Source organism: Alteromonas sp. ABH4_456 (genome assembly GCF_056160645.1).
Map to the genome: position 1 here is coordinate 1 of NZ_JBSWXO010000016.1, position 57,671 is coordinate 57,671.

The following is a 57,671-nucleotide window of genomic DNA, read 5'->3' on the forward strand; positions in this document are numbered from 1 at the left end:
CTCGGTAATTTCTTTTTGGCGATTGATCTGATCGCAGAAATCACACTGAGTTCCCCTATGGGGTGCTCTACACTTAAGAACAGTTATTTAGCAGAAATTTAAGGACTAATTGAATGGAAAGTTCAGAGATAAAGGACTACGTCAAAGCCAAAAAAGGTGTGGCAATTGCTAAAACCACATCATTATTTTTATTGCTATTCGTTTTTGCATTCCCTTTTTACGACAACCTGGGGATTACAAAGTATTTATCATATCTTGCACCGGTATTTGCCATGTCGTTAGTAGGGTATATATGGTTTGGTTTTTTTGGTGTCTCTGAACAGACGTTGTTAAACATAATCGAGCGTCAAATTTCCAAAGACCCGGAAGCTATTCAGAAGTTGTTAAATCATGACACATAACAGAGCTGAATTCGGATATGACAAGGCACCTTTAGAAATTGAGGCTTTCAAAGCAAATAAACAGTATGAAGGTGCCTGGTAACATTGGACCGCCAGCAGCCACTTTATTTGGGTTTTATATTTCCGGAGTATAAATGGAACTTAATCAAATTACTTTGCCAGTAAAAGATATGGATGCTGCCGTTAACTTTTATCTGAAGCTCGGTTTTACTCAAATTGTCGATACACCGCATTATTCCAGATTTTCTTGCCCGGAAGGTAACTCGACTTTCTCCTTATCACTCGAAACTGAAGAGTTTGAAAACAGATCTGTAATCTACTTCGAGCATGAAGAACTTGATGAACTGTGTGCTGATTTGTCCCGGAGTGGTATTCAATTTGAACAACTACCAACAGAACAAAGGTACCTATGGAAAGAGGCTATTCTTAAAGATCCGTCTGGTAATAAAATCAAGCTTTACCGGGCAGGTGAGAACCGTTTAAATCCTCCCTGGAAAGTTGAAAAACGCTTATAATAAGCTACTCAAGTCGCTGACAGGTTTACCGGAACATTAAAAAATGGGCTGCGTCATTCTTCAACTATTTTTAGCCTGTGTATTTATACCGCTGAGCAGGGAACTATGGAGCAAGAACAAGGAAGTTAAATGAAGTATACTTTTTTAATTATATTAGCACTGATTTTGTTTGAATTTTTTCCTAAAGCCGTTGGTGAAGATAAATTTGACAGAGAGGTAGCGAGAGTTGCTTTTAAATCAAAAATTGCCGGTTCTACGTGGTCTTACAACTGGAGAGAGCGTGAATTTATTTTCTCCTTTTCCGAAGATGGCAGTATTACAAAACTTCAAAGTTGGTCTTCTGTTGCGTGGATTGCGAGGGAAGAAGATCTAGTGGTCCTCGAATCAGGTCGTCAAAAAATGTATCTGCACTTCAATAAGCAAGGCAACGCTTTTAAAACCGTTGACTGGGATGGACAACTCGCGAGTGGTAAGTTGCTGTTTGGGGAAGATTTTTAAGAATATGCAACCGGAATAGTTGCCATCGATGTTTGGAGAAATTTCTTAAAAACAGCACGCTAAACAGTGATTCGATAAGGAATGAACAAGGAAAGTTTAATGCGAAAAATAGTGCACTTTTCAAAAAAGAAGAACTGGTTTCTTACGGAGCCAGATTTAGATTTATTAAACCAACAAATCGCAGAAATTGGTGATGGCTGGGACATTATATCCGTTCAGTCTAACTGTAACTTTGCCGGTGTTATCAGCTCTTATACACTTTTAATTGAACATGAAGCAGAAAGTGCGATCTAAAAGCGGCATTATTATTCGCAACTGTTACCGGGAAAAAATCCGGGAACCTTGTGCTTTGCCTGCTACTGTCACATAGAAATATTTGCAGCGGCGTGCGGTTGTTTTACTCTTCAAAGGAATTCATACAGTTGAACGGATTTAAAATTTCTACGAACTTTGAAGACCTGGATATTAATCTCGTATATTCATTTATCTCCAATTCATATTGGGCTAAGAATATTCCATTTGAGGTTTTTGAAAGGTCACTAAAAAATTCACTCGTGTTTGGTGCTTATGGCAGTAACAATGAACAAGCAGGTTTCGCCCGTGTGATTACTGATAAATCCACATTTGCCTATCTGAGCGACGTTTTCGTGCTTGAAAATTATCGTGGGCTTGGCATCAGTAAACTGCTTATGGAAGCGATATGTCAACACGGGGAACTTCAGGGTTTACGGCGCTTTATGTTGGCAACCAGCGATGCGCATGGCTTGTACGCACAGTTTGGCTTTCAGTCAGTTGCCAATCCGGAAATTTTGATGCAGGTATGGCAACCCTCTGTCTACGAACAGACATGTAAATAACAATTTATTCAAGGATTTCGTATCGCTTGCGGGGACCATAACGCTTAAACTCTGTCCTCCTCACGGGGTGAGTAGCCGGTTTAGTTCTTACAGCATCACTAGATCTTACCGTACAACGTGTTTGTGCCCCCTCGGTATTACGAACCCGTGATATTAAGGCAACAAGAGGAGGCTTTATGACTAAGTATTATGGTTCTTGTTTGTGCGGCACCGTAAAATTCGAGGTGCAAGGGGATTTTGATTGCTTTTATTTGTGTCACTGCCAGTACTGCCAAAAAGACACGGGCTCTGCTCATGCGGCAAATCTTTTCTCAAGCTCAGCTAAATTAGTCTGGCTGTCCGGTCCGGATGTGGTCACTACCTTTACGCTGCCGGGCACTCGTCACAGCAAAAGCTTTTGTATGCGGTGTGGCTCGGCATTACCTAACACTCAGATAGCAGACTTACTTGTTGTTCCGGCAGGGTGTCTGGATACTGATATACCTATATTACCAACTGCACACATTTTTTTATCTGGCAAAGCAGCGTGGAATAAGACGTTAGAAGACGTACCAAAGTTCGGTGGCCTGCCAGAGTGATACACGAACCATACAATCTCACAAACCCGCTCGCGACTCGATATCGCGCAGTAAATCAGCTGTACTTTGAGGAATTGGTTACCTCACAAAGGAGTGTTTTTCTGTGAAATTTAAAAGAAGCGTGTTGTTACTTGTTTTGTCATGTTGTTTCCATGCTCTCGCATCAGGAACTGACGTTCAAAAACTCAACGTTGAAGAAAATGGCTTTGTCGGACACTACTATGAGCCTTCAGTCAGTTCTGCCGGTTCAGCCAAACAGCCGGTTATTGTGTTGGGTGGCTCAGAAGGCGGTATTCCTTCCATACTTGCAAACGTTATAGCCGCTGATGAGTTTCCTGTCCTGGCTGTTGCCTATTTTAAGGAAGAATCACTGCCCGATGAACTGGAAAAAATACCGTTAGAGTATTTTGATAAAGCTAAAAAATGGCTCCTTCATAAGCATCCTGAAAACGAGAATCTGACTGTGGCCGGATGGTCGAAAGGGGCAGAATTATCGCTGTTGCTGGCTTCAAAAGATGCCACATTTAACCGTGTTATCGCGATTGCACCAAGTGCGGTAGTTTGGGCTGGTATTCTGAATGACTGGCAAAAAACACCCGGTTCAAGCTGGACCTCCGGGCAAAAGGAGCTGGATTTTGTTCAATTTAATCCGACGGGGGCCGTCAGTGGTTTACTCGATCTTTATTCACAGTCATTAGCCAACAGACAAGATGGCGGTAAAGCGTCAATCAAAGCAGAAGAGATACAAGGAAATGTGTATTTGTTTTCCGGTGGAAAAGATGAAATCTGGCCATCTGTTTCAATGGCTGAAAGTATTTGTGAAAGGATGAGGCAAAATGAATCATCTTCATGTACACATTTTACTTATCCGGAACTGGATCATTTGCTGGACTATAAAATGCTGGACGCTTCTGAAGAACTGAATCGTATGTTTTTAGATAGTGTCAGTGTTCCGCCAGATCTTCAGAGTATTAACTTGTCGGTACTTCTTAAGCTGGACAGTACTGAAGATTTCGTACCCATTTTCGAAGATGCTACCCTCGACATTAAGCGTGACGATTGAGAGGCTATTTTTACAGCATGTTTTTCATTCACAAAGGAAAGGTTTATGAAATACAGAAATATATTTTTAGCACTACAGTTCTTACTACCCGCCGCCGGGGTGGCCGCAACCAATTATGCGTCAGTGGAATTAACGCACATTGAGCCAATAAAGATGGAGGCAACCTGGCTGAGGGATAAGCAATTTATGCCTCGTTACCCCATTGAAATGGCGATGGAAGGGGTTACCGGCTGCGGAATATTTAAAGTCAGTGTCGATAAAAACGGAACAACTAACAGCATTACGCTTGTCAGTTCAGTACCCGAGAAAGGTATTGCCGGGCCGGCAACCGGAGTTATAAAAGAGTGGAACTGGACCCTGGCAAACGGTAAGTCACCGGCTGGTGAAGAAAAGTTGATAAGGCTGGATTTCTGCATGGGAGGAAGCTCTCAGGACGAATCTGTTTCAAATTGCCAGCAGCAGGCATCCATGTTGTGTGAATAATCTCCGGTTTTCATCGAATGAAGGACAAGTAATGAACGGCCCCAATCCTGATAACAAATCGCCAATGGCGGGCTTCCCGCAAGTGGGATATTTGAAGAACTTTATTACTTCTGACAATATCATTGTAGGCGATTATACCTACTATGATGACCCGGACGGTCCAGAGCGCTTTGAGAGTAATGTGCTTTACCATTTTCCCTTTATTGGCGATAAGCTGATTATCGGAAAATTTTGTGCCATCGCCAAAGACGTGAAATTCATTATGAACGGAGCCAATCATAAAATTTCAGGCTTCTCTACGTATCCGTTTCAAATTTTTGGCAATGGATGGGAGAGAGTGATGCCAGGCGATGGAGATCTACCCTATAAGGGGGACACTGAAATTGGCAATGACGTTTGGATTGGTTACGAGGCTTTGGTAATGCCCGGGGTAAAAATAGGTAACGGGGCAGTCATTGCCAGCAAATCCGTTGTCACTGCAGATGTGCCTGCTTACAGCGTGGTGGGTGGCAATCCTGCGAAAGTCATTAAATACCGTTTTGAGGAAAGTATTATCGAAACATTGGAGTCTGTTGCATGGTGGAACTGGAGTGCAGAGAAAATCACCGCCAATCTGGAAGCGATAGTGGGGGCGGACATTCATGCACTCCGCACAGCCGGCGGTTTATAAAAACCATTTCCATGCAATGAACAACGCCAGGAACCCGAACAGATAAATCAGACCACCATAACTTAATAGCGTTACCAGCGGGCTGGCTTTTACGTCGTCATTTAGTGCAGCCTGTTTTACCAGTTTATGGTTTAACAGAGCAAACATCGGCGTGGTCATGAAGGCCAGTGTCATCGCAAATCCAAGCATGGCGAGCAGGGCAGATTTAAAGAACAACACAATAGCAAAACTGATTACAGCAACAGCACTGAGCACGACAATAAAGATACTTTCCGGCGTATCTTTTTGCCCTTTAAGCAGCATCGCTGCCTCTGCTACAGCCCGCGAATAGCCGTCGTATACTGTAAGGGCGGAGCCGAAAATACACAAAAATGCTACTACGGCTATCAACCAGCGGGCCCACTCACCGATAGTGCCGGCATATAAATCCACCAGTTGCTTTGAAAAGCCAATACCTCCAGAGGCCAGCGTGTTGTCGGCACCGTGTAACACCAGGGCTCCCAGTGCCAGAAACACCAGTGCCAGTAACATAGTAGTAAAATAGCCCAGATTAAAATCGAACAGCGCAGATTGCGGGGTGACTGATTGTTCCTGCTTTTGTTTTTTAAGCCACAGCGATGTGATACCTGAAATCTCAATGGGGGCAGGCATCCATCCCATGGTCACTACCAGAAATCCGACTGCAGCCATTGTCCAGGGCGAGGGGGAAACAAAATCATCTGGTGCCACAGCACCATTTTGCCAGGCCATAAAGGTAGCACCCAGCGTGGCTATCACCAGTGTCACCATAATGACTTTGGAGACTTTATCTAAGGCTGAATAATGTCCGGCAATCAATATGAACAATATGGCAGCCAGTACAATACCACTTAACACAGGAATACTGGTTGTGAAGGGTACAAAGTAGCCGAGCAGGCTGGCTGCAAACATCAGCAGAGCAGCGGCATTCACAACCGATGAAATGACATTCAGTAACAGGGCGGTGATCAGATAGCCTTTGCCCATCTGCAGATAACCGTGTTGCAGGGTTTCACCGGTACTGATGGTATAACTGACCCCGGCCCGGAAAAAAGGATATTTGAGTATGTTGACCGCCAGCACCAGCAATGCCAGTTGCCAGCCGTAATTTGCGCCGGCTTGTGTAGATGCAACGAGGTGGCTGCCACCAATGGCAGCGGTTGCCATCAGTACGCCGGGGCCGAGAAGCTGTGTAAGATGCCGCAAACCGGCAAGGGAAAAGGTGGAATGTGCCAACTCTGTGTTCCTGCTACAGAAGAATTAATTCAGATGAGTTGGCACAGTGTACAACAAACTGCTTTGAGATCAGAGATTAAACGTCACTGATAAGATGTGCGGGGATATCCCATGAGCCCTGATGAATTTCACCATCCCAGGTTTGCAATGTTACCCAAATTTTCTGGCCGGCAGTGATGCGTTCCTGAGCCAGACCGTGCACATGCTGTCCGTGTCGTGTGCCATGTAAAATACCGAGTTCATGCTGTTGTGCTTCTTCAATTGGCAATGGTTTGTCACCGATATTTAAAAAGCCCTGTCTGATTTCATCAACACCACCGTCCTGAAACATCACCAGAAAATCTTTAACGTAGAGACCGTCATGCTGATAGGGTTTGTCTTCATCATAAGGCATTGCTGTCAGCGTGAAATCACCGGCTTGGGTTTCCGGCAAACTGGCGGGAAATTCAGGATTAAATGACTGATAGATAAACACGACCGGCAATATCAGCAATAATGCATTTAACCAGTAACGTTTTGACGCCGTTTTTTTATTCTTTAAGCGGGCCATGTTAAGCCTCCTGTAAACGTGCAGCTGTTGCTTGCCGGCTGGCTGTTCGTGCTTTTGCCAGACGTAAATACCACATAATGAAACCCGAAACAGACATACCGGAGAGGATTAAACCGAAAACAAACCACAGTAGTTTTGTCCATATTCCGCCGATAGTCCCGAAGTGTAACGGGTCGGCGATGTGCATAATGGTTTGCAGGGGATCCATATTTTGCGGGCTAATGGTTTGCGTGATCTCGCCGTTCCACGGGTTAACTGCCAGTTGGAAACTGGCACCGTCGTAGAAGGGGTTATTGCCGGCCCCGTACAATTTGTAGGTGTCACGGTTATGTTCCGGCATCATGATATAGCTGGTCTGAAAATTGTCGAAGGTATTTTCTGCCTTTGTAATGGCCTGAGCCAGAGATACCGGCATTGTTGGCGTATTATGAGAGGATACCGGAAGCGATTGTGCGTCAAGCTGCGCAGGCCAGGGATCCACTTCAATATCTGCATGCCACATGACAGACTGAATAAGATACCAAAGTCCAGTTGCGCTCATGATCACCATGAACCAGATGGACCATACACCGGCAAGCTTGTGTAAGTCTGCGGTCAGTGTACGCGGTCCCTGATGGCTGCGAATTTTGGGGTTACGGTATGCCTGCCAGAATTTCTTGAAGACGAGCAATCCGGTTATTAACGCCCCGAGCATGACCACAGACATTAAGGAAACCAGATAGTAGCCAAGACTGTAACTGCCATGCCACGGGAAATACAGCCATCCGTGCAACGTACGCATGAAACCGATAAAGGTGACACCATCGTTTACTTCCTGGATAGCACCGCTGTAAGGATTAACATATGCAATGGCAAAAGGTTTGCCTGTAGCAGTAAACATGACTTCGTGAACCATGTAGCTTTCCCGTACGCTGACGCCGGTAACGTCTGCATCCGGAAAGGTCTTTTTAACGGTGGCGACAGACTCTGCAACAGATTGTGCCGGACGGTTATCAGGGTTTACTGCACGGATATTTTCGTTGGTCAGCCAGGCAAATTCATGGCTCATGACCGCCACAGTACCTGTCAGACATACGAAGCTGAATAACACCCACACGGGGAGAGAAAACCAGCCGTGAAGTTGAAAGAGAAAGCGATTAGACACACGCGCCATGCAAAACCTGTCCAAAAGTATAATTTCATTACCGGTTGCAGATTCTATCGAATATCGCTTTCAATAGAAATGATATTAATTCTTTTTTACATACGCACCCATCTGCGAAATACGATAACCGGCACCAGCAGAAGAGCCAGAATTCCGGTACTGCCGCCGCCACCTGAGCTTTGACGTTCAGTGACGGCAACATTCACGGTATCTGTCACCGTATTGATGCCATCACTCACCGTTACAGTGTAAGTGACTGACGAGCCTGCTGCAGAATCCGGGGCCTGAGTACTGTAAACGGAACCGGCTACACCATCGATGGTAAATGAGAGTGTGTCGTTTTCCGGATCGGTAGCAGTTGCCCTGATGGTGATCGTGCTGCCAGCACTGACACTGGCAGGAGATGTAACAGATAATACCGGAGGCTGATTCGGCGAAATGGTGACAGTGACAGATGCCACAGATTGATTGCCTGATGGATCGGTTGCGGTTACCTGCAGTACAGCGGTTGTGTCACTTTGTACAGAAGGCGCAGAAATCGTTACTGTCGCAGTATTCGTACCGTTTAAAGTTAATGCCGGACCGGATAACTGCTCCCACGACCAGGTTACCGCATCACCATTAGGCTCGTCAGCTTCTGCTGTTACAGACAGGCTGTTGCCTGATGACACAACTGCTGTGGCTGTTGTACCGCCGGCAATCGTGACTACCGGTGCGCCTTCGACCTGCACGTCACTGAATACGGCTGCATTCTCAGAGCCTGCACCAGGGATATTTGTTACTACTGAGGATGCCTGCAAAGATAGCGGGCCTGTGGACGCACTGTCTTCCACTGTGACCGCAAACGATAAGGTTGCAGCAGCTGATGTCTGTGCATCAGCGCCGGTGCTTTCACTGTCTGGTTGAGTGACTTCCCAGTACACACGGTTACTGGTGACACTGCCATTATCAGATACGGAACCGGCGACCAGTGAGACCGTATCAGGCAGGGTAACGCCTACGGTGTAATCGCGATCTTCTCCGGTTGTATTGCTGATAATATTTACATTGAAGGTCTGCTGGCCACCTTTATTCACACGGCCATCATCAGGCGCCGACATGTAGACATCATTTTCTTCCCGCTCAATGACAACATGGGTCACGCCAACATTACTGTTTTCGCTGCTGCTGGTACCCAGCGCGAAAGCACCAAAGAATTTATCTCCTTCGCTGCTGTCTCCCAGATCCCATAAAATACGTAAATCGAAGGGCGAGAGGGCCGCATTAGTTTGCGGACCGGAAACGGTGAGGTTGCCTTCGTCATCAGCATCCACCAGCACATAATCCATCATATAACTGTCGGAGGAGGCTGAAGAGCCTTCCCAGTTCTGTACCACGATAAACCAGGTGCCGGCTTCGGGATTCAGGCGGTCAACGACTTCATCGGCTTCAAGGGAACTGCTTTCTTCGCGGATCTCATCGTCTGAAGGGCTGCCATCGCCATCGGCGTCATAAACAAGGAACAAATCCAGGTCACTGGCGGTGGCATCATAAATTTCTGCATATAAACGCAGCGCACCTTCTTCTACGTTGATTTCTGTTATCACAGTACCGCTGGCAGAATCAAAAAGTTCGTCAGGTGTCGGATCTTCACTGACTGTCTCAACCACGGTGGTTACCTGTGTTAATCCGTAAGACTGAAAGTTAAAAGACTCAATTTCTGCTGTCGTAACATCTTTAAGTAAACGGCTGTCTTCATTCCGGTGGGCTGTCAGATCAACAAACTGAGGAATACTGCCGTTAGAAGCATACACAGCAACGGGGATGTGTAAATCAGGTGAGGTACTGCTGGTGAGATTTACACTGCCATAGGCCCAGGCGTAGTTAGTGGTTCCGAGGGTATCCATGGTAAACGTGAGGGTCTGCGATTGTCTGCTTGCCAGCGAGAAAGAGGAGGGCGATACCGTTGTGCTTAATCCGGACGTCACTGCTGTTGCAGTCACTTGCCAGCTTCCTGTTCGTGTTGCCGTAACTGTGCGGGTCCAGCTGCATGAGGTGACGCAATTTTCATCCACTACGGCGGGCACGTTAAGAGAACGCGGTTCGCCGCCTTCCTGCGGATTTGCAGCGGAATAGTTCGCCGCTGTTTCCTGCATGATAAGCCCGGTTTGAGTGGCCGCGTCTACCTGCAGACGGCCTGCGCCCATTTCAAACCAGTTGGCTGCAACATCTGTACCTGAAAGCGCCACACCGGTATTGGCTGTCATCATCATGGCTGAGCGGATGTTATCAGGTGTCCAGGACGGATGATCCTGCTTAAGCAGTAAAGCCGCGCCGGCTACATGGGGACTTGCCATCGATGTACCTGATGAATACGCATAGTCGGCGGGGGCCGGTCCGGATTCTTCATGTCCATAGTGTTCATCTGCCCATGCAGCATAAATTTCTACACCGGGAGCAGAAATCACGGGCGACAATGTACTGATTGAACTGTTCGGACCCCGGGAAGAAAAGTCTGCCAGTTTATCTGCGGTTGTTTCATCGGTGACAACCTCAGCGGATGCGTCAGTAATAGTTACACGATGACCGGAACCGGATGCCAGCCATTGTTTCAGTGCATCGCCGGCATCGGCATCTATATGAATGCCCGGCACTACATAGGCATCGTTAGCCAGAAAGCTGTCACCGCCCTGCACATTAGCCAGCACGTAACCTGCGGCACCGCCTTCAGCGACATTTTTAGCTTTCTGGATCCGCGCAATATCACCACGGTCACAAACAACAATTTGTCCGCTGAATGTACCGGCAGGATAGGGTTCCAGGCACTGACCGGGATCGCCGGATGGATCGTTGCCGTTGGGAAAATCGCCGGCGTATACGATATCAGCGGTAATTGAACCGGTGTTACTGAAACCTTGCATAGCGGAAGGGGTGTAACTGCCACCGGAAAAGTTTGTGATGGATTTTTCATACGACACTGTGATGCCGTGAGATGTGGCAGCAACAGCGGTCATCCAGGGGGCATGCTTGTCGGTTGTTGCATCATCGGGCCCGTCATTGCCCGCAGACTGGGCAACAAAAATTCCGGCATTATGGGCATTAAGCCACGCACGGTTTAAAGGTCCGTCCCAGGGAAAGTCGCCGCCTGAAATCGACATGTTCACGGCATCCACAATACCGCTGTCAATAATATCTTCAACGGCATCCAGCATGACGGACTCAAGACACCCAGTATAAGTGTCGTCATCTTCACCGGGATAGCATACCTGATAAGAAATAATATTCGCATGAGGTGCAACGCCGGAGGCTTCTTCAAAAATATAACCGGTCTCCACACCGTCACTGACAGTTTGATCGTAGTCGGGGATCACTTCCGCAACATTATAAAGAATGTTCCCTGCAGCGGTTGCTGCTACATGAGAGCCGTGACCGTTGTAATCCTCACCGTTTTCGGGGAGTCCTGACGGAAAAATATCAGTGTCGGAATAGGCATTAACAATCGCCGGATAACTGTATACGCCGATGAGCTTGTCATTACACAAAGCAGGATAGCTTCCTGCACAGTCTCCGAGGTAATTTCCGTTACCCAGCGGGTTGGTGTGAGCATAACCATCGTCACCGGTGGCCGCAAAAGACGGGTGATCTGTGTTGATGCCGGTATCCAGAACCGCAACCACCATGCCTTCACCCAGCACATCAGAGCCGGACGAGGTTTCTGTACCGTCCCACATCTGCGGGGCGCCGATAGTGGCCGGTCCCACATAGGCATTCAGTTTGTGTAACGTGTCAGGGCGTACTTTTTTTACCCCTTCTGTTTGTGACAAGGTTTTCGCCTGCGCCGGGGTGAGCTTTGCAGCAAAACCGTTAAAGGCCAGTTGATACTGTGCAAGGGCTTTTGGTGTGTCTGTGCCATCAGCGATGGCTGACAATACAGTTGACTGGCGGTTCTTCAAGTGACGGCGGTACTGAACGACTGCATCAGAGCGTGTATTTAACTTATTGCGTCTTTTTTCTGAGGACGTCGCGATAAAACCTTGCAGACCTCCTTCATAGGTGGCCACAGGACTTTCATCCAGTTCAACAATATAAACGGATTTACCGGATTTATGTTTTGCCGTATCCGCCATCAGCGGTAATGAAATAATGCTGCTACTCAGCGCAAATGAAACCGCTAAGGCGATTCGACAATTCATACACTTCTCCCGTTGCCGCGCGCGTTTTTACTTTTTCAGTTAAAAAGCTTATACCAGATTTTATATATCACAGGCGAGTTTTACACTCAGGCTGCCTGAACATCAGTACGTAAAAGTATACCTTCTTAAATATGAACGGCTTATGAACCATTGTCTTTCATTAAACTTTTTATACGGGACGGCTAATGTAAAGTTAAGTGTGGTCTTATTTTAAATCAATGTTAAAACCGTAGGATAAAATGACCACGTGAAACCTGTTGAGGCGGATAACCATTTTCCCTTATTGATGGGACCACCTGCATTTAGCAACACGTATTTTGAGAATTCACACTAGCATTATCACTATCGATATTGCCGTAGTGGCACCACTTAATGAGGGCTTAGTTGTGCAGGACAGAAATCATCTCGCCAGCGTGAAAACCACCCGTCAGGTAAAAATAATAGAAAATGGCCTGATAGACATCCCCATGCTGCAAATTCTGCAGCCGGACGGTACGGTACACCCGGACGCTGAAGAACCGGACATCACCCGTGATACCGCAGAAAAAATGCTGGAAGTGATGCAGTTTATCCGCATTCTTGATGAACGGATGGTGGCGGCGCAGCGTCAGGGCAGAATCAGTTTTTATCTGGCTTCTACCGGTGAAGAAGCGGCTGCCGTTGCCAGCGCAGCAGCATTAACTAACGACGACATGATCATGTCTCAGTATCGCGAGCAGGGCACTCTGGCATGGCGCGGATATAAAACTGAGCAGTTTATGAATCAAATGTTCAGTAATGAAAAGGATCCGAATAAAGGTCGTCAGATGCCCATCCATTATGGTGATAAAGCGCTTAATTTTATGACCATCTCTTCTCCCTTAGGTACACAGATCCCCCAGGCATCAGGCTATGCCTATGGCCAGAAAATGGCCGGCAAAAAGGCGCTGACGATTTGCTATTTTGGTGAAGGTGCGGCGTCAGAAGGAGATTTTCATGCCGGCCTGAATATGGCAGCGGTATTGCGCTGTCCGGTCATCTTCTTTTGCCGAAATAACGGCTATGCCATTTCAACCCCCGCTGAAGAACAGTTCGCCGGTGACGGTATTGCCAGCCGGGGGATTGGGTACGGGGTGAAAACGATCCGGGTGGACGGTAATGATCCACTGGCTGTCTATGCCGCCACCAGACAGGCAAAGGAAATTGCGCTTAAAGAAGCGTGTCCTGTGCTTATTGAAGCGATGACTTATCGTCTGGCGGCCCATTCCACCTCCGATGATCCCAGTGGTTACCGGTCTAAAGATGAAGAAGAGAAGTGGCGCCAGAAGGATCCGGTATTGCGTTTAAGTGAGTGGCTCAAATCAAAAGGCTGGTTTGACGCGGACGCTGTAGAAAAGCGTAAAACAGTGACCCGCGAGTCGGTATTAGCGGCCCTTAAAGAAGCCGAGAAAGTACCGGTTAACCCCATCGACGATATTGTGACAGATGTATACGACTACGTTCCCCGGCATCTCAACGATCAGCTTCAGGCACTTAAGCAACACATCGCCCGTTATCCGCAAGCGTATCCGAAAACAGCAGGGAGAATAAAATAATGGCAAAAATGAATCTGCTGCAGGCAATTAACAATGCGCTTATCACTGTCATGACAGAAGACGAGCGTGTGATGGTATTCGGTGAAGATGTGGGTCATTTTGGCGGTGTATTCCGTGCCACCAGTCATTTACAGGAGAAATTTGGTAAAGGCCGCTGTTTTAATACGCCGCTTACGGAGCAGGGCATAATCGGCTTTGCCAACGGTCTCGCTGCGCAGGGTTCAGTGCCGGTAGCTGAAATCCAGTTCGGTGATTACATTTTTCCGGCCTTTGACCAGATCGTTAACGAGACGGCGAAATTCCGTTACCGCTCCGGCGGACAATTCAGTTGCGGCACACTGACCATCCGCACGCCGTACGGCGGCGGCATTGCCGGCGGACACTATCACAGCCAGTCACCGGAAGCCTTTTTTGCTCATTGTCCGGGCCTGCGGATTGTGGTGCCGCGTAACCCATATCAGGCAAAAGGTTTGCTGCTGGCCTCTATCCGTGACGACAACCCGGTGTTATTCATGGAGCCGAAACGCCTGTACCGGGCATCAGTTAGCGATGTGCCTGAAGAGGACTATGAATTGCCGCTGGGGAAAGCGGATGTCGTGCAGGAAGGAAAAGATATCACCCTGGTTGGCTGGGGTGCTCAGATTGAAATTCTGCAAAAGGCCGCCGAAAAAGCGCTGGATGACGGCATTAACTGCGAAATTATTGATTTGCGCAGTATTGCCCCCTGGGATGCGCAAACCGTCGCTGAGTCCGTGATGAAAACAGGCCGCTTACTCATCAATCATGAAGCGCCGCTGACCGGAGGCTTTGCCAGTGAGATTGCTGCAACTATTCAGGAGCAGTGTTTCCTGTACCTGGAAGCGCCGGTTGCCAGAGTTTGCGGTCTGGATACGCCGTATCCGCTTTCTCATGAAAAAGAGTACATGCCGGATGAACTTAAAACTTACGAAGCCATTCTCCGTACCATGCATTACTAAGGGCAAACGACAATGACGACAGAATTTATATTGCCTGATATCGGCGAAGGTATCGTGGAATGTGAACTCCTTGAGTGGCTGGTAGCCGAAGGGGATGTGATAGAAGAAGATCAGCCCGTTGCTGAGGTGATGACAGACAAAGCCACTGTACAAATTCCTGCCATGCATGCAGGTACGGTAATGAAACTTCACTATCAACCGGGAGACATCGCTAAAGTGCATGCGCCACTGTTCGCCATGGCTACGTCAGAACAGTTTACAAAGCAGGAACCTGAAGCTGAAAGCGCTGCTTCACAAGATCGTCCGGCCAGTACAAGTACCACTACTAATGCCAGCGCCGGCGCAGGTGAAGACTTTTTACTGCCGGATATCGGTGAAGGCATTGTTGAATGTGAGGTTGTGAAATGGCAGGTCACTGAGGGTCAGTCTGTTGAAGAGGACCAGGTGGTTGTGGAAGTCATGACTGACAAAGCTGTGGTGGAAATTCCCGCCAAACACGCCGGCGTGATCACAAAGCTATATTATGGTGAAGGTGACATTGCAAAAGTGCATGCACCTTTGTTTGCCCTGGATCATAACGACAGTGCCGGTACTTCTTCGCAAAGCGGGCCCGCTCATACACAGGCTGAGGTCGCGGATTCTCAAACAGCAACTCCTGAAGCGACAACCTCTGAGAGCGCCGCACGGGAAGGCAGTTTTGAGCCGCCGGTGGCGATTCCGGGAAAAGTACTGGCCAGTCCGGCCGTTCGCCGAATCGCCAGAGAGCACAATATCGATCTCAAATCGGTGCAGGCTTCGGGTAAAAAAGGCAGAGTGCTCAAACAGGATGTCTATCGTGCAGCAGAGTCGTTAAATGCAAACAATGATCTTAACGATGCCTCAAAGCAGACAAAAACGGCATCAGAAGAAACCAGACGACCTGTTGAGTCCGGTGGCAAACGTACGGAGAAGGTACGGGGATTACAGGCGACGATGGCAAAACAAATGCAATTGTCAGTGCAAACTATTCCGCATTTCACGGTAAGTGATGAACTGGTGATGGATAAGCTCATTGCACTGCGCGCTGAGCTTAAACCGGCCTTCGAAGCGAAAGGCGTTAAACTCAGTTTTATGCCGTTTTTCATTAAAGCACTGTCTCTGGCATTAAAAGAATTTCCGGTGATCAACAGCCAGATGTCTGATGACGGTGAATATTTGCATTACTTTGACGATCATAACGTCGGCTTTGCCGTAGACAGTAAAATTGGCCTGCTGGTGCCGAATATTAAACGGGTTCAGGATTTAAGCCTGTTTGATATTGCTTCACAGATGCAGACTATTATTGAGCAGGCCAGAGAAGGTAAAGTGCCGGCAAGTGCATTGAAGGGCGGTACCGTGTCGGTTTCCAATATTGGTGCACTGGGTGGTATTACTGCCACGCCGGTAATCAATAAACCTGAAGCGGCTATCGTAGCGCTGGGTAAAACGCAAAAACTGCCCAGGTTCGATGATAACGGGAATGTGACAGCGCAGCATATCATGCATGTTAACTGGTCCGGCGATCACCGCATTATAGATGGTGCAACCATGGTGAAGTTTAATAACCTGTGGTGCCATTATTTGCAGAACCCGTCAGCCATGCTGATGCATCTGGCCTGATAAACGGATGTGGAGTAAAGAGCCGGCTTATGGCTCTTTCTCTGCAAAATAACGTGTTACAATAACGTTCTTAATTCATGCGGAACGGATTGTTTGTGTTAAGTTATAAACATGCCTTTCATGCCGGTAACCATGCGGATGTGATCAAACATTTGTGCTGGACCGGTGTCATTCAATACCTGAAGAAAAAAGAGAAGCCTTTCACGCTTTTCGATACCCATGCCGGGGCCGGTTGCTACCCTTTGAACAGTGAGCAAACTCAGAAGAACCGTGAGTTTGAGTCTGGTTTCGACCCGTTGTCCGGGGTCAGTGCAACGTCGCCGTTGCTTGCATCTTATTTAAGTGCCATGAACGTTTACTGGCAACAACAACAGTATCCGGGGTCGCCGCTCATTGCTGCCAGAGGCTTACGTTTGCAGGATACCGCGCACCTTATGGAACTGCATCCGGCAGAGGCGGGGATTTTGTCTGAAGTGATCAGAGGCGTGGGTGCCGGTAATGCCCATGTGCATCACCGTGACGGGCTGGAAGGACTGATAGCGATGACGCCGCCGAACCCTAACCGTGGTGCCGTGCTTATTGATCCACCTTATGAACGCTTTGAAGAATATGCGGATGTTAAACGCACGGTAACCAAACTGTTCCGTCGCTGGCAGAATGCGCAGGTTGTTCTGTGGTATCCGTTGTTGTCGGCACGGGCGGGGAAAAAGTCCGGCGCCAGCGAGAACATGGTCGATGACTTAAAAGACATTGCAAAAACCGCTTTTGTGGCAGAACTGCATGTAGCGTCGCCGGATGACGATACCGGTATGTACGGTTCCGGCGTACTGGTGATGAATCCTCCCTGGCAATTGGATGAACAACTCCGCGACGCCCTGGATGAAGTGTGTTCTCACCTCGGCGCTGACAGTCATGCCAGTGTGACCTGGCTTAAACAGGAAGCTGACGATTGACACAACCCCGCGGGCTTAAACATTTTTATATTCCGGAAGATCAGTCTGTCTATCTTCTGGCACATAAAGATGCCGTCAAGCTCAGGAACTGGGTTGAGCTATGTAATCAGCAGCTACGGCAACTGGGATACACGCAAACGGGCCTGATTGGTAAAGGTGCATTCGGCTTTGTATTCGCCGGCGTGTCTCCCGGCGGTGAACACCGTGTTTTCAAATTCTCCCGTATCAACCTGCCACAGCATGTTCAGGACCGGCTGGAAGAAGAAGCCTTCATGCTGGCGCAGATCAAGCATCCTCTGGTTCCCGCATTGTGTGAATTCCAGCAAATAGGTAAACAGGCCATTCTGGTCATGCAGCGTGCTGCCGGTGCCGATATGGAGCAGGTGAGTTTGCGGAAAGGGATGTTGCCGCCACGGCTGATAGTGCGTCTGGCGGTACAGATGGGGGAAGTGCTGCTGGCGCTCCGCCGTCATCAGGTAAATCATGCTCCCCGTCCCGTGGTGCACGGCGACATTAAACCGTCGAATCTGGTGTGGGAAGACGACACTGAAACCGCCCGTTTAATTGACTGGGGTTCATCAGTGTTTGCCCAGCTGGATGAAAATGGTCAGCATACCGGCAACAATGTGATGGATTTGATGTCCGGTGATATGCAGCAAACGAATGCACGTCTGGGTGATGTGTACTTTATCGGTGACGAACAGCTGAACGGGGCATTGTCATCTCCGCGTTTCGACGAACAGGGCCTTGCCAGCACGCTGTATGCGCTGGCATCAGGTCAGTCAAGCCGTTATGGCCGCAAAGTGATCACGCCGCTGTCGCTGGGTTTACCCAAAATGCTGGCAAATATTTTAGATTACATGCTGAGTGATGATTTAACTAAACAACGTCAGGGCGGTGATTACTTCTTTAATCACCTGCATGTACTTCGCAGCATGGTATTTACAGAAGATAGACCGGCGGAATACAAAGCCATGATCCCGTGCTGGTGCGCTCCGCAGGAGAAAGATATTGAAACAGTAGTGTACAGCTCCCGTAAATCATTTCTTAGGGAAGCGGCGCTGGTGAATGATGCTGAACTGAAATACATCAACGATGCCCAGTTTGACCGCTATTACAAAAACTATCTTCAGGGGATGGGTGAAACTGAAAAAGGTTTCATTTCTGCTGTCAGCCGGCTGGGGCGTTTTCCGGTAGTGGGTGGTATAGCTATCCGCTGGATGCCCGACGGCATTTATGTGGATTCAAGTCTGAATCTGTACGATGAAAGTCTGAAAGTCTCCTTCGAACAGTCGGTAAACAACGTGATCACGCTGGCCAGGGCTATCCACCGTAAAGGGATATTCAAGTGTTGTCTGTTTAATGCCAAAGACACACTGCACATTGAAAGGCAGGATGAGTCAGAGCCTTTTATTCCCGGCAGTGAATGCGTGATCCCTTTTGAGCTGTCCAGAGCGCCGGTTGTGCAGGATAACAGCCGGACGCACTCTTATTTTGAAGACGGTGATGACCCGGATGAACTATTACGTCTGCCAGCCAGTATTATGTCGGTACTGGAAGAACTGAACACAATTCATCATACCGGATGCGTGATATTTGAAGCATTGCCGGCGCATCTGAAAATCCACAGTTATTATACGCTGCTTGATCACAGCCAGCGGGAACGCTTCACAGCGTTACTGGCGGCACTGGTTCAGGCAGTACCTGATATCAGGGGGATAGGCATTTCCGGCTTTATGAAATTGCCGTATAAAGATACCCGTTACTTTGAGCATTGTGCTCAGTTGCCTGAAAAGTATTACCCCCGTAACCCGAAACAAGCGAATATGGAGACAATAAACGCACATGGCTGAAGTTAAACTCGCTTCACTGATGGAGCTGGAGACTATCGAGCAGGGGATCTACCGCGCACAAAGCTGGGATCTCGGATTTCGTGCACTGTTTGGTGGTCAGGTGTTAGGTCAGGCCCTCTCGGCGGCCTACAAGACCGTAGGCGGCGGATTTACTGCCCATTCATTCCACAGCTATTTTCTGTTACCCGGCGATGCCAAAAAGCCGGTCATGTATGATGTGGAAATTGTCCGCGACGGTCGCAGTTTCTGTACCCGTCGGGTGAAAGCCATTCAGGAAGGACGAAATATTTTTTATATGACGGCGTCTTTTCAGTTACCCGAAGACGGGATGGAGCATCAGTTTGCCGTCATGCCCGACGTACCACCGCCGCAGGATATCACGCCCGATATCGCTTTCTATGAAGCCAATTATGAAAAACTTGCCCGTCCGATGCAGGAAGCACTGAGTTATCATAAGCCGGTTGATATCCGTACGGTTGACGCCGTGAATTCATTTTCTGCAAAGAAACGTGATCCGCTACGTTATATCTGGTTGCGTGCGCAGGAAGAAATGGGCACTGATGCACAAATTAACCAGGCGTCACTGGCCTATGCGTCCGACTATCATTTTTTAAGTACAGCATTGCAGCCCCACGGTGTTTCTATGGCCGACCGTGCATTGCGTATTGCCACTATTGACCATGCTATGTGGTTCCACAAACCGGTGAATTTTAATGAATGGCTGTTATACGTGGCAGAAAGCCCGTTCAGCGGCAATGCCCGTGGCATTGTGAAAGGCCAGATATTCAACCGGCAGGGTGAGCTGGTGGCTTCCACTATGCAGGAAGGATTGATGCGTAAAATTGACCGGCAGGGTGAATAACTGTGCCGGCTATTCTCCGGCAGCAACTGGCCGGTGAATAATTTTTTCGCAGAATAAAAAATGCCCGGAATTTTCATCCGGGCCTAGGGGAATGGCTCATTGCTGAGCCGTGCGCTAACTTTTACAAGGGAGAAGTTTTGTGAACTTATTCACAACGGATCGTAACTATAGAACAAAACCGCTCACTTTATAAACAAATTTTTGAAAAAATTTATCGATACATTATCAGAGACTTATTCTCAGTTCCATCCCTGTTTAAAAAACAACAGCTTATTTCTGCTCTGACCAGCCACCAGGTTGAACAAAAATTACCCACAAGTTGGTCACATTTTATTCAACAGAACGAATCTAAATCACGGTGAATGATTAACCGCCATAGCCATTCATCTTCTTTATACCGGGAATGTGCAATTGTCCGTAAGCGTTGATAGTGCCACAATAGTTTTACATTTAAATTGCAGTCTGAGGCACGATTATGACAACACCATCAACTTTTATTCCGCCTGAGCGTACCTTAATGGGGCCTGGTCCTTCCGATGTTTCTCCCCGTGTACTTAATGCGATGTGCCGGTCTACCCTGGGTCACCTTGATCCGCTGTTTGTTCAGCTTATGGATGAAACAAAGGCGTTACTTCAATATGCATTTAAAACGACCAATGCGCTGACCATGCCGGTTTCTGCACCGGGGTCGGCGGGTATGGAAGCCTGTTTTGTTAACCTGGTAGAACCGGGCGATAAAGTCATCGTCTGCATCAATGGCGTATTTGGTAACCGCATGGTGGAGAACGTAGTCCGCTGTGGTGGTGAGGCCATTAAGGTTGAAGATGAATGGGGACATCAGTCTGATCTCAACAAAGTAGAATCAGCACTGAAAGCCCATCCTGATGCTAAAATTCTGGCTTTCGTGCATGCAGAAACCTCTACCGGCGTGCGTAACGACGCTCAGGCCCTGTGTAAACTGGCACAGCAATACGATTGCCTGACCATTGTGGATGCCGTTACCTCGCTGGGCGGTATTGAAGTTGATGTGGATGGCTGGGGCATAGATGCCATTTATTCCGGTTCGCAAAAATGTTTAAGTTGTGTGCCCGGTTTATCTCCTGTGTCTTTCAGCGACCGTGCAGTTGACGTTATCAAAGGACGTAACACGCCGGTTCAGAGCTGGTTCCTCGATATGAATCTTATCGTCGGATACTGGGGGCAGGGCGGCAAACGGGCTTATCATCATACCGCGCCGGTTAACAGTATTTATGCCCTGCACGAATCACTGGTAATGCTGAAAGAAGAAGGTCTGGAGCAGGCATGGCAACGCCATGAGCAGGGGCATGCAAAGCTGGTGGCTGGTCTTGATAAACTGGGTCTGTCTATGGCTGTGGATGAGGCATACCGGTTGCCTCAGCTGAATGCTGTTGTTATTCCTGACGGTGTGGACGATGCACAGGTGCGCAGTCAGTTGCTGAATGATTTTAATCTGGAAATCGGTGCCGGTCTTGGTGCGCTGGCCGGAAAAGTCTGGCGTATCGGTCTTATGGGATATGCGTGTAAAGATCGCAATATCGACCATTGTCTGGCCAGCCTTGAAAAGGCGATCCGCTAGTAAGCATCACTGAGCCGGATACCCGGCTCAGGGTTTTAATGCCAGTACCAGCCAGCCCGTTATCAGCGCAATGGCAAAACTCATCAGCGTGCCCAGCATCATGTATTCTGTCAGTCTCATGTCCCGTTCCCGGGACAGGTCACCTACGCGGAACACGGTTTTTGTTGCCACCAGAAAACCCAGCCCTGTGTATTCATCGACAAGAATAAAAGACAGCGCCAGCAATCTTTCAACATAACCAATCCAGCGCCCGGCATTGCCCAGGCTTTTTCCTTCTTCTTCACCCTGCGTTTTCTTCAGTTGTTCAGCATGTTGTGACAACAGTTGCCCGATAAGAATACTGGCCGGTTTAAAAATAATGATGTATCCGGTGAGGTAGAGCAGGTTTTCACGGGTCAGCCAGATGGCTTTACTGGTCAGCAGCGAAGCAATATCGATTTTGGTGAATGACAGGGCGACCAGCGCGATAACCAGAAAGTGAGCAAGCTGGTCGAGTGCAAAGGCAAGGTGACTTTTGTGTCCTGCTTTCGCCCAGTCGATGAGAAAATGGCTGACGGTAATGGTACCTGCTGCTGCCAGTCCCTGCCATAATCCTGCGTCAGCCAGCCACAGCGCCACCAGTGCAAGGGCCGCATGTACACCGGCATGAAGAAACAGTGACGGTGATTGCAACCCTTTATCGTGACGGCACTGGATCCATTTAGCCGGTTGCAGGTAAAAATCGCCGATAAAATGGGCGCTCAGCAAAAGCAGAAAGAGTGTCATCCGGCATCTTCCTTTAAGTTGGTGACATAATGAATAAATGGCTCCAGTAAATCCCCGCCGGCCGCTTTCAGGCGTTCGCTGATATTTTGCCGTGAGGTTTGCTGTTGTTCTGCCAGCACCTGGTGTAACGGAAACCCCAGATGAATGTAATGGTACAGCAAATCAGCCTGTTTTTTACTGAGCCGGTTCAGTATGTAGCTTAACTGTGTGCAGATGATACCGGTAGCGATTTGCTGTTCTGCCAGTGGGGTGCGTACAACGATTTCTCCGCTGCGGGCTTCGTCCAGAGCGCGGCCTGATTCAACAAATACCTTGCCGGAAGATGTACCGGGCGTGGCTTTTATCACGGCATCACTGCCCGTTGCCAGCGCCTGGGTGCAATTGACCTGCAACCCGTCTATCTGACTGTTGAGATAGAGCTTGAGTTCAAGCATGGCGGTTACAGCGTCCTCCGGTTTTTCGAAAACAAACTGAAAGCCGTCGCCGCGGAATATTTCGTATAAACAGCCTGTCCGTGCTTTTATTGCCTCACACTGGCGGGTGAGCGCCGACATGGTGTGCTGGTAATCAGAGGACGTCAAGGCGGTAGATTTGACCAGATCGCCGGTAAGGACCGCAGCCATAATGTTGTTATCCCTGGTTATTTCGTTACCAGGCAAGATTATATCCTTGCTTTTAAATATGCAAGCCCTGAGTCTTGCTTTTCCTTTTGCAAGGACAGGATGTTGCATAGAAAATGACGCTGAATACCGGATGCTATCACCGGCTTTATCGTACAGAGTTCTCCGTTTGTCATAAATAACATGCGGGCAGAAATAAATCCGGTAGACTACGACGCATAACAACAACAGACACAATAACGGATTATGCTGCATCGTATTTGGTTATCATTCATTGTTCTCGCCTTTCTGTCCACCGTCTGGCAGGCCTTCTTTGGCGCCTCACCGGGTGGCTTTCAGGATGTGATGCAATCTGTCACCAGCATGGCGCAACTCAGCGTGGATATCGCTATCGGTCTGATAGGGGTACTGGCATTCTGGCTGGGTATATTCGAAGTTGCCGAAAAATCAGGCATGATAGAAAAGTTTTCAAGGGTACTGGCACCATTTCTGTGCCGGATCATGCCCGATATTCCCCGCAATCATCCTGCACTTGGCAGCATCACCATGAATATGTCGGCGAACGTACTCGGGCTGGATAACGCTGCTACGCCTTTCGGCATAAAAGCGATGCAGGATATGCAAACTCTGGCAACAGATAAAGAAACCCTCACCAACAGTCAGATCCTGTTTCTGGTACTGAACACGTCTTCCGTGACATTGTTTCCCATTGCGGTTTTTCTCTACCGGGCAGAGCAGGGCGCGGCACAGCCTACTGACGTATTTATTCCTATCTTACTGGCAACCAGCGCTTCTACCATGGCGGGGCTTATCATTACCTGTCTGGTGCAGAGGGTGAACCTGTTTAACCGTGTGGTGGTTTTGTATCTGGCCGGTATTTTTGGTCTGCTGGGTGCAGTGATTGTGTATTTTTCCCATCTGGCAGCAAAAGAGCTGGCAGAGCAGTCTGCCATTGTGGCGAACTTTTTGTTGTTCTCGTTTATTGTTGCGGTACTCGTCACCGGCTGGCGGCGAAAACTCGACACCTATGAATTATTTATAGACGGCGCTAAGAAAGGCTTTAATGTGGCGGTTTCGCTGATCCCGTTTTTATTAGCCATGCTGGTTGCTATTGGCATGCTGAGAGCCAGTGGCATTATGGATATGGTGGTTAACGGCATCGGCTACATGGTTACCGCTTCAGGCGGCGACCCCCGGTTTGTGGATGGCTTACCTACTGCCATTATGAAACCTCTCAGTGGCAGCGGCGCCAGAGCGCTTATGATAGAAACGATGCAGCATCACGGCGCAGATTCTTTCGCCGGCAGACTGGCCTCGGTCCTTCAGGGATCGACAGAAACAACGTTCTACGTTATTGCCGTTTATCTCGGGGCCGTGGGGATCAAGCACTCCCGTTATGCCGTAGCATGTTGTCTGGCGGCAGACTTTGCAGGAATTTTTGCTGCAATTTTAGTCAGTTACTGGTTTTTTGGTTAAGAATTTGTTCACCTGCCGTTCAGTTGACGTAAGCATAATCAGGTCTGACATTTAAATAAGGTGACAGAAATGAATTTAAAACAAATCAGTGCCGCAGTAATCTTCGCAGCGATGCCCGTTCTGGCCAGTGCCCAAGCCATGGAACCGGTTATTCAGGTGAGCGGCAAAGGCTCTTTCTCCGTTGTACCCGATGCCTATACGCTGACATTTGTGATGGAAGAAAAAGGCGAAACCGTTTCTAAACTGAATACACAGATGCAGTCAGACATGAAGTCTGTGCTTAAATTTCTGCTCGACAACGGTATTGAAGAAAAGCACGTGCAGTCCATGCAGGTGAATTTAAATCCGTATTACGAATCTACCCCTCAGGGCCGTGAACAACGGGGATTTGTACTCAGCAGAGAAATTCAGGTAACGGATACGAATATAAATAACTATGACCGTATCATTGACGGCGCTTTATCCCGCGGTATAGATCGTATACAAGGGTTTCAGTTTATTGCCAGTGAGCAGAATAATGCTTACGAAAAGGCCTTGATAAATGCAGTTAAAGACGCCAAATTACGCGCCGGACTGTTAGCAGAAGAACTGGGCGTAAAAACAGGTAAGGTAATTGCAGTGTCAGAGAGCGGCAACAGTTACCCCATGCCGGTGATGAGAATGGAAATGTCCGCGAAGGCCGACAGCTTTTCATCAGCCATGCCCGGTGAACAAGTCGTGGAAGCACGGGTGAACGTCAGCTTCGCGATAGATGAATGAGATTGAGGGTAAGTTGAAAAACGAGTTTTACAAAGAGTTACTGACGCAGGCGAAGGGTTTAATGAGCGGTGAGAGCGATCTCATCGGCAACATGGCGATTTTAAGCGCGTTAATGTTTAACCGAATGGAAAAGGTAAACTGGGCCGGATTCTATTTGTATAAAGAGGATCAACTTGTGCTCGGGCCTTTTCAGGGCCAGCCCGCCTGCATACGCATTCCGGTGGGCCGCGGTGTATGCGGCACTGCGGCACAAAGCCTGCAAACCCAACTGGTAGAAGATGTCCACGCGTTTGAAGGCCACATTGCCTGTGACGCCGCATCCAATTCTGAAATCGTTATTCCGCTGGTGCTGAACGGCAAATTATTGGGCGTACTGGACATCGACAGTCCCGAATACAGCCGGTTTGACGAAGAAGATAAGGCCGGTCTGGAAGCGCTGGCTGAGGCTTTACTGGATTCTCAGCGATGAAAGAATATGTTGATATCCATGTTGTGCTGGCAACACCTGCCGACATGGAAGACAATTTTGACGAACCCGAAGAGGCAGCAGAGCGGATAAATTTCATTCTGCATTGCATTTACGACAGAGCCGATGAAGATGCGGATACGCACTGGCTTGAGCGTTTATTGCACTATACCTGGGAAACATGGCATCAAACACGCAATTTATTGGACATAGACGACGATGAATTGCTTGATTGGGTTGACCACACGCTGGCAACTTGGGATGATGCTGACAATGAAGATTATTATTAACCACACGTAAAGTATAGATGGAATCACCAGAGAAGTTTTCAAACAGTAAAGAAGTCATCGCCTTTTTGGCAGAAACCTTTCCAAACTGTTTTTCCACCGAGGGCGAAGCACAGCCTCTGAAAATTGGCATTTTTCAGGATCTGGCTCAGCGTTTAGAAAATGAAGAACGGGTTAGCAAAACCTTACTGCGTTCAACATTAAGACATTACACCAACAGCTGGCGTTATCTGCACAGCATCAAAGAAGGCGCTCACCGCGTTGACTTAGATGGTAATCAGGATGCTCAAATTGAAAAAGAGCATGCTGACCACGCAAAGCAGCAGTTGGATGAAAGCAAAGCGAAAGCGGCTGAAAAGCGCAAAGCGAAGCAAAAGACCACTGGCGAAAAGCGTCCACCCCAACGCAAACCACGCAGCGAAAATGGTGAAAAACCTCAGCAGCGCGGGAAAAAGGGAACTAAATTTAATTCTGAAAGACCAAATAAAACACCACCTGCCAAACTTACCGATGCCGATTGCCAGCCAGGCACATCCGTTACAGTGAAGTTGGGTAAAGCCCCGATGCATGCGGTAATTACTGAAGTCGCTAAAGACGGTATTCACGTGCAACTTGATTCGGGCATGGTGGTAAAAGTCAACGCAGACGCTTTACGTTTGGCGAATTCCAAGAGGTCGTAATATGAAAGAAATCCTTCGCATTTCCATTGCCAGTGCATTTTTAACCGTTGGCATTGGCGCCGGTGCAACTACTACCACTGAACAGGTAGAAGATTTACCCGTTCTGCAGCAGGAAACACAACACAGTGTAGCTGCAAAAAGGGTAAGTGCTTTGTTCACCAGAGCGCACTACAAGGAAATTGCGTTGGATGACGCTTTGTCGGAAAAAATCTATGACCGTTTTCTCCGTTCTCTCGATAACAACAAACAGGTTTTGTTGAAGTCAGATGTGGATGGTTTCGAAAAGTACCGTGATTCTTTTGATGAAGCGTTGAGTCGCGGCAACTTGTCTATCGCTTATGATATGTATAATCAAAGTGCAAAACGTCGTGTTGAGCGCTTTGAGTTTGCGTTAAGCCTGTTAGACAAGCCTTTCAATTTTGAAAAAGCTGACGACAAATTCTATTACGATCGTGAAGACGCAGCATGGCCAACCACAGAAACAGAGCTGGATGAATTGTGGCGTCAGCGGGTTAAATACGATGCGCTTAATCTGATTATGGCGGATAAAACCTGGGAGGAAGCAAAAGACTTACTTACCAAGCGTTATACCCGTGCCATTAAGCGACTGAAGCAAGCTGAGAGTGAAGACGTTTTCCAGACGGTTATGAACTCTTTTGCCCGCAGCGTTGAAGCGCATACCAGTTACCTGTCTCCCCGAAATGCCGACCGTTTCCAGATGGAAATGAACCTGTCATTTGAAGGTATTGGTGCTGTACTTCAAGCAGAAGATGACTTTACTGTAATTAAAAGCATTGTACCGGGCGGCCCTGCTGATAAATCTAATGCGCTGAAACCGGAAGATAAAATTATTGGTGTGGCGCAGGACGACGAAGAGTTCGTGGATGTCGTAGGCTGGCGTCTGGATGAGGTTGTTGATCTCATTAAAGGACCCAAAGGCAGTACCGTACGTTTGCAAGTACAAAAAGGCACGTCAGATACCAAAGCCATGTCTGTGGTCAGTCTGACCCGTGACAAAATCAAGCTGGAAGACCGCGCTGCGAAATCTGAGGTTTATGAGCCGGAAACCGGCCCGTATGCCGGTGAAAAGTTAGGCGTTATCACAATTCCCAGTTTCTATAACAACCTGCATGCTGACGTGAAAAAAGAACTGGATTCACTGAAAGCTCAAGACGTCAAAGGCATCATTGTCGATTTACGTGGTAACGGCGGTGGTTCGCTGACAGAAGCGACGTTACTCACCGGACTGTTCATTGAAAAAGGACCGGTAGTTCAAATTCGCTATGGCGAAGGCAAGGTGAGTGTTAACCGTGATACTGACGGCGTAGTAACGTACGATGGTCCGTTAACAGTACTGGTTGACCGTTACAGTGCGTCTGCATCTGAAATCTTTGCGGCTGCGATGCAGGATTACAGCCGTGCTTTGATTGTGGGTGAGCAAACCTTTGGTAAAGGTACCGTTCAACAGCACCGCGGACTTGGCCGGATTTACGACCTGTATGACAACCCGCTGGGCAGTGTGCAGTTTACCATTGCGAAATTCTATCGTATCGACGGTGGCAGCACCCAGCACAAAGGTGTCGTACCGGACATTAAGTATCCGTCGCCCATTGATCCGGCAGACTGGGGTGAAAGCCAGGAAGAAAATGCATTACCCTGGGACAGCATTGACCGCGCTAACTATACCACTTTTGGCGACAGCCAGAGCGCACTGGATGTGCTGGCAGCCAAGCACAATGCCCGGGTATTGAAAGATCCTGAGTTTATGTATCTCGCCGAAGATATTGACGAGTACAAAAAGAATAAAGACAAAAAATATGTGTCACTGGTGAAATCAGAACGGGAATCAAAGAAAGAAGAATCCCGTGAGAATGATCTGAAACGGGCCAATGAGCGCCTGGCACGTATGGGCGAGGAGCCGGTTGAATCGCTGGACGATTTACCGGATGAGCTTGAAGAGTTGGATCCTTTCCTGGATGAAGCGGCTAACATCACTTTCGACATGTTAGACACCGGTAAATACGCAATACATCAACAATAAAATACATACTACAGGGGCTGGTGCCGGGCCAGCCCCTTTTTTGTACCTATAATAAAAATCACACGACAACAAACGATTAAAACAATAATAAAGGGAATACATCCATGGCAATGCGAGGTGAATTTTCATCACGGATCGGATTCATACTGGCTGCTGCCGGTTCCGCCGTCGGTCTCGGAAATATCTGGGGCTTTCCCACGCAAGTCGCCACTAACGGCGGCGCAGCATTTGTACTTGTTTATCTTCTTTTAGCGTTCGTACTGGCTTATCCGGTATTGATGGCTGAACTCATTATTGGCCGTTCCAACCGTGCGAACATGGTGGACGCGCTGACGAATATCTCAGGTAATATTTCCGGTACGCTTACCGGCCTGTGGGGCTGTGTCACTGTATCCATGATTCTGGCGTTCTACGGCATAGTCGGTGGCTGGATGCTGGCTTATTTCGCTGACGGCATTGTGCAAACCGCTGGTCTTGAAGAGACTTCAGTCTGGCTGATGGGGTTCTCTGACAGCCGCAATATGATTTTTTGCGGCCTGTTTATGTTACTGACCGCTTCTATCGTATTGGGCGGGGTAAAGTCAGGCATTGAAAAATGGTCAGTGCGTTTAATGCCGACATTGGTTGTGATCATCCTGGCATTGATTGTCTATGTAAGCTTTCAACCCGGGGCCGGTGAAGGCTGGGCAGCCTATCTCTTACCTGATTTCTCACGCATTCTCGATCCGGACTTATTAATCAGCGCCATGGGGCAGGCCTTTTTCTCTATGTCTTTAGGGGTCGGTACTATGCTGGTTTACGGTTCTTATCTGTCTAAGCAGGAAAATCTGCCCTCAATAGGTGCATGGGTTGCACTGGTTGATATCGGTGTAGCAATTATTGCCGGTATGCTCATCATTCCCGCTATGTATGTGGCGCTGAATAATGGCGTAGAAATTTTTACTGAAACCGGCGCGTTAATGGACGGGGACCAGTTGATATTCAATGTATTGCCGGCCCTGTTTGAGTCTATCGGCCCTGTCGGTGTACTGGTGTCCGTGGCGTTCTTTGCCCTGATGGTTATTGCTTCTGTAACGTCTTCAATTTCTATGCTGGAAGTGCCTGTTGCTTATCTGGTTGAGAACCGCAAACAGCCCCGAAGCCGTGCTGTATGGATCATGGCTGCACTGATTTTTGCTGCCAGTTGTATCATCATTCTTAATTTTGAAAGTCTGTTTGGCCTGGTCATTGCTGCGACTACCCAGTACAGTCAGCCTCTACTCGGATTTGCATTGTGTCTGTTTGCCGGATGGGTCTGGCGCAGAGATGCTATTTTGGCGGAACTGAAAGAAGGTTTTGCTGATGCAGAATACAGTCTGTTCTGGAAAATCTGGCCCTGGTATGTGAAATTTGTTTGTCCGGTAGTCATCCTGCTGATGTTCGTCCGTTCTGTCTTATAAGAGTAATAACTACAATGAATAAAACGATTAAAGGCCCGTCACTGACGGATGCGCTTATTCCTATTGTTGCACTGGTCATCATGATGGGCAGTGCGGTTTATCTGTTCTCCGACAATTCATCTTTTGGTCCTAACCAGATTGCTCTGTTACTGGGTACCGGCCTCGCTGCTATCATCGGCATGAAAAATGGCCATAGCTGGAAGGAAATCGAAGCAGGCATCGTTAAAGGGATCTCCATGTCACTGGGCGCCTGCCTGATTTTGCTGGCAGTAGGCTCACTGATCGGTACTTGGATGCTGGCCGGTACCGTTCCCACACTCATTTATTACGGGCTTGAGCTACTTAACCCGTCTTTCTTCTATGCTGCAAGCTGTCTGATTTGTGCTGTAGTGGCAATGAGTATCGGCAGTTCGTGGACCACAGCGGCCACCGTCGGTGTTGCCCTGATGGGGGTGGCATCCGGAATGGATATGTCGGCAGCAATTACAGCAGGCGCTGTTGTTTCCGGCGCGTATTTTGGCGATAAAATTTCACCTCTTTCAGAAACAACGAATCTGGCACCGGCAGTGGCGGGAACGGATTTATTTGAACATATCCGCTACATGCTCTGGACAACGATCCCCAGCTTTATTATTGCTTTAATCCTGTTTGTTATCCTTGGCTTCAGTGAGTCCGATGCTGCTTCTCTTGAGCGCATCGAGCAAATGCAGACATTATTGGGTGAATCATTTTCTCTGGGCTGGTATCTGCTCATTCCGCTGGTCGTGTTACTGACGCTGGCGGTGAAGAAAATGCCGGCATTTCCGGCGGTATCCATCGGTGCGCTGCTTGGTGGTATCTGGGCCGTGGTGTTTCAGGGCGATGTGGTCGCCGGCATGGCGGACGCGCAGGATTCTCCGGCCATCGGTACGCTGAAAGTGGTGTGGACTGCATTGTTCGACGGTGTCAGTTTTTCCACGCCGGATGAAAACTTAAATGCGCTGCTAAGCCGTGGTGGTATGTCATCAATGCTGAATACTATCTGGCTGATTATCTGCGCGATGTCATTTGGTGCCGTACTTGAGCGGGTTGGCCTGCTTAAGCGGGCAGTGAGTGCAATTCTTCATGGTGCGAAGTCTGCCGGTGACATGATCAGCCGGACGATTCTTACCTGCCTGGGTACAAATCTGGTAACGGCTGATCAGTATATGTCGATTGTTATGCCCGGCCGTATGTACAAACAGGAATTTGAAAAGCGCGGACTGAACCAGCTTAACCTGTCCCGCAGCCTTGAAGACGGCGGCACACTGACATCACCGTTAATTCCCTGGAACACCTGTGGTGCTTACATGCAGGGCGTATTAATGGTGCATCCGTTTGAATACATCTTCTATACTTTCTTTAACGTAATTAATCCTGTCCTCGCGATTATTTATGCGTATCTGGGCATCAAAATTCTTCGCCTGGACCCTCCCTTCGAGCGCAAAGAGGACGACGGGGAGCGCGCATAACTTTCTTTTTTAAGGAGTACTTATGAGCGTCAATGCAAAACGCCGGCTGGACTACCAGCCGCCGCTTTTTACCATTTCACGGGTAATCATGGATGTAAAACTGCATCCTGTCGCCACACGTATTACAACGAAATCCACAGTAGAAAGAGCAGGGAATCACAATGAACCTCTGTTCCTTGATGGCGAAAAACTCACTTTACATTCTGTAAGCGTTAACGGGCAGCCTTATACCGCCTATGATTTACAGGATGCCGGATTACTACTGAAAGATGTACCTGACAGTTTTGAACTGGTCATCGAGACAGAAACAGACCCGCAAAACAATCAGGCACTGGATGGCCTGTATCTTTCTGATGGCGTATTTTGTACACAGTGCGAGGCAGAAGGCTTCCGCCGCATTACTTATTTCATTGACCGCCCCGATGTACTGGCGAAATATACCGTCACTGTCAGCAGCGATAAAAAGCAATATCCCACGTTACTGGCAAATGGTAATCCTGTGGATTCAGGGGAAGAAGCCGACGGGACTCACTGGGTTACCTGGGAAGATCCTCATCCTAAACCCAGCTATCTGTTTGCGTTAGTGGCCGGTGATTTTGATTTACTTGAAGACACTTACCGGACCACCAGCGGCCGCGACGTTAAGCTTGAGCTGTATGTGGATAAAGGTAAGCGTGAACGGGGTCATTTTGCTCTGGAATCTCTGAAACGGGCGATGAAGTGGGACGAAGACACTTTTGGTCTGGAATACGATCTCGATATCTACATGATTGTCGCCGTGGATTTCTTCAATATGGGCGCCATGGAAAACAAAGGCCTGAATATCTTCAACAGCAAATTTGTACTGGCGGATCAGGACAGTGCCACTGACGACGACTTTTTCAACGTAGAATCTGTCATCGCCCACGAATATTTCCACAACTGGACCGGCAACCGCGTCACCTGCCGTGACTGGTTCCAGCTGAGCCTGAAAGAAGGTCTCACTGTTTTCCGTGATCAGCAATTCAGCGCCGACATGACTTCAGCGCTAAGCAACCGGATAAAGCATGTACGTGTGATGCGGGAACATCAGTTTGCTGAAGATGCCAGTGCGATGAGCCATCCTATCCGTCCTGATGAAGTGATTGAAATGAATAACTTCTACACAGTGACGGTATACGATAAAGGCGCTGAAGTGATCCGCATGTTCCATACGCTTCTCGGCCCTGAGGGCTTCCGAAAGGGCATGGATGAGTATTTCCGGCGTCACGATGGTCAGGCAGTTACCTGCGACGATTTTGTTGCAGCTATGCAGACTGCAACAGAAAAAGATCTCAGTCATTTCGCACGCTGGTACAGTCAGTCCGGTACACCGGTCCTGGCCGTTGAACGGGTTTATGACAAACAGAAGCGTACTTTGCACATTACGCTGTCACAGCACACACCGCCGACGGCAGATCAGGCAGAAAAACAGCCCCTGTATATTCCTGTGGCGTTTGAATGTATTGACGACAATGGTCATCACTACAGCGATGATGAAAGCCTGGTACAGAATGGACTGGTGATCGTGGACAAGCCATCAGTGTCTCTGACTTTTTCGGATGTTCCTGAGTCCTGTTTACCCGTTGTGCTGGGGAATTTCTCTGCGCCAGTGCGGGTAGATAACCCTTTATCTGCCAGAGAATTACTGCAGATTTTCCGTTTTGCTGATGATCCGTTTAATCGCTGGGATGCCATGCAGTCGCTTTACGACTGGTGTATCGGTGAAATAGAGCAGGGCGCAGCCATCCCCGATACGGTTTGGGATTATCTGCGTGAAGTGTTACATGATGAAAAGGCTAATCATGAGCTGCTTGGCGAGTGTTTATCGGTGCCCAGCTTTGAAACCTTGTGTCAGAGCCGCAGCCAGATAAACGTTAAGGCACTGTGTGCAGCCAGAGAAGCATTCTGCCAGCAGTTTGCTGACGCGTTACATGACGGACTGATTGCTGTGTGGCAGGCTATCGAAACCACGGACTACGTCTACGATCAACGTAATGTGAATGCCCGCCGTTGCAAGAATGTGGTACTCGGCCATCTTGCCCGCACATCTCATGGCACTTCGCTTATACGGGCACAATACGACAGTGCCGACAATATGACTGATGCTCTGGCATCGTTAAAGGCAGCGCAAATCTGTGACGGGGAACTCTTCAGTGACTTAATGACCCAGTTCGGTCAGCGCTGGGAGAAAGAACCTCTGGTGTTGGACAAATGGTTCGCTTTGCACGCTACCACTGAGCGGGAAGATATTCTGGCACACATCACCATGCTTAAGTCGCACCCTCAGTTCAGTATCGGTAATCCGAACCGGGTCCGCGCACTTATCGGTAGTTTTGCTTTTTACAATTCCACCGGTTTTCACGCTGAAGACGGCAGCGGTTATGAATACGTAACCAGTTATCTGATTGAACTTGATAAACAGAACCCTCAGGTGGCTTCACGCATCGTTACACCACTTACACAGTGGCAAAATTATGCGCCGGTGCACCAGCAACTCATGAAAGCCCAGTTGCAACGGTTGCTGAACCATGAAGGTTTAAGTAAAGACGTGTTTGAAAAAGTCAGTAAGAGTCTGGCCTACGAAAAACGTGACTGATACTACCTATTTTTTTACTCTCTCCTTATCCTACAGCCGGTGTCAGGCGTTTTATGAAAGCGCCGGCGCCTCTGCTGTACTCACTTCAGAATCCGGCAAAAGGGTACAAATACCTGTAAGCCGGCTTCGTCCCTTCGTCGACAGCCGCGGTCTTACCGGCCGGTTCCGGCTCCTCGTCAGCCCCGAAAATAAAATAAAATCCTTCGAGCGATTAAGATAATTTCAGCTAAAAACTGGCGATTTTGCCACTTTTGTTCAATAACTAGTTGAAAGGAAAAATGTTATTACTAGTGTTAACTGGTACGATTAGTTCTTGCGAAACAGGGAAAATGATGTAATCATTTTGTTAACTACCTTGGTTGGTCACACGTCTGCGCGTCGCTACCTGTTATCGTATGCGCTGGATCAGGAGAATAAAAACTATGACAATTAGGCATAGCACATTTAAAAAGACACCAGTTGCCGCTGGTATCATTGCCTTACTTGGTGCCGCCTCTCCGGCTTTAGCCGCAAACTGGCAATTTGGAGATGTTTCAGTATCACTGGATTCCACGTTTACGCTGGCGACCAGTATCCGTGCTGAAGACAGAGACTATAAATTAATCGGTAACAGCAACCATCCCCAGTTTGACTGGTCCGGTTATAACGCTGCAACGAATGTGATTTATCAGCCTGCTGATGTCTGGGCGCAGGCGAACGGTGATTATTCATCAAATAATGACCAGGGAGATTTGTCCTGGGATCCGGGTAAAGCCTTTTCTACCCAGATATCCGGTAACCACGATTTAGACATTAACATGGGTGACTGGGGTTTCTTTACCCGTGCGTTCTGGTTCTATGACTTTGTTCAGAATGATAACGACAACGTCGCCGCGAACCCCATCACCGGCAGAACACCCGATTTATGTGCAGCACCGGAAGCTGATGATTTACTCTGTAAAGATTTCCGTATCCTGGATGCGTATTTCTACGGTGATTTCTGGATTGATGATAAACCATTCTCAATCCGTGTAGGTGATCAGGTGATCAGCTGGGGTGAGAGTACGTTTATCCAGCACGGTATCAATACCACTAACCCCGTGGATGTAAACCGCGCCCGTGCTCCGGGTGCTGAATTAAAAGAAGTGTTCATTCCTGTGGGTATGGTGTATGCCTCTCTGGGTCTGACTGATACGGTCAGTTTGTCGGCCTATTACCAGTATCGCTGGGAGCGCAGCTGGTTACCGGTTGCGGGCAGCTATTTCGCGACAAACGATTTTGCCGGTGAGGGTGGTCAGGCAAACAATATTCAGCTCGGCTTTACCGGTAACCCGGATATAGACCTGGATTTCCTGTTGAGCTCATTAAACGGCCTGGGTTCTGCTTTACGCGCAGGTACTGATGCTTCCACAATCGGACAGGCATATCTGGCTTATCCCACAAAAGTGGCAGTTCGCGGTTATTCAGACGCTGCTCATGAAGATGCAGACGATCAGGGTCAATACGGTATTCGTCTTACCTGGTTCTCAGAACTGCTGAACGACAGTGAACTCAGTTTCTACCACATTAATTATCACAGTCAGCGTCCGCTGATTTCCGGTATTACGTCTGATTTCTCGCAGGAAGGTATTGCGTCAGATCTGGCTATGCTGGCGACCACAGAAATCACTAAAGATAACATTACTCAGCTGGAAGCGTTCACTGAAGCGAAGTTCTATTATCCTGAAGACATTCAGTTGTACGGCTTCAGTTTCAATACCAACATTGAGAGCTGGGCACTGGCCGGTGAATTTGCTTACCGTGTTGATGAACCGTTACAAATTGACGATGTTGAATTACTCTACATGGGTATGCCGGAACAGCTTGCTAACACAGGCTACCGTCCTGATTTATCCGGTATTTCTCAGTTAAATAACATCGGCCGTGCAGTGGGACCGGGTGAAACAGCAGAAGGTTTTGTATTTTCAGATACCTGGCAGGCTCAGTTTACCTTGTCTCAGGTATTTGGTCCGGCACTGGGTACAGATAACCTGATTGTTCTGGGTGAAGTTGGCTATGTAAATATCGTCGATTTTCCGGACCCTTCAGTATTGCGTCTGAACGCACCGGGTACTGGCAGAACGCCGTCACTTGAACCCGGCGAAGACGGCAATCCACGTGTTGGTTTACACACAGGTTTATCAAACGGACCTGAAACAAACCCGTTTGCTACAGATGATGCCTGGGGCTACCGTTTACTGGCCGTTGCTGATTTCAACAACGTGTTCTCAGGCGTAAATATGCAAACCCGTGCAACGTTCTCACATGATGTGAAAGGGACAACACCCGATCCGTTGTATGTTTTCCTCGAAGATTCAAAATCAGCCAGTCTGGCATTTACCTTTAATTATCTGAGCAGCTGGTCAGCCACTGCATCTTACAGTGCATTCTGGGGTGGTGTGGGTACAACAAACCAGCTGTCAGATCGTGATTTTGTATCTTTCAACATCAAGTATTCGATTTAAGGGGTATCGTATGTTAAGAAAAGCAGGTCTTATTGCTGCTGCGTTATCGGTAGCGCTGTCATCTACAGCTATGGCGGCAGTTTCTCAGGCAGAAGCCGATAAATTGGGTAACAGCCTGACACCACTGGGTGGTGAGGCTGCTGCCAATGCTGATGGCAGCATTCCGACTTATACCGGCGGGATAACAGCCGCACCGGCCGGTTACTCTGCAGGTGATCATCATCCGGACCCTTATCCGGGTGATCAGGTATTGTTTGAGATCACAGGTCAAAATTATAAAGAGTATGCGGACTTTCTGTCTGACGGTCAGAAAAAGCTGTTCGAAACCTATCCGGATACATACCGTATGCCGGTTTATGAAAGCCGCCGCTCAGCGTCTAACCCTCAGTTTGTTTATGATGCGACCAAAGCAAATGCAACCCGTGCATCACTGATTGAATCCGGAAACGGTATCAAAGGTGCGGCAACGGGCATTCCGTTCCCTGTACCGCAAAATGGTCTGGAAGCAATCTGGAATCACATTCTGCGTTATCGCGGTCAGGCTGTTCAGCGTTTTGGCGGTCAGGCTGCTGTAACATCATCCGGTGATTACAATCTCATTGGTTTTGACGAGAAACTGCTGATCAAATATTCCAATGAAAATGCGAAGCCGGAAGAACTTGAAGAAGATAATATTCTGTTCTTCTTCAAACAGAAAATCACTGAGCCAGCCCGACTTGCCGGCGATATTCTTCTGGTTAAGGAGACCGTTGACCAGGTGAAAGAGCCCCGTGAAGCGTGGAAGTATAATACGGGTCGTAAACGTCTGAACCGTGTTCCGCAAATTGCTTATGATACACCGGGAACCGAGGCCGATGGTCTGCGTACTACAGACGACTTCGATATGTACAATGGTTCTCCTGACCGTTACAACTGGGAGCTGAAAGGCAAAAAAGAAATGTACGTTGCCTACAACAACTACAAGTTGCACAGCGATCAGGTGAAGTATGAAGACATTTTGCAACCTAACCACATCAATCCGGATCTGACCCGCTGGGAAAAGCACCGTGTATGGGTGGTTGAGGCAACCTTAAAAGAGGGCTTGCGTCACATTTACCAGAAACGTGTTTTCTTCCTTGATGAAGACAGCTGGCAGATTCAGGAAGCAGACATGTACGACAAGAATGGTGAGTTGTACCGCGTCGCGATGACGTACGGTGTGAACTACTATGATGTGCCGACCCAATGGTCTACACTGGATGTGTATCATGATTTGAATTCCCGTCGTTACCTGGCAATTGGTCTGGATAACGAAGAAAAAATGTATGATTTCACTATCCAGCCACGTGAAGCCGAATTCACATCTCAGGCTCTCAGACGGGAAGGCCGTTAATTCTACAGAATCAAACGGTTGGCAGTGCCAACCGTTTTTGTATTGTTCTGCGCTATTAGGATAATAAGACTTATGAAAAGCACTCTGGCGGCGATTATCGCGTTGTCGGCACTGTTTTCTGTCCATGCTCAGGAAGCTTATCAGGCTCCGCTGGTAGAGAAATCAGTACTGCTCGATATCGATACCGCAGACTACGTAGTTGTGGCCGGGGAAAGAGGCCATATTCTGACGTCATCAGACGGCGAAAACTTCGTTCAGCAGGCTGTACCTGTTACTGCTACCCTGACAGCGGTGGATATTGTTGGCGACGATGTATGGGTGGCCGGGCATGATGCAACCCTATTGCATTCATCCGACCGGGGCACTACGTGGACAGTGCAAATGTCTGCCCCTGAGCTGGAAAAGCCCTTTCTCGATATACTCTTTTTTGATCGTCAGCATGGCGTCGCTGCGGGGGCTTACGGTTTATTCTTCCGCACCCGTGATGGCGGTAAAACCTGGAACCGGGAGCTGCACGCTACGTTACTCAATCCCTACGATCAGGAATATCTTGATGAAGTAAAGCGGGATACACCGGAATACTACGAAGAGGAACTCCGCGCCATTTTGCCTCACCTGAATAAACTGGAGCAGGTGGGAGAAACCCTTTACCTTGTCGGTGAAGCGGGCCTGGTCGCCATGAGTGACAATATGGGAGAAACATGGACCCGTATGGATACCACCTATGAAGGGTCTTTTCTTGACATTGCTGAGACAGCAGATGACACAATCGTCATCGCCGGCCTGCGGGGACACACCTTTGTCCGTCGCGGGACAGGTGAGTGGGAAAACGTACCGACCTGTCTGTCAGGTTCGCTGAATAAGATTTTACCGGCCGGTGAGCGTGTACGCCTGTTTGGCAATAACGGGATGATGATTTCAGTACCGGCATCGCTGGAAACAAGAGAATTCGATCCCTGGGGGCCAGCAGACAGTTGTGAGCCGGTTGACGGTCTCAGCCGCGAACAACTTAAGGACAAAGCAAGCATCGTCAGCGTTGCACGATTTAACGGTCATCTTATCGCTGTCACGGCGAATGGTATCAAACAACTGGATATGGATTAAAACACTGACATGGCAAGTTTTACCTCGCTTTTAGAAAGACTAATTTTCGGATACCGGAAAGTTGTAGTCGGACTCTTTCTGCTGGCCACAGTGTATCTTGGCTATCAGGCGTCGATGATGCATCTGGACGCCGGTTTCGAGAAAAATGTGCCGCTTAATCATGAATACATGAAAACCTACATGGCTCACCGCAGTGATTTCGGTGGTGCTAACAGCGTACTGGTTTCTGTGTGTGATACCAGCGGGAATATTTATAACCAGCACTTTATGGACACATTGCAACAAGTCCATGATGCGTTGTTTTTTATCAACGGTGTGGACCGTTCGCTGGTTGTCAGCCTGTTTGCCCCGTCTACCCGTTTTACTGAAATTGTGGAAGGGGGTTTTTCCGGCGGGCCGGTTATCCCTGCGGATTTCGATTCATCACGGCCGGCAGCACTGGAGCAGGTCGCTACCAATGTGGAAAAGGCTAAAATTGTTGGCCGCCAGGTATCCAACGATTACAGTTGTGCCATGGTGACTGCGCAGTTACTTGATTTGGACCCGAAAACCGGCGCACCGCTGGATATGCTCAAAGTCGCAGATGACCTGGAACAACAGGTCAGAGGCCAGTTTGAATCGGATAAGGTCAGCATCCATATCATCGGCTTTTCCAAAATGATTGGTGATGTGGCAAATGGCGCAAAAGACGTGGTGCTTTTCTTCGCCATAGCCCTGGGTATCACTGCTGTAATGGTTTACTTCTTCTCACGCAGTATCATGATGACGTTGCTACCCTTGATTTGTTCTGTGGTAGCTGTTGTCTGGCAGCTGGGCTTACTGACTGTGCTGGGATTCGGTCTTGACCCTATGTCGATTCTGGTGCCTTTCCTGGTATTTGCCATTGGTGTGAGTCACGGCGTGCAGATGATTAACGCTGTGGAGAAAAAGGTGGTTGCGGGCATGGGCGCGCAACATGCAGCCATGAGTGCATTCCGCGCTTTACTTGTACCCGGCGGTATTGCTCTGCTTTCCGATACAGTAGGTTTCATGACTTTACTGGTTATTGATATCGGCATTATCCGGGAACTGGCCATTACTGCCAGCATGGGGGTCGCCGTCATTATTCTGACCAACCTTATTTTGCTGCCGGTACTGATGAGCTTCCTGAAGCTGGATGACAAATATGTTCAGCAGTTCAATAAAAAAGAACAACGGAACACTGCTTTCTGGAATGCGATTGCAGCTTGCACTCACAAAAAACCGGCCATTATCATCATGGCTGTGACGACTGCCTTATTCATTTTCGGCTTGATACAGTCTCAGCAAATGAAGATAGGTGACTTACATGCCGGTGCGCCGTCTTTACAGGAGAGTTCCCGCTATAACCAGGATACTTTCCTGATCACCGACAAATACTCGGTGACCGTTGATTATCTGTCGGTGGTAGTAGAAACCACGCCGGAAGCCTGCACATCGTACGGTGTCATGCGTGCAATGGACGACTTTCAGTGGAAGATGACTAACGTTGAGGGTGTGCAATCGGCTGTCTCGCTGGCGTCAGTGGCAAAAGGCGTCAATGCCGGTTACAACGAGGGTAATATCAAATGGCAGGTACTACCCCGGAATCAGCAGACTCTGGCGCAGGATATTTCGCTGGTACCTACTTCGTCCGGTTTATTAAACGGAGACTGTTCGGTAATGCCGGTCATTTTGTTTATGGAAGATCACAAAGCTGAAACTATTTCTCACGTGGTTGATGCTGTGAAAGCATTCCGTAAAGAATATGAAACCGACGACATGAAGTTCAAACTGGCCTCCGGACCTGTAGGCGTAATGGCGGCGACTAATGAAGCCGTGGAAGCGGCTCAGGGCCCGATGATGGTATACGTGTTTGGTGCGGTTATTGTACTTTGCCTGATAAGCTTCCGTTCTGTCAGAGCAACTTTGTCTGTCGTACTGCCACTTTATGTGGTGTCGGTGCTGGCACAGGCACTGATGACTTTCCTGCAAATCGGGCTGACCGTGTCTACACTACCAGTAATCGCACTGGGTGTTGGCATTGGTGTGGATTATGGTATCTACATACTTTCTACCATGAGTCATAAACTCAAATCCGGTGAGACAGTGCAACAGGCTTACCTGGATGCACTGAAAGAGCGGGGAAGTGCAGTACTCTTCACGGGGATCACACTGGCAGTTGGTGTGAGCACCTGGGTGTTTTCCTCACTGAAATTCCAGATGGATATGGGTATTTTGCTGACATTTATGTTCCTCGTGAACATGCTGGGTGCGATTATTGTGCTGCCGGCACTGTCCAGATTCCTCTGGTTAAGTAAAAACGCCCCTGATGCATAAAATATTTTTGCATAAGTAACTACAAAAAAGGGCCGTTTGGCCCTTTTTTTTATGCGTTTTCTGCATAGTTATCTATGCTGTTAATAAAGCGTTAAAACTCCTCTTTCAATAAGGCCGGAGATTAGCGAAAATAGGTAAGGATTCTGTGCACTTACGACTAATAAAGGTTAAACCATGACAGTCACCTCACAGCGGCAGTCGGTGCTGCTTGATAATGTTTTCTCACTCATCGAAAAGAAAGTCGATGCGCAGCAAAATGCGCTGGTTAAACAATTCGGCCAACATCTTTTCCAGACAATTTCTAATGATGACCTGGAAGATCGCAACGACAGCGACCTCTACGGGGCTACATTAAGTTTGTGGAACGAGTTTTCCTCGTTCGATCCGTCGTCACCGTATATCCGGGTTTTCAATCCTGAAATCGCCAAACATGGATGGCATTCAAGCCATACCATCGTTGAAATTATCGTGCGGGACATGCCGTTTCTGGTTGATTCCGTGCGCATGTCGCTGAACCGCCTGAATATTACTTCTCATCTCATGTTGCACAGCCCCATCTGGCTGAAACGTGGCGATAAAGGGCAGGTGGAAGCTTTTTACGAAAGCGGCAAGAAAACCAAAGCGGCAGTTAAAGAAACCGTGCTGCTGATTGAAATCGACAGACAGACCGCGAAAAAAGACATTGATAAACTTACCAAAGAGCTTCGTTCAGTGGTTGATGAAGTCTCCCTTGCGGTTGAAGACTGGCAGTCCATGTCGGGCAAGCTGGCAACCGTTATTAAAGGTGCTGACAAACACAACTGGCCGGTAGATGCCGATAAGAAAGCCCAGACTCTGCAGTTTTTAAGCTGGCTGGCTGATCATAATTTCACCATGATGGGCTACCGTTATTACGACGCCCGTGCCATTGAAGGTGATTACCGCTGGATCCCTGATAATGACAGCAGCCTGGGGCTGATGAAAAAGTCTGTCAGCGATCGTGAGCGTCTGATTTCTAATTTACCGTCGTCTGCGCGGGCTGAAGCCCTGAGTCAGAATCCGCTGATGCTGACTAAAACCAATTCACGCTCACGGGTACATCGTCCTGCCTATATGGATTATGTGGGTGTGAAGGTTTTTAACAGCGATGGTGCTGTTGTCGGTGAACACCGTTTCCTCGGTCTGTTCAGTGCTTCTTTCTATAACTCAAGTGCCACTGAAGTGCCGGTGCTGGCGTCAAAAATTAAAGAAATCTGTACGTTATCCGGCTATGAGCCGGGTACCCACGCGTACAAAGCGTTCGTGAACATTATTGAAACTTATCCACGGGATGAGTTGTTGCAAACTCCTGCTGCGGAAATGGCCCAAATCATTATGGGTATCTTCCAGATGCAGGAGCGGGGCATTACCCGGTTGTTCGTTCGCAAGGATGTATTTGGCCGCTTTATTTCCTGTATGGTGTTTGTGCCCAGAGAGCGCTACAACACCCAGTTGCGTAAAGATACCCAGAACTTGCTGCAGCGCTCATTTGGCACTGAAGAAGAAATCGAATTTACGACGTTCTTCTCTGAATCTGTGTACGCCAGAACGCACTATATCGCCCGCGTCAAAAACAACAATGTGGAATACGATGTGAAGGAAATCGAGCAAAACATCATTGAGCTCACCAAAACCTGGAATGACCGTCTGGCATCTGCCATAAAGGCAGCCCATGGTGAAGCATCAGGTAAAGCACTGGAACGCAAGTATACCAATGCTTTTTCCCGCAGTTATATGGAACAGAACCTGCCCAGCGCTGCCCTGATTGATATGGAAAAACTCGAATTACTGAGTGATGACCATACACTGGATATGTTGTTTTACCGTCCGCAGGAAGAAAGTGCTGACAGTCAGGTTGTTAAACTGAAACTGTTCCACCGAGCAGAGCCTATTCACCTGTCTGACGTGTTACCTATGCTGGAAAATTTCGGCTTGCGCGTTATCGATGAAAGTCCGTACAAAGTCAATTGCGCCGATTCGTCGCTGAACTGGGTAATGGACTTCACCATGCTTCATAAGTCCGGTAAAGACCTGGACATGGAGCAGGCGCAGGCGTTGTTTCAGGATGCGTTTGCCAAGGTGTGGGCAAACACACTGGAAGATGATGCCTTTAACCGCCTGATCCTGGGTGCCGGCATGACCGGTCGTAAAGTGACCATTCTCCGTGCCTACGCAAAATATATGCGTCAGACAGGCAGCTCTTTCAGCCGCGATTACATTGCCAATACGCTGTCTGCCTATCCTGACATTGCTAAGAAACTGGTGGAGTTTTTTGACATACGTTTCGACCCGTTTAAAAAGCGCAGTAAGAAAAAAGAAGAAGCGCTGCTTGATTCAATCAAAGTAGCGCTGGATAACGTCAGCAACCTGGACGACGACCGGATCATCCGTCGTTATCTGGATATGATGCTGGCGACACTCCGCACTAACTTCTACCAGAGCGACGATGCCGGCAACGAAAAGCCGTATGTATCGTTCAAGCTGATGCCGGAAATGATTCCGGAAATGCCGCTGCCACTGCCTAAATTTGAAATCTTTGTGTACAGTCCCCGTGTGGAAGGTGTGCATTTACGGGGCGGCAAAGTGGCGCGGGGTGGTCTGCGTTGGTCTGACCGTCAGGAAGATTTCCGTACTGAGATCCTTGGTTTGGTGAAGGCCCAGCAAGTTAAAAATACCGTTATTGTGCCTGTGGGCGCAAAAGGTGGTTTTGTCTGCAAAAAACTGCCAACAACAGGCGGAAGAGCGGCATTCCAGGCAGAAGGTCAGGCGTGCTACCGTACGTTTATCCGCAGCCTGCTGGATATCACAGATAACATTGTAAATGGCGAAGTTGTGCCACCCAAAGATGTGGTACGCCTCGACGAAGACGACCCGTATCTGGTTGTTGCCGCTGATAAAGGCACGGCTACGTTCTCAGATATCGCAAACGGCATTTCTGAAGAATATAACTTCTGGCTGGGTGACGCTTTTGCTTCCGGCGGCAGTGTGGGCTACGACCATAAGAAAATGGGGATTACAGCCCGTGGTGCATGGGAATCGGTTAAACGCCATTTCCGTGAAGTGGGTATCGACTGTCAGACGACAGATTTCACCGCAGTGGGTGTAGGTGATATGGCCGGTGATGTATTCGGTAACGGTATGTTGCTGTCAAAACACACCCGGTTAATTGCTGCGTTTAACCACCTGCACATTTTCTTCGATCCTGATCCGGATGCAGCTTCCACCTGGGAAGAGCGTAAGCGCCTGTTTGAAAACCCGGGATTAAGCTGGGAAGACTATGACAGTAAGCTGATTTCTAAAGGCGGTGGTATTTTCAGCCGTGCGAGTAAGTCTATTAAGCTTACTCCGGAAATGAAAAAATGGCTGGGTACCCGTCAGGTGACGATGACGCCGAACGAGCTTATTCATAATATTCTCAAAATGCCTGTCGATTTGATCTGGAACGGTGGTATCGGTACTTATATTAAGAGTACTAAAGAGTCTCATGCTGAAGTGGGTGACCGTGCCAATGATGATTTACGTGTTAACGGTAAAGACGTTAAGGCGAAAATTGTAGGCGAGGGCGGTAACCTGGGTCTGACGCAGCTTGGTCGTGTGGAATATGCCGCAAACGGCGGCCGCGTGAATACCGACTTTATTGATAACGTGGGCGGTGTGGACTGCTCAGACAATGAAGTTAACATTAAAATTTTGCTTAACAGCCTGGTGAGTAACGGTGATTTAACCGTTAAACAGCGAAACAAACTGCTGTACGATATGACCGATGATGTGGCCAAAATCGTGCTGGAAGATTGCTACCGTCAGACCCAGTCGATTTCCATTACAGAACGGGCAGGTGTGTCGCAACTTAAAGAACAGCTGCGGTTCATCCATGGACTGGAGCGTGAAGGACGTCTTAACCGGGAACTGGAATTTATTCCTACCGATGATGAAATTTCAGATCGCGTGGCGAAAGACCGTGGACTTACCCGTCCGGAACTGAGTGTGCTGATTGCTTACGGCAAAATGGTACTCAAAGACGCATTTAATATTCCGGAGATCACGGAGAATCCGTATCACGGTAAACTGCTGGTCAATGCTTTCCCGCCGGTACTGCGTGACAAGTATCCGGAGCAGATGGAGCAGCATCCGCTACGAGGCGAAATTATCGCGACCAAGTTGACCAATAACATTGTCAACGATATGGGCCTGAATTTCGTGTTCCGTATGCAGGAAGAGACCGGAGCAACGGTGGATGAAATTGCTGATGCTTACGCGGTGGTGAAAGGTATTTTCAATATCGATCCGCTCTGGCGCAAAGTTGAAGCGTTGGACAATGTCATCGACGCTGATCTGCAACTGAGAATTCTGGAGAGTGCCCGTCGTATTATGCGCCGCACTGCGCGCTGGTATATCCGTCACGGCAATAAATCTCTGGGTATACATTCTGCGATTGAAGCTTACCGCGGTACCTTTGATAACCTTGCCAGTAACATGCAAAATTATCTGGTCGCTGATGAATATGCTTCCTTGCAGAAAGAGGCGGCGAAACTGGTTGATAAAGGTGTACCGGAAGATATTGCCACGCAGGTGTCCAGTTTCTCGAATCTGTTCTCCAGTCTCGACCTGGCGCAAATTGATGAAACAGACAGCCATGATACATCTGTCATTGCCAAGTTGTACTTCCAGTTGGGCGCGAAACTTGAACTGCACTGGTTCCTGGCGCAAATTACCAACCAGAACGTCAGTAACCACTGGCAGGCCCTGGCAAGAGCGTCCTACCGTGAAGAGCTTGACTGGCAACAGCGCTCCATTACGCTGAACTTGTTACAGTCGCGTCCTGACAGCAAAGATGCCGACGAAATTCTGCAAAGCTGGATGGACAATAATCAGGCTCTGCTGAAACGCTGGTATCACATGATGTCAGAGTTCAAAACCAGCTCTACACATGAATTTGCGAAATTTTCTGTGGCTTTACGTGAATTGATGCTTTTAAGCGCCAAGTCTAGCCATTAGAATACGCCTATTCAGAAACGACGAAGCCCTGTTTTGACAGGGCTTTTTCTTAGAGAAAGACCATGCAATCCATCGCCCAGAAAATTTTGCTCCAGTGCGAGCCCGAAAAAAGCCACGATTTTGCCATCAAGTGGCTGCACAGAACCCAGCATACGCCGCTGAAATTACTGTACAGTAATGAAACTATCAGTAAGCCGGTAAAAGTTGCCGGGATCACATTTCCAAATGCGGTAGGTCTGGCTGCGGGTCTGGATAAAAACGGCGAATGTATTGATGCGTTTGGCAGCATGGGCTTCGGATTCGTAGAAGTCGGTACAGTAACACCCCGACCGCAACCGGGTAACCCCAAGCCCCGTATTTTCCGCCTGCCTGAAAAGCACGCTATCATTAACCGCATGGGTTTTAATAACCACGGTGTGGATCATCTGGTCAGTCAGGTAAAAGCGTCCCGTTTCGAAGGGCCGGTGGGAATTAACATCGGTAAAAACAAAGATACCGAAGAAGCTAATGCCATTGATGATTACCTCATTTGTCTGAACAAAGTGTATCCTTACGCTAGCTACGTGACAGTGAATATTTCATCTCCCAATACGCCTGGACTGCGTAATCTTCAGTATGGCGAAGCACTGGATAAACTGCTTAACGGTCTGAAAGATGCACAGGAAAAGCTGTGTCAGACACATGGTAAATATGTGCCCCTGTTCATCAAAATCGCGCCGGATCTGGCGGATAATGAAATTGAAAGCATCGCCCGTTCACTGATCAACAGTAAAATGGACGGAGTGATTGCTACAAATACCACGCTAAGCCGTGACAGTGTTCAGGGACTGAAACACGCTGATGAAGCCGGCGGTTTAAGTGGCGATGTTCTGACGGAAATGAGTCTGGATGTGACACGCAAATTGTCTGCTGCACTGGACCGCGCAATTCCTATCATCGGCGTGGGCGGTATTCATGACGCGCAGACTGCAAAAGACCGGCTCGCCGCCGGCGCTTCGCTGGTACAGGTTTATTCGGCGTTTATCTATCAGGGGCCGTCACTAGTGAAAAACATCGTAAAGGCGCTGTAAAAGCCCTTTTACTTCGATTATTTTTAATCACTGCGCGGGTGCAGAACGTGTGCAGTTTCTATGAGTGTTATGAATCAAATTATTGTTACAACCAGCCGTGGTCTGGATGAGCTGTTAAAAGCTGAAATTGAAGCGCTTTGTCCTGATACTGCTTGTCGCTTATCGCCCGGCACAGTAACGTTTACCGGCACCCTTGAACAGGCCTATTCCGTTTGTTTATGGTCCAGGCTGGCGAACCGTGTTATCTGGGTGCTGGCCGAAGGAAAGTGTGACTCAGCAGAATCTTTATACGATACCGCTTCATCCGTTGACTGGCAGCAACACCTGCGGGCCAGTGACACGTTGAGTGTACAGTTCAACGGCACCAACCATGCCATTAAAAATTCTCAGTTCGGTGCTGTGCGAATAAAAGACGCCATTGTTGATCAGTTTATGGAAGAGTTAGATCAACGGCCGTCTGTAGAAAAGAAATTTTCAGATTTTCCTATCTGGGCCCGCGTACACCGGGACAATGTGGTCATCGGCCTGGATATGTCCGGAAACAGTCTTCACCAGAGAGCTTACCGTTCGAAAACCGGTGAGGCACCGTTAAAAGAACACGTGGCATGCGCCATGCTGATCCGCTCAGGCTGGACAGCAAACACAGATAAACCGCTCACGGATCTGTTCTGTGGTTCGGGCACCATCGCTATTGAAGCCGCGTACATTGCCAGAAATATTGCTCCCGGCATCAAACGCAGTTACTGGGGCTTCAGTCGCTGGTTGCAACATAACCAGCCTCTGTGGGACAAGATTAACGATGATGCTCTGGCAGCACAAAAGCCCTGTGATATTCGTATTACTGCTACAGATATTGACCGTAAGCTCATCAATATTGCACGGACGAATGCCGATCAGGCCGGTGTATTTAAAGATATTCATTTTGATAGCTGCGATGCGCTGAAAGCGGAACCTCAGGTTAAAGAAGCCGGTTATCTGGTGAGTAACCCGCCTTATGGCGAACGGCTCGGCGAACTCACAGACCTTATCCCGACCTTTTCAGAACTGGGTAAGCAGTTGAAAGCGGCCTGGTCAGGCTGGCATGTGTCCCTGCTCAGCAGCAACCGCGATTTGTTGCGAATGATGAAACTGCGCTCGTCAAAAGACTACGGCATGAATAACGGCAAGCTGGAATGCCGGCTGGTTAATTATGTCATGGATGAAGACAACTGCCGGCAATTTGGGTCAGACGGGGTGAATCACGAATTCGCTAACCGGCTGAAAAAGAATCTTAAAAAGCTGAAAAGTTGGGTAAAGCAACAGGACACCAACTGTTACCGTATTTATGACGCCGATTTGCCTGATTACAATGTGGCTATTGATGTGTATGGTGACTGGCTTGTTGTGCAGGAATATGCGCCACCGAAAACAATTTCTGAAGACAAAGCACGTCGCCGCTTACAGGAAGTGCTGTTGCATTTGCCGGCAGTAACCGGCACAAACCCGAATCAAATTGCGTTAAAAGTGCGCAGTCAGCAGAAGGGTAAAAACCAGTACGAAAAAATGGATCAGAAAGGTGATCGGCTGACTGTTTATGAAAACGGTGCGAAACTGCTGGTTAACCTGACAGATTATCTTGATACAGGATTATTTCTGGATCACCGTGACACCCGTAAACTGGTGTCACAACGGGTGAAAAATAAAGATGTTCTGAACCTGTTTTCATATACTGGCAGTGTCTCTGTGCATGCTGCATTGGGTGGTGCCCGTTCTGTGACTACTGTCGATATGTCGAAAACCTATCTTGACTGGGCGAAAGACAACATGGCACTGAATAAAGTGAAAGGCGCCAATGCCTTTATTCAGGCTGATTGTACGACGTGGCTCAAAACACACCCCGGCAAATACGATTTTATTTTTATCGATCCGCCGTCGTTTTCAAATTCAAAACGTATGCAGGATACCTTTGATGTTCAGCGCGACCACGTTGCTTTGCTGAAAGATGCATTCCGTTGTCTGAATGACGGCGGTGAAGTGATGTTTTCGAATAACCGCCGGGGCTTCAAACTTGATACTGATGCGTTAGCCGGAGCCGGATATAAAGACATTGAAGATATTACCGCAAAGACTATTCCGGAAGATTTCGCCCGTCATGCAAATATTCACCAATGCTGGACGTTGAAGAAGTGAAATTAGCGTTTTATACAGGACCGGGTTGTCATTTATGTGATCTTGCCAGTGATGTGCTGGCACAAACTCACCAGGCGCCTTCGCTGGACATTACAAAATGTAACATCCGCGAGGACGCAAACCTGTATCATCTGTATGCAGTCCGTATTCCTGTGATCAAACGCATGGATACCGGTGCCGAACTTGGCTGGCCTTTTGACGTAGAACAGGCAGAATCCTTTTTATCATGAGTGTAATTCAGTTAAAAAACATCACCGTTATCTACGGTAATCCGCCATTACTGGATGGCGTTGAATTAGTGGTTCAACCCGGAGAACGGGTGTGCCTGGTCGGACGAAATGGCAGTGGAAAATCCACGCTTATGAAAGTGCTGGCCGGAGACATTATCGCTGACGACGGGCAGCGTATTATCGACAGTAAAACCATTGTTGCGAGACTCGAACAGGATCCTCCGCAAACTGTTGATATCTCACTGTTTGACTATGTGGCCGAAGGGCTTGCCGATGTGGGCGATATTCTTAAGCAGTATTTTCATCAGACCCGTAAGGTGTCGGAAGATCCTTCCGAAGCTAACCTGAATAAACTGCAACACCTGCAGGAAGCGCTCGAAAGCCGTGATGCCTGGCAATTCGAGCAGCAAATAGAACAAACCCTTACCATGCTGAAACTGGATGCTGACATGTCTTTGTCCACGCTGTCCGGTGGCTGGAGAAGAAAAGCGGCACTGGCCAGAGCGCTGGTGCGTCAGCCCGACTTATTGCTTCTTGATGAGCCGACTAACCACCTTGATATTGAAATGATTCGCTGGCTGGAACAAAGCTTAACGGCGTTCCGCGGTGCAATCGTTTTTATCAGTCACGATCGTGCATTCATTCGCAACATGGCAACCCGTATTGTGGATCTCGACCGCGGTTCGCTGACCAGTTACCCCGGTAACTACGCCACCTACCTGGAAAAGAAACAGCAGGATCTGGATATCGAGGCTGCTCAGAATGCAGAGTTTGATAAGAAACTCGCTCAGGAAGAAGTGTGGATCCGTCAGGGCATTAAAGCCCGCAGGACCCGTAATGAGGGCAGAGTAAGGGCACTTAAAAAGCTTCGTGAAACCCGTAAAGCCCGTCGCGAAACCCAGGGCAATGCCGTTGTAGCACAACATGCCGGTTCCCGCTCAGGTAAAATGGTGTTCGAGGTAACTGACGCCAGTTACAGTTACGGTGAGAAAGCCATTATTAAACACCTTAACCTAAACCTGTTAAGGGGTGATAAATTAGCGTTCATCGGCCCGAACGGTAGTGGCAAATCTACTCTTATCAAGTTGTTACTGGGTGAACTGGCTCCGCAATCCGGAAACGTCCGCCAGGGCGTTAATCTGGAAGTCGCGTATTTTGATCAGCATCGCCACGGCCTGGAACTTGAGAAGTCAGTCATTGACGCTGTAGGTGACGGAAAGCGTGATTTGATGGTAAATGGCCACCCCAGACATGTGATCAGTTATCTGCAGGACTATTTATTTACCCCGGAGCGGGTGAATGCCCCGGTAAAATCCCTGTCAGGTGGTGAGAAAAACCGTCTGATGCTGGCAAAGCTGATGCTGAAACCCAGCAATTTACTGGTGCTTGACGAACCGACCAACGACCTGGACGTTGAGACGCTGGAAATGCTGGAAACCTTGCTGAATGAATATGAAGGCACGGTATTACTTGTCAGCCACGACCGTGAGTTTGTGGATAACGTCGCTAACAGTTGCCTGGTGTTTGAAGGCGAGGGTGAGCTCAAAGAATTTATCGGCGGCTTCACAGATGTGGAGAGCTGGTATAAGCAAAATGCAGCACAGAAAACTGCAGAGGCAAAGGTAAAAGATGAAACTAAACCGGTTTCTGACAGTCCTAAGCCAAAGTCTTCAGTACGCAAGACGAAAAAGTTATCATATAAAGATCAACGTGAACTGGATTCTCTGCCTGCAGAGATAGAAACGCTGGAAACCGCGTTAGCAGAATTACAGGAACAAGTGAATGATCCTGAGTTTTTTAAACAAACTGCCGACAGCACAGCCGCAACTCTGGCCACGTTATCAGAAATAGAAGAAACCCTATCCCGGAAATATGCGCGCTGGGATGAACTGGAAAGCATGCTGGAAGACACTCAGCAGTAATTAGGATTATAAATGAAATTAACACAGCTTGCCGCTGCCATGGCAATGACCACTGCGTCAGCGTCTGCCCTGGCCGCCACCTATACAGTCACACCTGTACCAGTCAGGGATATCAGTATTAACAATTTTGCCCAGTCTATCGATGAGTCCGGCTTCACGGTGACGATGACATCAGCAGAATTTAATCCGCCCATCGACCTCGACTTTCTGGAAGAATCCGGATTTATCGACAACAACGCATCGACTTTCGAAAGTGAAGATGACGTCAGACAGGGCATTTTCTCAGATGTGGATTACACCACGATTGTTACCGGTTTACTGTCTCACAGTACGACTGCCCGGAATGCATTTGTTTACCAGCACCTGACGCCTTACCGCTCGTATATCACAGATACGACAGATGCCGATCTCATCCCCGGTCTGGATGCGTGGTCGGAATTGTTTGATGATTACGCCCATGCGGTAACAACCTATGCACGTGACAGTCTGAACGGTGATTATGTTACCGGCTCAACAGAAGGCCCGTATTACGAGCTGGATTATGAAGATGAAGATGGCAACGATACCACTTATGTACTTAACGACATCAAGTCTACGGCCTTTGTCAGTGTAAACGGTGAAACCAAGCTGCTGGCATCTGAAGACGATACGTTAAACGGCCTCAGTCAGGCGTTTGCCATTAACAACAATCTTCAGGTTGTGGGCAACAGCATGGTTGACCACATTGAAGGCATTGATGACGCCATTGAAGCCTGTGAAGAAGAAGAAACCCGTGGTGACATTCCTGTTGAATATTGCTACCGCAGTATCCGTGTAGACGCATCTTCAGATACATCCACCTACGGTTTCCGTTTACCGGCCGTGGGCGACCGTTCAACGCCGGGTGTGCATATCCGTGCCACTGTCTGGCAGTTAGATGCTAACGGCAACACGATTACTACCGATACTTATCCGCTTGTGTTTGAACCTGATGCGGATGATGAGTCTGCATACTGGTCGCTGGCGCAGGATATTAATGATCAGGGTATTGCTGTAGGTGCGTCATCTCTTGACGAAATTGCTTACATCCGCCGTCCTTCAGGTTATAGCTATGAGCGCCTGAATGTTGCAGTGAGTTATGCAGAAGGCGAAACAACCGAAATGTTACCCCGTGACGAAAATATCATGTCTGAAGCAGTTGCCATTAACAATGACAACTGGGTAACAGGTTACGTACTACGTGCCCCTAATGATACTGCCCGTAACCGTGTGTTCGTCTACAACCTGGACACAGGTGAAGCTCTTTATCCGGAAGGCTTCTTTACCAATGCCGGCGCAGAAGGTAAGGGCATCAACAATAACAACATTGTGGTTGGCTCGTCAGAATACGACTCCACTGTTGATACAAACCGTGAAACCCACGGCTTCATGTACGACATTGAAGCGAAAGAAATGACGGATCTGAACGATCTGTTACCTTGTGACAGTGTATACACCATTGTCGACGCCATTGGTATCAATGACAGCAATGAGATTATTGCAAATGCCCGCTACCGTACCGGTGAACGTTATGTAACGGGTGTGGAAGTGATTGACGATGAAGGTGAAACGCCCATCGACGATACCATTATTGCAGTGAAACTCACGCCGCTGGAAAACGGTGAAGTGGAGACCTGTGACATTCCTGAAGATGAAATTGACGATGTGGCTTACGAGCGTAAAGGTGCGGCAATTTCTCCATGGTGGCTGTTATTAACAGGCGGCTTACTCGCGTTCAGACGACGTAAACAGTAATGTGAAATGAGCGCTGTTTAGCCGCTGCATAGCACGAAACTGTGCTAAATATGTAAAGGGAGCCCATCAAAAACCGCACCAATGTGCGGTTTTTTCTTTTAATGAATCTGGAAAACTCACTAAGAACCAACACTCAATGTAGGAAAAGGTTAGGCAATCGAGTCATCAAGAGAGAAATGCAGTACTTTATAAAGAGGTCTTCAGATGTGACGCTCTTATTTCACTCAGCAAACATACCGTATCAATCTGCATAATCGTGGGAACAGATTGTAGAATGAATAACGATAATGAATTCAAAGCTCATTTCAACTTTCATCGTTAAGCTAAATTTAACTACAAATTTAATATTATTCCATTGACGTCTAGTATGTTTACAGTGTTTTACAAAAGTTGATGATTTTAATTTAAAATCAATTGGTTACCACTTGGCTTGCAAATTGCTAAAACAGCTCGCGAACTATAAAAAGTAAATTTACAAGGAAACAAGATGTTAAAAAAATTGGCCTTATCTTTAGCACTACTCGCACCTGTAACTCAAGCCTCGTATATTGACTATACGCTCAATTCTTCAACAGGAGTAATTTCAAATGGAAGTGGTCTTGAGTGGCTGACACTTTCCAACACTACGGGTTACTCTGTTGCCAATGCCCTTGATTACTATGCCAGCAATGGATGGTTTGTAGCCAGTTCAGAGCATGTCGATATTTTGTTTGATGATTTTTTCGGCACTTATGACTGGACTACTGACCGGGGGTATCGTGTTGACCAGCGACCTAGTCTTTCAGAAACCTCTATAACTAATGAAAGTGTAGATTATTTTCTTGATCTGTTCGGTCGGGTTACGCTTGATGACTGGTGTTATGAAGGTACGAACCGAACCTGTGTAATAAATGGTGAACGAAAGTCACGGAACCGGGCAGAGTTCTACTTTGCTTCCCATGAATTTGATGTGTCAGAAGCTACCACGCAATGGACATTCAATATCGCAAGAGTCGATAGCGAATATAATCAAGCCTACTTAAACGGTGCACTTCCAAGTACTGTTCAGGCTGGTGTTCATACCAATGCTCAAGCGCCGATGAGTTATATCTCGATGGATGGCGATGCAGCTATCGCATTAACTCGCTATGTCCCTGTCGGAACCCCTTCGAACCCGAATCTGGGATCAAACGTTACGGTAACCGAACCGGGAACACTATTTCTATTTATTTTTATGCCGCTATTGTTGACTATCAGAAAACTTAAGAACTTCTGAAGCAGTTAATGGTTCATCCGCTTCCTGATAATGCCCTGCAAATGTAGGGCATTTTTGATTTATGAACATTATTTAAGCTATATAGTTTGACGTTTTAAAAAACGTAATATTTATGACAAAAAAATGTAACATTAAATTAGACAAATTTTCATTAACTTACTATTTGTCAATACCAAAAAAAATTTAATTAAGTTGAACCAAGCCTGCCTCTGCACTATCACATATATGTGCGTGAAAAAACTTGAAGGCACCATCAACCCATACTGACAGGAGAGCCCGATGGTCAATCACGGCACAGTTAAATAATCAAAAGAGGCTTATCAATGAAACGACAAAAAAGAGATAAATTGACGCGTGCACACGCAAAAGGGTATCAAGCTGGTATCAGCGGTCGTTCAAAGGAGAACTGTCCATTTCAGGCTTTTGACGCCAGGTCACAATGGCTCGGAGGCTGGAGGGAAGCCGTTGAAGACAGACAATTAGGATTCAACGTGCGTTAAGCATCTCTTTCAGTATAGGTAAGCCCCGATTTAACGGGGCTTTTTTATACCTGAAAAAAATCAGAATTTAGACGTGTCCCGGAACAGACCGACTTTCAAATCTTTTGCGGTATAAATAACACGGCCGTCTACTTCAACCTGACCATCAGCCAGACCCATAAACAGTTTACGCTTAACTACACGCTTCATGTTGATGCGGTAGGTTACCTTTTTAGCCGTAGGCAGAATTTGACCGGTAAATTTCACTTCACCTACGCCCAGAGCACGACCTTTACCGGGGCCACCGCTCCAGCCAAGGAAGAAACCCACCAGCTGCCACATGGCATCCAGACCCAGACAGCCCGGCATTACAGGGTCACCCGGGAAGTGGCAGTCAAAGAACCACAGATCAGGCGTGATATCCAGTTCGGCAATGATTTCACCTTTATCGTACTCACCGCCTTCTTCACTGATATGACTGATACGGTCCATCATCAGCATATTAGGAGCCGGTAATTGACTATTACCCGGCCCGAACATTTCACCGCGGCTACAGGCCAGCAAGTCTTCACGGTTAAAACTATTTTGTTTGTCGGACATGATATCCCTTTGTTGTTAGATTTTCAGCGTGGTAATTTAGCGAACACTTGTACGCTAAACAACTCTGAACAGTCATTTATTGTGAAAATTTACATGTTACACTGTGCACGTAACCACGAGATGACAACGGTATGACTGAAAAGAAAAAAGCCAATCCTTCCGCCAATGCTGAAAAACAGCGTCGTTTCCGCGAAAGACAAAAAGCAGCAGGAAAAAAAATGGTTCGTGGCTATGTCAGCCCCGAAGCCATGCAGTGCTATAAAGAAATCAGCGATAAAACCGGATGGAGTGACAGTGAAGTGCTGTCCAATGCGTTACGCATAACCTATGCAGCCTACAAGTGTGGTCAAATCCGTCTTTTGAATCAGTGGCTTAAAGATCAGAAGCGCTAGCCTCGGATTTTAACCAGCGCCGGGAAGGACTCGCGGATGTCGTGTGCATTCTGACGATTCGGGCTGACTCTCTGAGCACATCTTCTCTTTCCCTGTAAGACCACAGCCGCTCTGCGGTTTGTTTATTGTGCTGTCTGATATCAATCACCGGCAGCATGTAATCCCGTTGTATATCAAAATCCAGCATCGCTGCTTCCAGCGGCGGAATATCTGCCGGATTATGACACAGCGCTGCCGGCAGATTTTTTAGTTCCGGTACCCATTTTTTTATAAACACTGCTTCAGGATCGAGCCTGGCCGACTGGGTTGCAGGATTATATAACCTGACGGTGTGTATACCGGTAATACTGGCCTGCATCTGAATCTGCGGAAAATGAATACCGGGCTCAAAATCAAGAAAAGCACGGGCAAGGTATTCTGCCGCGTGCCGCCAGTGCACGTTCATATGGTGACACAGGAAACTGGTTACCATGGCACGCATGCGGAAATTGAGGTAGCCGGTGGCAGCGAGCGCCCGCATACAGGCATCCACCAGCGGGTAACCTGTTTTCCCGTTTATCCACAGCCAGGTGCGTCTGCTGGCCTCCGGTCCGTCGATGTAAGGAAAGCTTGCATATCCCGCATTTTGTGCCCGCCACTCCATTTCATGTTCGCTTTCAAATTTCTGAATAAAATGGCAGTGCCAGTGGATACGGGACATCAGTGCATTAAGGGCCTTCTTCCAGAGCGCTCCGTCACCATCGGGCTGATGAATGAGTTCAGACTTACGGTATTCAATATACTGAAAGACCTGTTTCACTGACAGATTACCCCATGCAAGATAAGGACTGAGCCGTGAGCAGGTGATACGTGCATCCGCCGGCCTGGATATGCCCTGATGGTATCGCTTGCCCCGATCTGCAAGAAAGTGTTTTAAAACCTGCCATCCCCGTCGTTCACCGCCGGGCTGCATGAGTTCACAATGCGGATAAGAGGGCGAGGCTGCGATACTTCTCAGCGGTGATGTCGCCCATTGCCACCAGTTCACTGCGGATAAGGTAATGTCGTCAACAGGCTGAGACATTACCGCTTTCCAGTGTCTTTCCCAGTGCCGGCGGTTTATCAGTCCCCGGCTCACAGCGCCGCTGGCAAATTCAATATGACGTATTTGCCGTGCCTGAAACCAGGCCTGCATGTGCAAGTCACGATCGAAG

The 57,671-nt window shown here is 48.1% G+C and carries 47 protein-coding genes (1 of these 47 running past the window's edge); 39 read left to right on the plus strand and 8 right to left on the minus strand.

Annotated features, from left to right (window positions below):
- The first annotated feature begins 113 nt into the window (after positions 1-113).
- The 9 genes from ACXAG2_RS18755 (at position 114) to ACXAG2_RS18795 (ending at position 5,065) form a co-directional block, all read left to right on the plus strand.
- A complete protein-coding gene (locus ACXAG2_RS18755) occupies positions 114-401 on the plus strand; it encodes a hypothetical protein (RefSeq protein ID WP_474869521.1) in 288 nt (95 codons plus the stop codon).
- A gap of 134 nt (positions 402-535) precedes the next feature.
- On the plus strand, positions 536-916 hold the full coding sequence (locus ACXAG2_RS18760) for a VOC family protein (RefSeq protein ID WP_474869524.1): 381 nt from the start codon (positions 536-538) through the stop codon (positions 914-916).
- 129 nt (positions 917-1,045) lie between these two features.
- The gene (locus ACXAG2_RS18765) at positions 1,046-1,414 is read left to right on the plus strand and encodes a hypothetical protein (protein WP_474869526.1); all 369 of its coding nucleotides are present in this window, start codon (positions 1,046-1,048) and stop codon (positions 1,412-1,414) included.
- Positions 1,415-1,513: 99 nt separating this feature from the next.
- Entirely contained in the window at positions 1,514-1,708 is a 195-nt protein-coding gene (locus ACXAG2_RS18770) for a hypothetical protein (protein ID WP_474869529.1), read from the plus strand.
- Between the two features lie 128 nt (positions 1,709-1,836).
- Positions 1,837-2,271, plus strand: a complete 435-nt coding sequence (locus ACXAG2_RS18775; protein ID WP_474869531.1) for a GNAT family N-acetyltransferase — start codon at positions 1,837-1,839, stop codon at positions 2,269-2,271.
- Positions 2,272-2,447: 176 nt separating this feature from the next.
- On the plus strand, positions 2,448-2,849 hold the full coding sequence (locus ACXAG2_RS18780) for a GFA family protein (RefSeq protein ID WP_474869533.1): 402 nt from the start codon (positions 2,448-2,450) through the stop codon (positions 2,847-2,849).
- A gap of 103 nt (positions 2,850-2,952) precedes the next feature.
- Positions 2,953-3,912 carry an acyl-CoA thioester hydrolase/BAAT C-terminal domain-containing protein gene (locus ACXAG2_RS18785; protein ID WP_474869536.1) on the plus strand — a complete coding sequence of 320 codons (960 nt, stop codon included), beginning with the start codon at positions 2,953-2,955 and terminating at the stop codon, positions 3,910-3,912.
- 45 nt (positions 3,913-3,957) lie between these two features.
- Positions 3,958-4,395: an energy transducer TonB gene (locus ACXAG2_RS18790; protein WP_474869539.1), complete on the plus strand. Its 438-nt coding sequence runs from the start codon at positions 3,958-3,960 to the stop codon at positions 4,393-4,395.
- Positions 4,396-4,426: 31 nt separating this feature from the next.
- Positions 4,427-5,065 carry a Vat family streptogramin A O-acetyltransferase gene (locus ACXAG2_RS18795; protein WP_474869541.1) on the plus strand — a complete coding sequence of 213 codons (639 nt, stop codon included), beginning with the start codon at positions 4,427-4,429 and terminating at the stop codon, positions 5,063-5,065.
- On the opposite strand, the gene ACXAG2_RS18800 is transcribed toward ACXAG2_RS18795, so the two are convergent.
- From ACXAG2_RS18800 to ACXAG2_RS18815, 4 genes are all read right to left on the minus strand, one after another.
- Positions 5,060-6,250, minus strand: coding sequence for an NRAMP family divalent metal transporter (locus tag ACXAG2_RS18800; RefSeq protein WP_474869631.1), 1,191 nt, complete (start codon positions 6,248-6,250; stop codon positions 5,060-5,062). The two genes, ACXAG2_RS18795 and ACXAG2_RS18800, sit on opposite strands and share 6 nt — an antisense overlap.
- 145 nt (positions 6,251-6,395) lie before the next feature.
- A complete protein-coding gene (locus tag ACXAG2_RS18805; RefSeq protein ID WP_474851602.1) occupies positions 6,396-6,869 on the minus strand; it encodes a hypothetical protein in 474 nt (157 codons plus the stop codon).
- 1 nt (position 6,870) lies between these two features.
- Positions 6,871-8,022 carry a PepSY-associated TM helix domain-containing protein gene (locus tag ACXAG2_RS18810; protein WP_474869543.1) on the minus strand — a complete coding sequence of 384 codons (1,152 nt, stop codon included), beginning with the start codon at positions 8,020-8,022 and terminating at the stop codon, positions 6,871-6,873.
- A gap of 86 nt (positions 8,023-8,108) precedes the next feature.
- Positions 8,109-12,185, minus strand: a complete 4,077-nt coding sequence (locus tag ACXAG2_RS18815; protein WP_474869546.1) for a S8 family serine peptidase — start codon at positions 12,183-12,185, stop codon at positions 8,109-8,111.
- Positions 12,186-12,571: 386 nt separating this feature from the next.
- Here ACXAG2_RS18815 and ACXAG2_RS18820 point away from each other — a divergent pair, with 386 nt between their 5' ends.
- The 7 genes from ACXAG2_RS18820 to ACXAG2_RS18850 all read left to right on the plus strand — a co-directional run bounded on the left by ACXAG2_RS18820 (position 12,572) and on the right by ACXAG2_RS18850 (position 21,639).
- Positions 12,572-13,759, plus strand: coding sequence for a thiamine pyrophosphate-dependent dehydrogenase E1 component subunit alpha (locus ACXAG2_RS18820; protein ID WP_474869633.1), 1,188 nt, complete (start codon positions 12,572-12,574; stop codon positions 13,757-13,759).
- Positions 13,759-14,736: an alpha-ketoacid dehydrogenase subunit beta gene (locus ACXAG2_RS18825; RefSeq protein WP_119501340.1), complete on the plus strand. Its 978-nt coding sequence runs from the start codon at positions 13,759-13,761 to the stop codon at positions 14,734-14,736. Before ACXAG2_RS18820 ends, ACXAG2_RS18825 begins: the two co-directional genes overlap by 1 nt.
- Positions 14,737-14,748: 12 nt before the next feature.
- Positions 14,749-16,374 carry a dihydrolipoyllysine-residue acetyltransferase gene (locus ACXAG2_RS18830; protein ID WP_474869549.1) on the plus strand — a complete coding sequence of 542 codons (1,626 nt, stop codon included), beginning with the start codon at positions 14,749-14,751 and terminating at the stop codon, positions 16,372-16,374.
- A gap of 95 nt (positions 16,375-16,469) precedes the next feature.
- Entirely contained in the window at positions 16,470-17,327 is an 858-nt protein-coding gene (locus ACXAG2_RS18835) for a 23S rRNA (adenine(2030)-N(6))-methyltransferase RlmJ (protein ID WP_474869551.1), read from the plus strand.
- Entirely contained in the window at positions 17,324-19,180 is a 1,857-nt protein-coding gene (locus ACXAG2_RS18840) for a protein kinase domain-containing protein (RefSeq protein ID WP_474851594.1), read from the plus strand. The genes ACXAG2_RS18835 and ACXAG2_RS18840 overlap by 4 nt, the downstream gene beginning before the upstream one ends.
- The gene (locus ACXAG2_RS18845; RefSeq protein ID WP_303575203.1) at positions 19,173-20,042 is read left to right on the plus strand and encodes an acyl-CoA thioesterase; all 870 of its coding nucleotides are present in this window, start codon (positions 19,173-19,175) and stop codon (positions 20,040-20,042) included. The genes ACXAG2_RS18840 and ACXAG2_RS18845 overlap by 8 nt, the downstream gene beginning before the upstream one ends.
- Positions 20,043-20,517: 475 nt before the next feature.
- On the plus strand, positions 20,518-21,639 hold the full coding sequence (locus ACXAG2_RS18850; protein ID WP_474844175.1) for a pyridoxal-phosphate-dependent aminotransferase family protein: 1,122 nt from the start codon (positions 20,518-20,520) through the stop codon (positions 21,637-21,639).
- A gap of 27 nt (positions 21,640-21,666) precedes the next feature.
- Here the strand turns inward: ACXAG2_RS18850 and ACXAG2_RS18855 are convergent, their stop codons facing one another.
- Positions 21,667-22,404, minus strand: a complete 738-nt coding sequence (locus tag ACXAG2_RS18855) for a DUF3307 domain-containing protein (RefSeq protein WP_474869554.1) — start codon at positions 22,402-22,404, stop codon at positions 21,667-21,669.
- Positions 22,401-23,063, minus strand: a complete 663-nt coding sequence (locus tag ACXAG2_RS18860) for a hypothetical protein (RefSeq protein ID WP_474869556.1) — start codon at positions 23,061-23,063, stop codon at positions 22,401-22,403. Before ACXAG2_RS18860 ends, ACXAG2_RS18855 begins: the two co-directional genes overlap by 4 nt.
- 207 nt (positions 23,064-23,270) lie before the next feature.
- Between ACXAG2_RS18860 and ACXAG2_RS18865 the strand changes: the two genes are divergently transcribed.
- From ACXAG2_RS18865 to rmf, 22 genes are all read left to right on the plus strand, one after another.
- Entirely contained in the window at positions 23,271-24,500 is a 1,230-nt protein-coding gene (locus ACXAG2_RS18865) for a nucleoside recognition domain-containing protein (protein ID WP_474869558.1), read from the plus strand.
- Positions 24,501-24,569: 69 nt separating this feature from the next.
- Complete coding sequence (locus ACXAG2_RS18870; protein ID WP_474869561.1) at positions 24,570-25,259, plus strand: SIMPL domain-containing protein; 690 nt, start codon at positions 24,570-24,572, stop codon at positions 25,257-25,259.
- A complete protein-coding gene (locus tag ACXAG2_RS18875) occupies positions 25,252-25,728 on the plus strand; it encodes a GAF domain-containing protein (RefSeq protein ID WP_474869563.1) in 477 nt (158 codons plus the stop codon). Before ACXAG2_RS18870 ends, ACXAG2_RS18875 begins: the two co-directional genes overlap by 8 nt.
- Entirely contained in the window at positions 25,725-26,015 is a 291-nt protein-coding gene (locus ACXAG2_RS18880; protein ID WP_119501350.1) for a hypothetical protein, read from the plus strand. Before ACXAG2_RS18875 ends, ACXAG2_RS18880 begins: the two co-directional genes overlap by 4 nt.
- Before the next feature lie 17 nt (positions 26,016-26,032).
- Positions 26,033-26,692, plus strand: coding sequence for an RNA chaperone ProQ (proQ, locus tag ACXAG2_RS18885; protein WP_119501351.1), 660 nt, complete (start codon positions 26,033-26,035; stop codon positions 26,690-26,692).
- 1 nt (position 26,693) lies between these two features.
- Entirely contained in the window at positions 26,694-28,733 is a 2,040-nt protein-coding gene (gene prc / locus ACXAG2_RS18890) for a carboxy terminal-processing peptidase (protein WP_474869565.1), read from the plus strand.
- Positions 28,734-28,837: 104 nt separating this feature from the next.
- Complete coding sequence (locus tag ACXAG2_RS18895) at positions 28,838-30,172, plus strand: sodium-dependent transporter (protein ID WP_474869567.1); 1,335 nt, start codon at positions 28,838-28,840, stop codon at positions 30,170-30,172.
- Between the two features lie 14 nt (positions 30,173-30,186).
- The gene (gene nhaC / locus ACXAG2_RS18900) at positions 30,187-31,662 is read left to right on the plus strand and encodes a Na+/H+ antiporter NhaC (protein ID WP_474869569.1); all 1,476 of its coding nucleotides are present in this window, start codon (positions 30,187-30,189) and stop codon (positions 31,660-31,662) included.
- Positions 31,663-31,684: 22 nt separating this feature from the next.
- Positions 31,685-34,279 carry an aminopeptidase N gene (gene pepN, locus ACXAG2_RS18905; RefSeq protein ID WP_474869571.1) on the plus strand — a complete coding sequence of 865 codons (2,595 nt, stop codon included), beginning with the start codon at positions 31,685-31,687 and terminating at the stop codon, positions 34,277-34,279.
- Positions 34,272-34,499 carry a DUF2835 family protein gene (locus tag ACXAG2_RS18910; protein WP_474844184.1) on the plus strand — a complete coding sequence of 76 codons (228 nt, stop codon included), beginning with the start codon at positions 34,272-34,274 and terminating at the stop codon, positions 34,497-34,499. The genes pepN and ACXAG2_RS18910 overlap by 8 nt, the downstream gene beginning before the upstream one ends.
- A gap of 202 nt (positions 34,500-34,701) precedes the next feature.
- Positions 34,702-36,762, plus strand: a complete 2,061-nt coding sequence (locus ACXAG2_RS18915; RefSeq protein ID WP_474869573.1) for a DUF1302 domain-containing protein — start codon at positions 34,702-34,704, stop codon at positions 36,760-36,762.
- Positions 36,763-36,772: 10 nt separating this feature from the next.
- Positions 36,773-38,134: a DUF1329 domain-containing protein gene (locus tag ACXAG2_RS18920; RefSeq protein ID WP_474869575.1), complete on the plus strand. Its 1,362-nt coding sequence runs from the start codon at positions 36,773-36,775 to the stop codon at positions 38,132-38,134.
- Between the two features lie 72 nt (positions 38,135-38,206).
- A complete protein-coding gene (locus tag ACXAG2_RS18925; RefSeq protein WP_474869578.1) occupies positions 38,207-39,238 on the plus strand; it encodes a WD40/YVTN/BNR-like repeat-containing protein in 1,032 nt (343 codons plus the stop codon).
- A 9-nt stretch (positions 39,239-39,247) separates the two neighbouring features.
- Positions 39,248-41,575 carry an efflux RND transporter permease subunit gene (locus ACXAG2_RS18930; RefSeq protein ID WP_474869580.1) on the plus strand — a complete coding sequence of 776 codons (2,328 nt, stop codon included), beginning with the start codon at positions 39,248-39,250 and terminating at the stop codon, positions 41,573-41,575.
- Between the two features lie 174 nt (positions 41,576-41,749).
- Positions 41,750-46,588: an NAD-glutamate dehydrogenase gene (locus tag ACXAG2_RS18935; RefSeq protein ID WP_474869583.1), complete on the plus strand. Its 4,839-nt coding sequence runs from the start codon at positions 41,750-41,752 to the stop codon at positions 46,586-46,588.
- A 62-nt stretch (positions 46,589-46,650) separates the two neighbouring features.
- Positions 46,651-47,658, plus strand: a complete 1,008-nt coding sequence (gene pyrD, locus ACXAG2_RS18940; protein WP_474869585.1) for a quinone-dependent dihydroorotate dehydrogenase — start codon at positions 46,651-46,653, stop codon at positions 47,656-47,658.
- Positions 47,659-47,727: 69 nt separating this feature from the next.
- Positions 47,728-49,827, plus strand: a complete 2,100-nt coding sequence (gene rlmKL / locus ACXAG2_RS18945) for a bifunctional 23S rRNA (guanine(2069)-N(7))-methyltransferase RlmK/23S rRNA (guanine(2445)-N(2))-methyltransferase RlmL (RefSeq protein WP_474869588.1) — start codon at positions 47,728-47,730, stop codon at positions 49,825-49,827.
- The gene (locus ACXAG2_RS18950) at positions 49,824-50,057 is read left to right on the plus strand and encodes a glutaredoxin family protein (protein ID WP_474869590.1); all 234 of its coding nucleotides are present in this window, start codon (positions 49,824-49,826) and stop codon (positions 50,055-50,057) included. Before rlmKL ends, ACXAG2_RS18950 begins: the two co-directional genes overlap by 4 nt.
- Positions 50,054-51,979 carry an ATP-binding cassette ATPase Uup gene (gene uup, locus ACXAG2_RS18955; protein ID WP_474869593.1) on the plus strand — a complete coding sequence of 642 codons (1,926 nt, stop codon included), beginning with the start codon at positions 50,054-50,056 and terminating at the stop codon, positions 51,977-51,979. Before ACXAG2_RS18950 ends, uup begins: the two co-directional genes overlap by 4 nt.
- 12 nt (positions 51,980-51,991) lie before the next feature.
- Complete coding sequence (locus ACXAG2_RS18960; RefSeq protein ID WP_474844192.1) at positions 51,992-53,752, plus strand: DUF3466 family protein; 1,761 nt, start codon at positions 51,992-51,994, stop codon at positions 53,750-53,752.
- A 487-nt stretch (positions 53,753-54,239) separates the two neighbouring features.
- Positions 54,240-55,007, plus strand: coding sequence for a hypothetical protein (locus ACXAG2_RS18965; RefSeq protein WP_474869596.1), 768 nt, complete (start codon positions 54,240-54,242; stop codon positions 55,005-55,007).
- Between the two features lie 323 nt (positions 55,008-55,330).
- Complete coding sequence (rmf, locus tag ACXAG2_RS18970; protein WP_070124638.1) at positions 55,331-55,507, plus strand: ribosome modulation factor; 177 nt, start codon at positions 55,331-55,333, stop codon at positions 55,505-55,507.
- 60 nt (positions 55,508-55,567) lie between these two features.
- Here the strand turns inward: rmf and fabA are convergent, their stop codons facing one another.
- The gene (fabA, locus tag ACXAG2_RS18975; protein ID WP_474869598.1) at positions 55,568-56,086 is read right to left on the minus strand and encodes a 3-hydroxyacyl-[acyl-carrier-protein] dehydratase FabA; all 519 of its coding nucleotides are present in this window, start codon (positions 56,084-56,086) and stop codon (positions 55,568-55,570) included.
- A gap of 131 nt (positions 56,087-56,217) precedes the next feature.
- Between fabA and ACXAG2_RS18980 the strand changes: the two genes are divergently transcribed.
- Positions 56,218-56,478, plus strand: a complete 261-nt coding sequence (locus ACXAG2_RS18980; protein ID WP_119501366.1) for a hypothetical protein — start codon at positions 56,218-56,220, stop codon at positions 56,476-56,478.
- On the opposite strand, the gene ACXAG2_RS18985 is transcribed toward ACXAG2_RS18980, so the two are convergent.
- Positions 56,459-57,671, minus strand: partial view of a cryptochrome/deoxyribodipyrimidine photo-lyase family protein gene (locus ACXAG2_RS18985; protein WP_474869600.1) — the 3' portion only. It continues 329 nt past the right edge of the window; the window shows 1,213 of its 1,542 coding nt (coding positions 330-1,542); its start codon lies off the right edge, out of view; it ends in the stop codon at positions 56,459-56,461. The two genes, ACXAG2_RS18980 and ACXAG2_RS18985, sit on opposite strands and share 20 nt — an antisense overlap.

Excerpts from the sequence above, each read along its gene's own strand:
- ACXAG2_RS18755 (WP_474869521.1), top strand. The coding sequence starts at position 114 with ATGGAAAGTTCAGAGATAAAGGACTACGTCAAAGCCAAAAAAGGTGTG.
- ACXAG2_RS18760 (WP_474869524.1), top strand. The coding sequence starts at position 536 with ATGGAACTTAATCAAATTACTTTGCCAGTAAAAGATATGGATGCTGCC.
- ACXAG2_RS18765 (WP_474869526.1), top strand. The coding sequence starts at position 1,046 with ATGAAGTATACTTTTTTAATTATATTAGCACTGATTTTGTTTGAATTT.
- ACXAG2_RS18770 (WP_474869529.1), top strand. The coding sequence starts at position 1,514 with ATGCGAAAAATAGTGCACTTTTCAAAAAAGAAGAACTGGTTTCTTACG.
- ACXAG2_RS18780 (WP_474869533.1), top strand. The coding sequence starts at position 2,448 with ATGACTAAGTATTATGGTTCTTGTTTGTGCGGCACCGTAAAATTCGAG.
- ACXAG2_RS18790 (WP_474869539.1), top strand. The coding sequence starts at position 3,958 with ATGAAATACAGAAATATATTTTTAGCACTACAGTTCTTACTACCCGCC.
- ACXAG2_RS18795 (WP_474869541.1), top strand. The coding sequence starts at position 4,427 with ATGAACGGCCCCAATCCTGATAACAAATCGCCAATGGCGGGCTTCCCG.
- ACXAG2_RS18800 (WP_474869631.1), bottom strand. The coding sequence starts at position 6,250 with ATGGCAACCGCTGCCATTGGTGGCAGCCACCTCGTTGCATCTACACAA.
- ACXAG2_RS18805 (WP_474851602.1), bottom strand. The coding sequence starts at position 6,869 with ATGGCCCGCTTAAAGAATAAAAAAACGGCGTCAAAACGTTACTGGTTA.
- ACXAG2_RS18810 (WP_474869543.1), bottom strand. The coding sequence starts at position 8,022 with ATGGCGCGTGTGTCTAATCGCTTTCTCTTTCAACTTCACGGCTGGTTT.
- ACXAG2_RS18815 (WP_474869546.1), bottom strand. The coding sequence starts at position 12,185 with ATGAATTGTCGAATCGCCTTAGCGGTTTCATTTGCGCTGAGTAGCAGC.
- ACXAG2_RS18825 (WP_119501340.1), top strand. The coding sequence starts at position 13,759 with ATGGCAAAAATGAATCTGCTGCAGGCAATTAACAATGCGCTTATCACT.
- ACXAG2_RS18830 (WP_474869549.1), top strand. The coding sequence starts at position 14,749 with ATGACGACAGAATTTATATTGCCTGATATCGGCGAAGGTATCGTGGAA.
- ACXAG2_RS18845 (WP_303575203.1), top strand. The coding sequence starts at position 19,173 with ATGGCTGAAGTTAAACTCGCTTCACTGATGGAGCTGGAGACTATCGAG.
- ACXAG2_RS18850 (WP_474844175.1), top strand. The coding sequence starts at position 20,518 with ATGACAACACCATCAACTTTTATTCCGCCTGAGCGTACCTTAATGGGG.
- ACXAG2_RS18855 (WP_474869554.1), bottom strand. The coding sequence starts at position 22,404 with ATGACACTCTTTCTGCTTTTGCTGAGCGCCCATTTTATCGGCGATTTT.
- ACXAG2_RS18865 (WP_474869558.1), top strand. The coding sequence starts at position 23,271 with ATGCTGCATCGTATTTGGTTATCATTCATTGTTCTCGCCTTTCTGTCC.
- ACXAG2_RS18870 (WP_474869561.1), top strand. The coding sequence starts at position 24,570 with ATGAATTTAAAACAAATCAGTGCCGCAGTAATCTTCGCAGCGATGCCC.
- ACXAG2_RS18875 (WP_474869563.1), top strand. The coding sequence starts at position 25,252 with ATGAATGAGATTGAGGGTAAGTTGAAAAACGAGTTTTACAAAGAGTTA.
- ACXAG2_RS18880 (WP_119501350.1), top strand. The coding sequence starts at position 25,725 with ATGAAAGAATATGTTGATATCCATGTTGTGCTGGCAACACCTGCCGAC.
- proQ (WP_119501351.1), top strand. The coding sequence starts at position 26,033 with ATGGAATCACCAGAGAAGTTTTCAAACAGTAAAGAAGTCATCGCCTTT.
- prc (WP_474869565.1), top strand. The coding sequence starts at position 26,694 with ATGAAAGAAATCCTTCGCATTTCCATTGCCAGTGCATTTTTAACCGTT.
- ACXAG2_RS18895 (WP_474869567.1), top strand. The coding sequence starts at position 28,838 with ATGGCAATGCGAGGTGAATTTTCATCACGGATCGGATTCATACTGGCT.
- nhaC (WP_474869569.1), top strand. The coding sequence starts at position 30,187 with ATGAATAAAACGATTAAAGGCCCGTCACTGACGGATGCGCTTATTCCT.
- pepN (WP_474869571.1), top strand. The coding sequence starts at position 31,685 with ATGAGCGTCAATGCAAAACGCCGGCTGGACTACCAGCCGCCGCTTTTT.
- ACXAG2_RS18915 (WP_474869573.1), top strand. The coding sequence starts at position 34,702 with ATGACAATTAGGCATAGCACATTTAAAAAGACACCAGTTGCCGCTGGT.
- ACXAG2_RS18920 (WP_474869575.1), top strand. The coding sequence starts at position 36,773 with ATGTTAAGAAAAGCAGGTCTTATTGCTGCTGCGTTATCGGTAGCGCTG.
- ACXAG2_RS18925 (WP_474869578.1), top strand. The coding sequence starts at position 38,207 with ATGAAAAGCACTCTGGCGGCGATTATCGCGTTGTCGGCACTGTTTTCT.
- ACXAG2_RS18930 (WP_474869580.1), top strand. The coding sequence starts at position 39,248 with ATGGCAAGTTTTACCTCGCTTTTAGAAAGACTAATTTTCGGATACCGG.
- ACXAG2_RS18935 (WP_474869583.1), top strand. The coding sequence starts at position 41,750 with ATGACAGTCACCTCACAGCGGCAGTCGGTGCTGCTTGATAATGTTTTC.
- pyrD (WP_474869585.1), top strand. The coding sequence starts at position 46,651 with ATGCAATCCATCGCCCAGAAAATTTTGCTCCAGTGCGAGCCCGAAAAA.
- rlmKL (WP_474869588.1), top strand. The coding sequence starts at position 47,728 with ATGAATCAAATTATTGTTACAACCAGCCGTGGTCTGGATGAGCTGTTA.
- uup (WP_474869593.1), top strand. The coding sequence starts at position 50,054 with ATGAGTGTAATTCAGTTAAAAAACATCACCGTTATCTACGGTAATCCG.
- ACXAG2_RS18960 (WP_474844192.1), top strand. The coding sequence starts at position 51,992 with ATGAAATTAACACAGCTTGCCGCTGCCATGGCAATGACCACTGCGTCA.
- ACXAG2_RS18965 (WP_474869596.1), top strand. The coding sequence starts at position 54,240 with ATGTTAAAAAAATTGGCCTTATCTTTAGCACTACTCGCACCTGTAACT.
- rmf (WP_070124638.1), top strand. The coding sequence starts at position 55,331 with ATGAAACGACAAAAAAGAGATAAATTGACGCGTGCACACGCAAAAGGG.
- fabA (WP_474869598.1), bottom strand. The coding sequence starts at position 56,086 with ATGTCCGACAAACAAAATAGTTTTAACCGTGAAGACTTGCTGGCCTGT.
- ACXAG2_RS18980 (WP_119501366.1), top strand. The coding sequence starts at position 56,218 with ATGACTGAAAAGAAAAAAGCCAATCCTTCCGCCAATGCTGAAAAACAG.